Source organism: Cognatiyoonia sp. IB215182, assembly GCF_033963905.1.
Taxonomy (GTDB): domain Bacteria; phylum Pseudomonadota; class Alphaproteobacteria; order Rhodobacterales; family Rhodobacteraceae; genus Yoonia.
The window spans coordinates 57,356-114,358 of sequence record NZ_JAXBMB010000004.1 but is presented as its reverse complement, the minus strand read 5'-3'; the positions used below and the strand labels follow the sequence as shown (position 1 = coordinate 114,358).

Annotated in this window: 54 protein-coding genes (2 of these 54 only partly in view); 25 read left to right on the top strand and 29 right to left on the bottom strand. The window is 59.7% G+C overall.

What is annotated here, in order from left to right:
• From SLH47_RS09250 to phnF, 13 genes are all read right to left on the bottom strand, one after another.
• Positions 1-405, bottom strand: partial view of a DapH/DapD/GlmU-related protein gene (locus SLH47_RS09250; RefSeq protein WP_320239200.1) — the 5' portion only. Its footprint begins 222 nt before the window's first position; only the first 405 of its 627 coding nucleotides appear in the window; its start codon is at positions 403-405; its stop codon lies off the left edge, out of view.
• Positions 402-1,253 (bottom strand): phosphonate ABC transporter, permease protein PhnE, encoded by an 852-nt coding sequence (gene phnE / locus SLH47_RS09245; RefSeq protein ID WP_320239199.1) that lies wholly within the window; start codon positions 1,251-1,253, stop codon positions 402-404. Before phnE (SLH47_RS09245) ends, SLH47_RS09250 begins: the two co-directional genes overlap by 4 nt.
• Complete coding sequence (gene phnE / locus SLH47_RS09240) at positions 1,250-2,191, bottom strand: phosphonate ABC transporter, permease protein PhnE (RefSeq protein WP_320239198.1); 942 nt, start codon at positions 2,189-2,191, stop codon at positions 1,250-1,252. Before phnE (SLH47_RS09240) ends, phnE (SLH47_RS09245) begins: the two co-directional genes overlap by 4 nt.
• A gap of 58 nt (positions 2,192-2,249) precedes the next feature.
• Positions 2,250-3,161, bottom strand: a complete 912-nt coding sequence (gene phnD, locus SLH47_RS09235) for a phosphate/phosphite/phosphonate ABC transporter substrate-binding protein (RefSeq protein ID WP_320239196.1) — start codon at positions 3,159-3,161, stop codon at positions 2,250-2,252.
• Positions 3,162-3,188: 27 nt separating this feature from the next.
• A complete protein-coding gene (phnC, locus tag SLH47_RS09230; RefSeq protein WP_320239195.1) occupies positions 3,189-3,986 on the bottom strand; it encodes a phosphonate ABC transporter ATP-binding protein in 798 nt (265 codons plus the stop codon).
• Between the two features lie 88 nt (positions 3,987-4,074).
• A complete protein-coding gene (locus tag SLH47_RS09225) occupies positions 4,075-5,247 on the bottom strand; it encodes an alpha-D-ribose 1-methylphosphonate 5-triphosphate diphosphatase (RefSeq protein WP_320239194.1) in 1,173 nt (390 codons plus the stop codon).
• Positions 5,234-5,950, bottom strand: a complete 717-nt coding sequence (locus SLH47_RS09220) for a phosphonate C-P lyase system protein PhnL (RefSeq protein WP_320239193.1) — start codon at positions 5,948-5,950, stop codon at positions 5,234-5,236. The genes SLH47_RS09225 and SLH47_RS09220 overlap by 14 nt, the downstream gene beginning before the upstream one ends.
• Entirely contained in the window at positions 5,947-6,735 is a 789-nt protein-coding gene (locus tag SLH47_RS09215; protein ID WP_320239192.1) for an ATP-binding cassette domain-containing protein, read from the bottom strand. Before SLH47_RS09215 ends, SLH47_RS09220 begins: the two co-directional genes overlap by 4 nt.
• Positions 6,732-7,646, bottom strand: coding sequence for an alpha-D-ribose 1-methylphosphonate 5-phosphate C-P-lyase PhnJ (locus SLH47_RS09210; protein ID WP_320239191.1), 915 nt, complete (start codon positions 7,644-7,646; stop codon positions 6,732-6,734). Before SLH47_RS09210 ends, SLH47_RS09215 begins: the two co-directional genes overlap by 4 nt.
• Positions 7,643-8,707 (bottom strand): carbon-phosphorus lyase complex subunit PhnI, encoded by a 1,065-nt coding sequence (locus SLH47_RS09205; protein WP_320239190.1) that lies wholly within the window; start codon positions 8,705-8,707, stop codon positions 7,643-7,645. Before SLH47_RS09205 ends, SLH47_RS09210 begins: the two co-directional genes overlap by 4 nt.
• Complete coding sequence (gene phnH / locus SLH47_RS09200) at positions 8,707-9,243, bottom strand: phosphonate C-P lyase system protein PhnH (protein WP_320239189.1); 537 nt, start codon at positions 9,241-9,243, stop codon at positions 8,707-8,709. Before phnH ends, SLH47_RS09205 begins: the two co-directional genes overlap by 1 nt.
• A complete protein-coding gene (locus tag SLH47_RS09195; RefSeq protein WP_320239188.1) occupies positions 9,243-9,683 on the bottom strand; it encodes a phosphonate C-P lyase system protein PhnG in 441 nt (146 codons plus the stop codon). Before SLH47_RS09195 ends, phnH begins: the two co-directional genes overlap by 1 nt.
• A 3-nt stretch (positions 9,684-9,686) precedes the next feature.
• Positions 9,687-10,403, bottom strand: a complete 717-nt coding sequence (phnF, locus tag SLH47_RS09190) for a phosphonate metabolism transcriptional regulator PhnF (protein WP_320239187.1) — start codon at positions 10,401-10,403, stop codon at positions 9,687-9,689.
• A gap of 156 nt (positions 10,404-10,559) precedes the next feature.
• Between phnF and SLH47_RS09185 the strand changes: the two genes are divergently transcribed.
• The 8 genes from SLH47_RS09185 (at position 10,560) to SLH47_RS09150 (ending at position 17,585) form a co-directional block, all read left to right on the top strand.
• A complete protein-coding gene (locus tag SLH47_RS09185) occupies positions 10,560-11,429 on the top strand; it encodes a PhnD/SsuA/transferrin family substrate-binding protein (protein WP_320239186.1) in 870 nt (289 codons plus the stop codon).
• Positions 11,422-12,234, top strand: coding sequence for a phosphonate ABC transporter ATP-binding protein (locus tag SLH47_RS09180; protein ID WP_320239185.1), 813 nt, complete (start codon positions 11,422-11,424; stop codon positions 12,232-12,234). The genes SLH47_RS09185 and SLH47_RS09180 overlap by 8 nt, the downstream gene beginning before the upstream one ends.
• Positions 12,227-13,033, top strand: a complete 807-nt coding sequence (gene phnE, locus SLH47_RS09175; protein WP_320239184.1) for a phosphonate ABC transporter, permease protein PhnE — start codon at positions 12,227-12,229, stop codon at positions 13,031-13,033. The genes SLH47_RS09180 and phnE (SLH47_RS09175) overlap by 8 nt, the downstream gene beginning before the upstream one ends.
• Positions 13,030-13,674: a class I SAM-dependent methyltransferase gene (locus SLH47_RS09170; protein WP_320239183.1), complete on the top strand. Its 645-nt coding sequence runs from the start codon at positions 13,030-13,032 to the stop codon at positions 13,672-13,674. The genes phnE (SLH47_RS09175) and SLH47_RS09170 overlap by 4 nt, the downstream gene beginning before the upstream one ends.
• On the top strand, positions 13,674-14,885 hold the full coding sequence (locus SLH47_RS09165; protein ID WP_320239182.1) for an alpha-D-ribose 1-methylphosphonate 5-triphosphate diphosphatase: 1,212 nt from the start codon (positions 13,674-13,676) through the stop codon (positions 14,883-14,885). The genes SLH47_RS09170 and SLH47_RS09165 overlap by 1 nt, the downstream gene beginning before the upstream one ends.
• Entirely contained in the window at positions 14,882-16,117 is a 1,236-nt protein-coding gene (locus tag SLH47_RS09160; protein WP_320239181.1) for an MFS transporter, read from the top strand. The genes SLH47_RS09165 and SLH47_RS09160 overlap by 4 nt, the downstream gene beginning before the upstream one ends.
• Complete coding sequence (locus SLH47_RS09155; RefSeq protein WP_320239180.1) at positions 16,080-16,895, top strand: sugar phosphate isomerase/epimerase family protein; 816 nt, start codon at positions 16,080-16,082, stop codon at positions 16,893-16,895. The genes SLH47_RS09160 and SLH47_RS09155 overlap by 38 nt, the downstream gene beginning before the upstream one ends.
• A gap of 123 nt (positions 16,896-17,018) precedes the next feature.
• Complete coding sequence (locus tag SLH47_RS09150; RefSeq protein ID WP_320239179.1) at positions 17,019-17,585, top strand: cytochrome b; 567 nt, start codon at positions 17,019-17,021, stop codon at positions 17,583-17,585.
• On the opposite strand, the gene SLH47_RS09145 is transcribed toward SLH47_RS09150, so the two are convergent.
• The 5 genes from SLH47_RS09145 to SLH47_RS09125 all read right to left on the bottom strand — a co-directional run bounded on the left by SLH47_RS09145 (position 17,582) and on the right by SLH47_RS09125 (position 21,688).
• On the bottom strand, positions 17,582-18,538 hold the full coding sequence (locus SLH47_RS09145) for a zinc-binding alcohol dehydrogenase (RefSeq protein WP_320239178.1): 957 nt from the start codon (positions 18,536-18,538) through the stop codon (positions 17,582-17,584). The two genes, SLH47_RS09150 and SLH47_RS09145, sit on opposite strands and share 4 nt — an antisense overlap.
• A complete protein-coding gene (gene ribA / locus SLH47_RS09140; protein ID WP_320239513.1) occupies positions 18,535-19,575 on the bottom strand; it encodes a GTP cyclohydrolase II in 1,041 nt (346 codons plus the stop codon). The genes SLH47_RS09145 and ribA overlap by 4 nt, the downstream gene beginning before the upstream one ends.
• 102 nt (positions 19,576-19,677) lie before the next feature.
• Entirely contained in the window at positions 19,678-20,439 is a 762-nt protein-coding gene (locus tag SLH47_RS09135) for a RibD family protein (protein WP_320239177.1), read from the bottom strand.
• 90 nt (positions 20,440-20,529) lie between these two features.
• Positions 20,530-21,291, bottom strand: coding sequence for a class I SAM-dependent methyltransferase (locus SLH47_RS09130; RefSeq protein WP_320239176.1), 762 nt, complete (start codon positions 21,289-21,291; stop codon positions 20,530-20,532).
• A 1-nt stretch (position 21,292) separates the two neighbouring features.
• Positions 21,293-21,688, bottom strand: a complete 396-nt coding sequence (locus SLH47_RS09125; protein WP_320239175.1) for a 6-carboxytetrahydropterin synthase — start codon at positions 21,686-21,688, stop codon at positions 21,293-21,295.
• 126 nt (positions 21,689-21,814) lie between these two features.
• Between SLH47_RS09125 and SLH47_RS09120 the strand changes: the two genes are divergently transcribed.
• The gene (locus SLH47_RS09120; protein WP_320239174.1) at positions 21,815-22,555 is read left to right on the top strand and encodes an endonuclease/exonuclease/phosphatase family protein; all 741 of its coding nucleotides are present in this window, start codon (positions 21,815-21,817) and stop codon (positions 22,553-22,555) included.
• Between the two features lie 11 nt (positions 22,556-22,566).
• Here the strand turns inward: SLH47_RS09120 and SLH47_RS09115 are convergent, their stop codons facing one another.
• The 3 genes from SLH47_RS09115 to SLH47_RS09105 form a co-directional block, all read right to left on the bottom strand.
• Positions 22,567-24,072, bottom strand: a complete 1,506-nt coding sequence (locus SLH47_RS09115) for a glucan biosynthesis protein G (RefSeq protein ID WP_320239173.1) — start codon at positions 24,070-24,072, stop codon at positions 22,567-22,569.
• Positions 24,069-25,640 carry a glucans biosynthesis glucosyltransferase MdoH gene (mdoH, locus tag SLH47_RS09110; RefSeq protein WP_320239172.1) on the bottom strand — a complete coding sequence of 524 codons (1,572 nt, stop codon included), beginning with the start codon at positions 25,638-25,640 and terminating at the stop codon, positions 24,069-24,071. The genes SLH47_RS09115 and mdoH (SLH47_RS09110) overlap by 4 nt, the downstream gene beginning before the upstream one ends.
• An 84-nt stretch (positions 25,641-25,724) precedes the next feature.
• Positions 25,725-26,279, bottom strand: a complete 555-nt coding sequence (locus SLH47_RS09105; RefSeq protein WP_320239171.1) for a cytochrome b — start codon at positions 26,277-26,279, stop codon at positions 25,725-25,727.
• 88 nt (positions 26,280-26,367) lie between these two features.
• Between SLH47_RS09105 and SLH47_RS09100 the strand changes: the two genes are divergently transcribed.
• The 9 genes from SLH47_RS09100 (at position 26,368) to SLH47_RS09060 (ending at position 38,306) form a co-directional block, all read left to right on the top strand.
• Positions 26,368-27,120 carry a CDP-alcohol phosphatidyltransferase family protein gene (locus SLH47_RS09100; protein WP_320239170.1) on the top strand — a complete coding sequence of 251 codons (753 nt, stop codon included), beginning with the start codon at positions 26,368-26,370 and terminating at the stop codon, positions 27,118-27,120.
• Positions 27,117-28,769, top strand: coding sequence for a sulfatase-like hydrolase/transferase (locus tag SLH47_RS09095; RefSeq protein ID WP_320239169.1), 1,653 nt, complete (start codon positions 27,117-27,119; stop codon positions 28,767-28,769). The genes SLH47_RS09100 and SLH47_RS09095 overlap by 4 nt, the downstream gene beginning before the upstream one ends.
• Positions 28,766-29,695, top strand: coding sequence for a lysylphosphatidylglycerol synthase transmembrane domain-containing protein (locus SLH47_RS09090; protein ID WP_320239168.1), 930 nt, complete (start codon positions 28,766-28,768; stop codon positions 29,693-29,695). The genes SLH47_RS09095 and SLH47_RS09090 overlap by 4 nt, the downstream gene beginning before the upstream one ends.
• Positions 29,695-30,759, top strand: a complete 1,065-nt coding sequence (locus SLH47_RS09085; RefSeq protein ID WP_320239167.1) for a glycosyltransferase family 4 protein — start codon at positions 29,695-29,697, stop codon at positions 30,757-30,759. Before SLH47_RS09090 ends, SLH47_RS09085 begins: the two co-directional genes overlap by 1 nt.
• Entirely contained in the window at positions 30,756-31,520 is a 765-nt protein-coding gene (locus SLH47_RS09080; RefSeq protein WP_320239166.1) for an FkbM family methyltransferase, read from the top strand. The genes SLH47_RS09085 and SLH47_RS09080 overlap by 4 nt, the downstream gene beginning before the upstream one ends.
• A gap of 61 nt (positions 31,521-31,581) precedes the next feature.
• Positions 31,582-33,432 (top strand): sensor histidine kinase, encoded by a 1,851-nt coding sequence (locus tag SLH47_RS09075; protein ID WP_320239165.1) that lies wholly within the window; start codon positions 31,582-31,584, stop codon positions 33,430-33,432.
• Positions 33,432-34,766, top strand: coding sequence for a sigma-54 dependent transcriptional regulator (locus SLH47_RS09070; RefSeq protein WP_320239164.1), 1,335 nt, complete (start codon positions 33,432-33,434; stop codon positions 34,764-34,766). The genes SLH47_RS09075 and SLH47_RS09070 overlap by 1 nt, the downstream gene beginning before the upstream one ends.
• 177 nt (positions 34,767-34,943) lie before the next feature.
• Positions 34,944-35,930 (top strand): TAXI family TRAP transporter solute-binding subunit, encoded by a 987-nt coding sequence (locus tag SLH47_RS09065; protein WP_320239163.1) that lies wholly within the window; start codon positions 34,944-34,946, stop codon positions 35,928-35,930.
• Positions 35,931-36,029: 99 nt separating this feature from the next.
• Positions 36,030-38,306: a TRAP transporter fused permease subunit gene (locus SLH47_RS09060; protein ID WP_320239162.1), complete on the top strand. Its 2,277-nt coding sequence runs from the start codon at positions 36,030-36,032 to the stop codon at positions 38,304-38,306.
• Positions 38,307-38,363: 57 nt separating this feature from the next.
• Here SLH47_RS09060 and SLH47_RS09055 read toward each other — a convergent pair whose 3' ends face one another.
• The 3 genes from SLH47_RS09055 to SLH47_RS09045 all read right to left on the bottom strand — a co-directional run bounded on the left by SLH47_RS09055 (position 38,364) and on the right by SLH47_RS09045 (position 43,610).
• The gene (locus tag SLH47_RS09055; protein WP_320239161.1) at positions 38,364-41,411 is read right to left on the bottom strand and encodes an efflux RND transporter permease subunit; all 3,048 of its coding nucleotides are present in this window, start codon (positions 41,409-41,411) and stop codon (positions 38,364-38,366) included.
• A gap of 11 nt (positions 41,412-41,422) precedes the next feature.
• Positions 41,423-42,463, bottom strand: coding sequence for an efflux RND transporter periplasmic adaptor subunit (locus SLH47_RS09050; RefSeq protein ID WP_320239160.1), 1,041 nt, complete (start codon positions 42,461-42,463; stop codon positions 41,423-41,425).
• Between the two features lie 166 nt (positions 42,464-42,629).
• A complete protein-coding gene (locus SLH47_RS09045) occupies positions 42,630-43,610 on the bottom strand; it encodes a sterol desaturase family protein (RefSeq protein ID WP_320239159.1) in 981 nt (326 codons plus the stop codon).
• A gap of 119 nt (positions 43,611-43,729) precedes the next feature.
• Between SLH47_RS09045 and SLH47_RS09040 the strand changes: the two genes are divergently transcribed.
• The 7 genes from SLH47_RS09040 to mdoH (SLH47_RS09010) all read left to right on the top strand — a co-directional run bounded on the left by SLH47_RS09040 (position 43,730) and on the right by mdoH (SLH47_RS09010) (position 53,642).
• Positions 43,730-44,638, top strand: a complete 909-nt coding sequence (locus tag SLH47_RS09040) for a LysR substrate-binding domain-containing protein (protein ID WP_320239158.1) — start codon at positions 43,730-43,732, stop codon at positions 44,636-44,638.
• A gap of 99 nt (positions 44,639-44,737) precedes the next feature.
• A complete protein-coding gene (locus SLH47_RS09035; protein WP_320239512.1) occupies positions 44,738-46,336 on the top strand; it encodes a thiamine pyrophosphate-binding protein in 1,599 nt (532 codons plus the stop codon).
• Complete coding sequence (locus tag SLH47_RS09030; protein WP_320239157.1) at positions 46,323-47,537, top strand: CoA transferase; 1,215 nt, start codon at positions 46,323-46,325, stop codon at positions 47,535-47,537. The genes SLH47_RS09035 and SLH47_RS09030 overlap by 14 nt, the downstream gene beginning before the upstream one ends.
• A gap of 120 nt (positions 47,538-47,657) precedes the next feature.
• Positions 47,658-49,022, top strand: a complete 1,365-nt coding sequence (locus SLH47_RS09025; RefSeq protein WP_320239156.1) for a tetratricopeptide repeat protein — start codon at positions 47,658-47,660, stop codon at positions 49,020-49,022.
• 84 nt (positions 49,023-49,106) lie between these two features.
• The gene (locus SLH47_RS09020) at positions 49,107-50,246 is read left to right on the top strand and encodes an OpgC domain-containing protein (RefSeq protein ID WP_320239155.1); all 1,140 of its coding nucleotides are present in this window, start codon (positions 49,107-49,109) and stop codon (positions 50,244-50,246) included.
• Entirely contained in the window at positions 50,233-51,765 is a 1,533-nt protein-coding gene (locus SLH47_RS09015; protein ID WP_320239154.1) for a glucan biosynthesis protein G, read from the top strand. Before SLH47_RS09020 ends, SLH47_RS09015 begins: the two co-directional genes overlap by 14 nt.
• Complete coding sequence (mdoH, locus tag SLH47_RS09010; RefSeq protein ID WP_320239153.1) at positions 51,762-53,642, top strand: glucans biosynthesis glucosyltransferase MdoH; 1,881 nt, start codon at positions 51,762-51,764, stop codon at positions 53,640-53,642. The genes SLH47_RS09015 and mdoH (SLH47_RS09010) overlap by 4 nt, the downstream gene beginning before the upstream one ends.
• On the opposite strand, the gene SLH47_RS09005 is transcribed toward mdoH (SLH47_RS09010), so the two are convergent.
• From SLH47_RS09005 to iolG, 5 genes are all read right to left on the bottom strand, one after another.
• A complete protein-coding gene (locus SLH47_RS09005) occupies positions 53,604-53,918 on the bottom strand; it encodes a hypothetical protein (RefSeq protein WP_320239152.1) in 315 nt (104 codons plus the stop codon). The genes mdoH (SLH47_RS09010) and SLH47_RS09005 overlap by 39 nt on opposite strands.
• A gap of 15 nt (positions 53,919-53,933) precedes the next feature.
• A complete protein-coding gene (locus SLH47_RS09000) occupies positions 53,934-54,779 on the bottom strand; it encodes an alpha/beta hydrolase family esterase (RefSeq protein ID WP_320239151.1) in 846 nt (281 codons plus the stop codon).
• Between the two features lie 19 nt (positions 54,780-54,798).
• Positions 54,799-55,251 carry a rhodanese-like domain-containing protein gene (locus tag SLH47_RS08995; protein WP_320239150.1) on the bottom strand — a complete coding sequence of 151 codons (453 nt, stop codon included), beginning with the start codon at positions 55,249-55,251 and terminating at the stop codon, positions 54,799-54,801.
• A gap of 23 nt (positions 55,252-55,274) precedes the next feature.
• Positions 55,275-55,787, bottom strand: a complete 513-nt coding sequence (locus SLH47_RS08990; RefSeq protein WP_320239149.1) for a YHS domain-containing (seleno)protein — start codon at positions 55,785-55,787, stop codon at positions 55,275-55,277.
• 253 nt (positions 55,788-56,040) lie between these two features.
• Positions 56,041-57,003, bottom strand: the 3' portion of a protein-coding gene (gene iolG, locus SLH47_RS08985; protein WP_320239148.1) for an inositol 2-dehydrogenase. 24 nt of this gene lie beyond the right edge of the window; only the last 963 of its 987 coding nucleotides appear in the window; its start codon lies beyond the right edge, outside the window; the stop codon is at positions 56,041-56,043.

Below are 57,003 nucleotides of genomic sequence, written 5' to 3'. Positions count from 1 at the left end.
ATCACCCACCGTCACACCGGCAGTGATCGTGACGCCGTGGCCGATCCACACATCGTGTCCAATCGTGACCCAATCATCCTTACGCCATTGAAAGAAGTCGTGGTCATCCTCGCCCAGCCCATAGGCCTCGGCCCGGTAGACCGAATGATGCTGGGTGGCGCGCCATGTGGGGTGGTTGCCTGGGTTGATGCGCGCAGAATTGGCGATGGAACAGAACTTGCCGATGGTGGTCCAGACTACGTGGCAATGCTGCGTGATGTAGGAATAGTCTCCCATCTGGACTTCCTTCATCATCGTGCCCTTGCCGACTTCGGTCCAGACGCCGAGTTCACAGTCAGTGACGGTGGCTTCGGGGTGGATGGTCGGTGCTTCGCTCAGATGCTTCTTGGAGCCTGCGCCGCTCATTTCGCTAGGTCCGCCTTGCCGATCAGGCGTTGGCGGATCAGGCCGGACAGCCAGTCGATCAGATAGACCATCGCGATGATCAGGAAGATGATCGACCACGCCTCGCCCCAGCGGTAAGCGGCGATACGGTCGGACAGAAGGAAGCCGATGCCACCCGCGCCCACAATGCCCAGGATCGTGCCGGAACGAACATTGGATTCAAAGTTGTACAGCAGGATCGACAGGATCACCGGGTTGACCTGCGGCATAATCCCAAAGCGGATTTGCTGCAGCCGCGAGCCACCCGAAGCTTTTACACCGTCCACGGGACGTTCTGACGTGTTTTCAATGGCTTCGGAAAAGAGTTTGGCGAAGGTGCCAACCTCGCTCACCGCGATGGCGAGGATGCCTGCAAGGGGGCCAAGACCGAAGGCGCGAATGAAAATCAGCGCAAGGATCAGCGTCTCAAACGCGCGGATGACGTCATAACCGCGCCGCGCCGTCAGCCGCCAGAAGGTGAAGCGGTTGATGTTCTTGGCACCGAGGAATGACACCGGGAATGCAACGACAGCCCCCAGGACAGTACCAAGAAAGGCAATGGCAAGCGTTTCACCGAGCCCGTTCATGATCTCTGAAAACTCTTCCCAAGACGTCCAGATATAGGGCGGGAACATGAAGCTTGCGACTGTGCCCAACCGCTCCAACCCGGTCCAGATACGCTCTGGCGTGAATTCAAACGCCCAAAGGCAATAGCAGAAAAGCCCTACCATAAAGACACGCAGCCCGATCTTGCGCGCCTGCACCGCCGGTGGATCGCGGAATGCTAGCGGCACGCGGGTCTTTGCCGCCTCAATCTGCTCTGGCGTCATGTGCGCATCCCTTCCATGCCGATGATCCGGTGGCGCAGCTTTTCGGAGCCGTAATCGATGATCATCACGGTGACGAAGATGATTACGAAAAGCGCGGACAGATCGGTGTATTCCTGAAAGCTCATCGCGACGCGAAATTCCTGACCCAGACCACCGGCGCCGACATAGCCAATGATGGATGAGGCGCGCACGTTGATCTCGAACCGCAAGAGCGTGTAGCTGATGATGTTGGGCATCACCTGCGGGACCGCGCCATAGCGGATCTGATCAAACCAGGTGCCGCCCGCCGCCTTGACCCCTTCAAGCGGGCCCATATCGATGTTTTCGTTCACTTCGGAGTAAAGCTTGCCCAAAGCGCCGGTCGCGTGCAGCCCGATAGCCAGCACACCAGCCATGGGCCCGACCGAGAAGCAGAAGACAAAGATGATCGCCCAGACAAGCTCTGGCACAGTGCGCGCGATTTCCAGGTAGCGGCGCGTGATCCAGAGCACCCATTTGTTGGGTGCAAGGTTGCGGGACGCGGGGAAAGATAGCAGGAACCCGCCGATAACCCCCAGAACGGTCGCCATGTAGGCGATCAGGATCGTTTCAAAAAGGAGTTCCAGCCAGGTCCGCCAGCGCCAGAACCACTCGGCCAAATCGGTGCCAAGGGTCTCCCAGCGCAGGACCGGGATCATTTGCGAGATGAACTCGCCAAGTCGCGGAATGCCTGCCGCGATAACCCAACGCCATTCGCGCGAGCCATCGGGCATGGTCACTTGGGTGACCCGAAAGAAGTCGCCAAGCCACGAGGTGACCATGAAGACGATGAAAAAGATCACCGATCCGATTAGCCATGCGCGGCGCGACGATTTGCGGGCTTCCGCAAATTCTGCCTCAAACGCGTCAATCTGCGGGTTGCTTTGGCCCGCAAAGGCGGGATCAGTGATGGCTGTCATCGGGAACCTCTGGAAACGTCAGGGCAGACCGGCTGGCCTGCCCCTCAAACCGTATTGATCAGCCGCTGCGGCGCTGGTCCCGAATCCATTCGCGCATATCAACGATCCACTGATAGCGTTCGTGGTTCACGCGCTGAAACCCGACTTCGGGGTTCTCGTTATCTGCGGTCCACGAGGAATAGATCTTGTAGCCTTCGGGGTCCGCCGTCGGGAAGGCCTGAATGGCCGTCGTGACGTCTTCGATCAGCTCTTCCGGCAGGTTGGAGCGGAACGTCCATGGTCCAGACGTAATCTCTGGGCTTTCCCAGATCGTGCAGATCTCACCGGCGGTGATCATGCCCTTGTCTTCCATGCGCGTGTAGACAGAGCTTTGCGGGTTATCCATCCAGGTGGCAGCCGTATCGAATGTGCCGTTATAGACACCCTGCACGCCGGCCTCGTGGCTACCCGAGAAGGTGACGGTGCCGAAAAACTCTTCGGGGATGATTTCTTCAACGTTGATCATGTTGAAGTAAGGCACGGCGTAGCCAGAGGTGGAGTCCGGGTCGGCAAAGGCATGCACTTTGCCTTCAGCGTCGGCGAGGCTTTCGATACCGCTGTCGCAACGCGCCACAACGATTGAATAATATCCGGTCGACCCATCCTGGTTCAGCGTGGTCAGTGTGGGGATCACGCCGCCATTCGTCGCAGTGTAGGCAGCCGCATAGGAGGACGACCCGAAACGACCGATTTCGATCTGGTCAGCGGCCATGGCCTGGATCACGCCGTCATAGTTGCCAGCGGTAAAGATCTCGACCTCGACGCCAAGCTCCGCTTCAAGGAACGCGCGCAGCGGTTCGTTCCGCATCAGGCGGTCCTTTTCATTCTCGCCCGACAGGATGCCAAATTTCAGAACGGCATAATCCTCTTTCCACGCCAGTGCCGGCGTGGCAACAAGTGCGCAAAGCGCGGTTGTGGTTAGAAAACGCATCATTGATCTCCCTAATTTGCGTTTGCGTCAGGCCATTTCCCGCACGGCGGTGGAGGTGACGGCCTCATTAAATTGCTGCAGGCCCTGCAGCCCGTAGATGTCGCGGACCACGCCATCGGTCAGTTGTGCGGCGGTGCCATCAAAGAAGATGCGACCCTGGCGCATCGCGATGATCCGGTCGCAATAGGCGCGCGCGGTGTCGAGCGTGTGGAGGTTGACCAGAACGGTGATCCCGTCCTCTTCGTTGATCTGTTTCAGACCATCCATCACGAGGGTGGCGTTGGCAGGATCGAGCGAGGCTATTGGTTCATCCGCCAACATGATTTTCGGCTGTTGCACCAAGGCCTTGGCAATCGCGACCCGCTGTTGCTGTCCGCCTGATAAAGTGCCTGCGCGTTGCAGCGCCTGCGGCACCAGATCGAGCCGGTCGAGGGCGGCGATCGCCATCGCCCGCTCTTCATCGGTAAACCGCATCGCCATTGACGACAGAAACCCATGCTCGGCCAAACGCCCGATCAGCACGTTGGTCAGCACATCCAGCCGCTCAACCAGATTGAACTGCTGAAAGATCATCGCGCAATCGCGCCGCCAGGCCCGCAGGGCCTTGCCTTTCAGCGCCGTGATCTCGGACCCCTGAAACGAAATCGACCCCGAAGAGGGGTCGATGAGGCGATTGATCAGGCGGAGCATTGTTGACTTGCCAGCCCCCGAACGTCCGATGACGCCCACAAACTGTCCTGGTGCAATGTCGAGCGAAACGTTGTCGACGGCAGTGGTCTCGCCAAAGATACGGCTGACGTTGGAAAGGGTGAGAGGTGCGACCATGCCGATTCATCCGAATGAATTTTATGAGCCGATTTAGCGGCCCTTCGGTAACAGTGCCGAGTCCTTTCGATGACAGTTTTGTTAACGCTTAGGCGACGGTCCGCAGGCAGGCGGCGATACCTGTCATGCTTCCGTTGGAATGAACGATCTCTCCGGTCTTCAGCGTTTCGACAACGCGGTCATTAGCGTCGACAACCGCAAGATCAGCGCGTTTGCCGACCGCAATCTCACCCCGGTCAGCGAGGCCCAGCGCCTTGGCCGGGTTGGCGGTGGCGAGGCGTGCTGCACCGGCCAATCCCTGAGGATCGGTCTTTGCCAAAACGCGGATCGCGGGCAGGATCGCAGCCGGGTGGTAGTCGGCAGCGAGGATATGAAGCATACCCGCGCGGTGCAGGTCGCGGGCGGACAGATTGCCGGAATAGCTCTGCCCGCGCATCGCGTTCGGTGCGCCCATGGCTGTCATGAGCCCGCGTGCAACAACGGCTTCGGCAGCCTCCATCGTCACCGGGAATTCGCTGATGACTGCGCCGATATCGGCCATCAGTCCTGCCTTTTTGACAGTATCGTCGTCGTGGCTGGCCAAAGCAACGCGATGCGCACGACACAGGGCCGACACAGTTTGCAGATTTGCAAGCACCTCATCTTCTGGCGTCCTATGGGACAACCGCTCCTCCACATCGGCGCGCGCCTGTTCCACGGTGCTGCCTTCGCGTGCTGCCTTCAATTCGATCATGCGTTCCAGGTTGCGGTACTGTCCTTGTCCCGGCGTGTGATCCATGACCGAGACCAGATCGACCTGATCGTCATCCAGTAGATCGCCCAACGCGTCGATGGCGGCAGTGAAGGTGATGTCGAACCGCGCGTGGATCTTGTGATCGACGCGCATGTGATCCTTTGCCGCTTTCAACGCGCGGATGATCCCGCAGGTGTGCTCAAACGAGCGCCGCTCACCGTCTCTGGCCCCGCGCGAAAAGGACACGGACGCGTAGGCGGTGGTCACGCCACTTGCCGCGAGCCGCGCATCAAGGTGGCCAAGCGCGACATCCATCGGGAAGTCCACTTGCACCCGCGGCTCAAGCTCTTGCTCGATCATGTCGCCATGCATGTCGATGAAACCGGGAAACAGGTGTTTCCCATCCCCCTGCAGGCCGCCCGCGACCGCATGCTCCTTGACATCAGCGATCACACCATCCTCGATCAGGACAGAACCACCGGGCACCACGCGATCTGGCAAGACAAGGGTGAAATCAGATAGCCACATCTTTGCGGTCCTCTTCTGGGGCGGCGCCTGGTGTCAGGTCAATCTCGCGATCAATCAGCGTGGCAACATCGCCTGGATGATGGAACACACCGATCATTGCGGTGCCCTGCGCCTTGAGTTCCGCAAGGCGGTTCACCAGCGCTGCCCTGGCCTGCACGTCAAGTGAGGCGGTCGGCTCATCCAAGAGAAGCAGTCGTTGCGGCAGGATCAGCGCGCGGGCCAGGTTCACCTTTTGCTGTTCGCCGCCCGAAAACGTGGTCGGGTAGGCCGCCCAAAGCTCTTGTTTCACGCCGAAGGCATCAAGCCAATGCCGCGCCTCGCGCCTGGCCTGTTCTGCCGTCCGCCCAGCAAGGCGCAAAGGTTCCGCAACCAGCGCTTCGGCGCTAACGCGAGGCCGCGCTGTGAGGAACTGTGTGACAAACCCGATCTCCGTCCGGCGCAGATGGGTGATATCCACATCCGCGGCCCGCGCCAGATCGATAACGCCGTGATTGGAGTGAAACAGGATCTCGCCAGCCCCGGCGAGATAACTGCGATAAAGCGTCCGCAGCAGGGTGGATTTACCCGCACCGTTCCGTCCTTTGAGCAGCAGGAACTCACCCGCCTTCAGGCTAAAAGAGATATCCGAGAACGCGCCCATCTGCGTGCCCAGATGGTGCATCGTGAAACCTTTGGAGAGGTCGCGGACGTCAAGAACAGTCATAGCTTTGCATGCACCAATTGTTGCGTATAGGCGTGTTGCGGGTCCTGAAACACCTGATCGGCCAGACCTTCTTCAACCACTTCGCCGCGCCGCATGACCATCACCCGGTCAGATAACGTGCGGATGACACCCAGATCATGGCTGACAATCACCATTGTGATCTTGCGTTCTTGCTGGAGCTTCTTGAGCGTGTCGAGCACCAGCGCCTGCACACTGACATCCAGCCCAGTTGTGGGTTCGTCGAGCAGCAAAAGCGCCGGTTCCAACGCAATCGCCTTGGCCAGTTGCACCCGTTGCTGCATGCCGCCCGAAAGCTCAATCGGCGGCGCGTCCATCCGGTCGAGCGGGAATTCGGACGCATCCAGCGCATCACGGGCCTTATCGCGCAGCACGGCAAAGCGGCGCTCACCGGCCACCAGCAGACGCTCGGCCACATTCCCGGAAGAGGAATGCTTCATCAGCAGCCCCAGATGCGGGTTCTGATAGACGATCCCGATCCGCGTCGCGCAGAGCATCCGCCGCGCGTAACGGTCCAGATCAAAGAGGTTGCCCTGCACATCCGGCAGATCAAGCGTGTAGCTGCCCGTATCGGGATGCTCTTCTAGGTTCAGACAACGCAGGAAGGTGGATTTGCCCGACCCGCTTTCGCCGACGATGCCCAAGACCTCGCCCGGATAGACGGTGGCTGAGACGTTGCGCAAGGCGGTCACGTCACCGTAGTTTTTGCTGACATCTCGCGCGATCAGGAGTGGCCGGGTTTTGACGATCCGGGGTGCGTCCATCATTGTGGCATCTCCCCGTTTTGATACCAGGTCTCGCCGATTTGGACGTGCTCGCCATCCCGCTGCTGAATGGTTTTGACGCCCAACTCGCTGTCGGACACCTCATAGGTCGAGGTGCCGTCATCCTGCGGGATTTCGTTCATGAAGAAGCCCCGCGCGCCGGAGCGGGTACAGGTCAGTGCCCCGTGATCCTCGACCTTGTAGGGCACATCGTCAAAGACCAGCGGCTCAACCCGGGTGAAGGGCGGCACCGCATGCAGACGCTTTTCGCGGCCCGCCGACAGGATTGTCAGGTGCTTGACCATGTCCATCTTGGGCACGTCCCAGCGTGGGATGGGCGACGGCGTCATAACAAACCTCCCGTGGACAAGGCTGGGATAGGCGGCACCCTGCATGACGCGGCCAGAGCGCACGATCTGTTCGTAAAGCTGCAGCCACATACGCCCGTAGTCGGCATCAGCGTGCATCTGCCGGGCGATGGACATATTCGGCTGCACGGGGCGCAAGGGTTCGGGGTTTGGGACCTGCAGCACCAGCACCTGATCCTCGCGCAGCTTCTCTTCGGGAATGCGGTGGCGCGACTGGATCAGATCCGCCTTGAGCGTGTCCATCGTCGTCGGCGCGCCTGACACCCGCGCCAGAAACCGCCGGATCGAGGCGGCGTTGACGCTGTCATCGGCACCCTGATCGATCACCTTTACTGTGGTTTTGGGATTGATCAGTGTGCAAGAGACCTGCAAGCCACCGGTGCCCCAGCCGCGCGCCATCGGCACCTCGCGGCTCGCATAAGGAATCTGGCAGCCGGGCACCGCGATGGCCTTGAGCGTCTTGCGCCGGATTTCGCGTTTGGCCGAGGCATCAAGGAAGCCGTAGGCCATCGGCTCCCAGTCTTTGGTGAGGGATTGCAGGCTCATTCCGCTGGCTCCGGGCTTTTCTGTTTGGCGGCTTTCTTCGCTTTAGCGTCGCGCATCGCATCAAGGCTCGATTGGAACGTAACGTAATGTGGCAGCTTGAAGTGGATGCAAAAGCCGGAGCTTTCGACGCCTTCGGTGTGGTAGAGGAAAAATTCCTCTTCAGTGGCGGAGCCTTTGGGCGCGCCCGTGCTGTTCAGATCAAGCGTGGCTGCCGCGATCACTTTGACCTCGTTCCAGCCCATCGTCGCTGAAAAGCCCAGCTCAAGCTGCGTGCCCTTCTTGTTGATCACTTCCGCCTGAGAGATTTTCACCCGTCCCGCGCTGAACTTGGTGCCGCGTGGATGGGTGACCATCACTTCCGCCTCAGCTAGCCGCAATTCGTTCACGGTCGGATGCGCCTGCCCATAGCCGCGCTGCGCGGCATAGCCGAGTGCGAGGACACCACCGGTCTCTGCCCGCGCAAGGCTTTGCAGCGTATGGGCGCGCTTTGTGGGGAACAAGAGCGGTTCGCGGGTCACATCGGGGATGTCATTGCCAAGCGTGTCGTCTGGTTTGGCCGCCGTCAGAAGGTCATTCTCAGCCTGCCATGCGGCGACAGACGGTTGGCGCGCCGGGGCTGGCCGGGCCGCAGGTGTGACCGGATCGGGCACGTGGGTCTCACCCGACAGAACCTCGGTCGCCAGAATGCGGTGTGCGTAATCCAGCGTGGGGCCAAGAACCTGCCCGCCGGGAATATCTTTGAACGCGGCAGAGATGCGACGATGGGTAAAAAGCCCTTCCTGCGTGACCGGATTGGCGACCGCAAGGCGGGGCTGCGTCGTTCGCCAAGCGCGCAGAAGCAGGATCGCCTCATAAAGCTCCCCGCCCGTCTGGGTCAGAGCGAGGGCAGCGAGGTCTTCATCATAAAGAGAGGCCTCGCCCATCACGCGATCGATCAGATAAGGCATCGCGCGCCGGATTTCGGCGACCCGTTCCGGGGCGATGGCCCCTATCTCCTCGCGATAAAGCCGCTGGGACTGTTCGATGGCGCGCTCGCCACCCCGTGTCGCGACATAGGCCATCAGAGCACCTCGATTTCGGTCGAACGCGGCAGGCCGATGACCTGATCGCCGTCCAGAAGGAATATTTCGAACCCCATCGGATAGCGCATCACAAGCTGACGCTCGGCCCAGAATGCCGAAGGGATATCACCAACGCGGACGTCCAACGCGCCGTCCACACCGGGCCCTGTCAGCCGCAACGCGGTGCCTGTGCCAAATGTCGCTGGCATGACAAGGGTTGCGCCATCTTCGGGGTAAAGATCGCTGCCCTGCCGGACATCGCGCAGGAACGCAGGAGTGGGCACGGCGGACAAAAACAGATGATCCGCCTTGTCGGGCATCACCAAATGCGCGCCGGTGCGGCTGGCTAACTGGCGGAGCCTGTCATCTTCTGCAAACACCGCGCATTCGCGGTCGATCAGCGTCTCGATTAATGCGGCCTGTCCGGTCTGCGGCAGTTGCCGTATCTTGCCGGGGCGCGACAGGGCCCACATCAGCGCGTCGTAGGTGGCATTCGTGCGCGCCTCGAAATCAGAGGGTGACGGGTGGTGGCTCATCAGAATGTCTCCATATCCACACGCGTTGCCTCAACGCGGCGCAGAACGTCGTGATCGGCCTGCACTTGCGCGGCCTGTTCTGCGGTGACGAAATCGGCGCACGGGCCATGGGCGATGCCTGCCGCGACTGAGAGGTCGATCACCGCCATCGCCATCGCCGCCTCAAGATCTCGCCCCCGCCGCATGCCGTAGCCTTCTTGCCCAAGGGCCGCGATGCGCGCCTCGCTGACCAGAACCTCGCCCAAATGAAAGTTGGTGCCTTGCGCGGTGTCCTGCATTGGCAGCATCACAAGCCCGGTCCGGTTTTCGAGGACATCAATTGTGTCGAGCTTCGCGATCAAGGTTTCGGCGAATGCCTTTAGCCGGTCCGCATCCGCCCTGGCCAACACGCTCAGCAGCGTTTCGTGGGGATAAGCGTCAAGCGATTGCGGATCGGGCATGGTCTAATCCTCTGATCTGGGAATGGTGAACTTGACGCGCGCGGCGGACCAGATGACCTGGCTGAAGGAAATGGGCGTGTCATCGGGCAGAGTATCGACTGCCCGTACGACAATGACTGGCATATCGGGATGCTGGCGTAGTTGTTGCGCTTCGGCCGCACGGGCGGGTCGCGCATGCATCTGGGTGCTGCCCCGCAGATAATCCGGGATGCCGTAGGATTTGTAGACCGCGCTGACCGATCCCATCGCCTGCCGGCGCTCGGGGAAATCGGGAAAGCGCGCGGCGTCGTGATAAAGCGTACCGAATGAGACAGGCACGCCATCGGCGTGGGTCAAGCGGCTGGTGGCAACAACAGGCGCACCTTCCTCAATCTGGAGATTGGCGGCGATGCGTTTTGAGGCACTCATCCGCTCCACCCCGAGGCTTTCACCCGACACATCCACGCCTTGCGCGCCAAGATTCTGACGCAGCCGTGTACGTGCACCGATCGTGTATTCCAACAGCGTATGCGGCTGCACAAAGGTGCCGCGCCCCTGCTCCACGCTCAGAAAACCGTCCTTGGCCAACTCGGCCACCGCACGCCGCACGGTGTGACGCCCCGCGCCATACGCGACGGTGAGCTCTGGCTCTGTGGGGAGCTTTGTTCCCGGTTGCAGCACACCATCCATGATGTCACGCTCAATTTCTGCGCGAATGTCGCGCCACTTATCTCGTTGCATCTTGATTCATCCGAATGAATTTCAAGTAACCCGGCTCTGTGACAGTCCTGTGTCACATTCCCCGCGAACACGGTCTTCACAAATGTTTCACAAAAGCTTCGCTCGACTGCCACACCTAAGATGATTCATTCGAATGAATTTTCAATGGAGGCTGTCATGAAATTCAAATCTATTGTTCTGGGCCTGGGTTTTGCAACCGCATCCACTGTCGCTGCTCTGGCCGACACGTGGTCAATTGCGGTGACCGATGTGGAAGGGATGGAGCGGTTGCAACTTGAATGGGGTCCGTTCAAGGACGCGTTGGAAGCCGCGACAGGCGAGACGTTTGAATTCTATGCCGTCAACTCACGCACCGCTGCAGCCGAGGCATTGCGCGGCGAAACGGTTGATTTCGTCGTCTCCGGCCCGGCCGAATATGTTGTGATCAACAAGCTGACCGATGCCACACCCCTGATCGGACTGGGCCGTCCCGACTATCATTGCGCCATCATCACCCGCGCCGATAGCGGTATCAACACGATGCAGGACCTTGTTGGCAAGACGGTTGCCTTTGGTGATATCGGATCAACGTCGAACATGCTGTGCCCGATGCAGGTTCTCGCCGATCATGGCGTGGACCCCGTCAACGACATCGAAAAAATCCACACCAGCCGCAACATCGCCCATGAGGCGCTGAAGAACGGCGAAGTTGACGCGATCGGGTCGAACGCGGGCAGCTGGCTGAATGTGCGTAATGCGGAAACCGACCTGCCCTACGGCTTCTTCAAGATGATCGGCCGTTCGGGTGACCTGCCCAACGACATGATCATGGTGGGCGCTCACGTGCCCGAGGAAGCAGCGCAGCTGGTCCAAACCGCGATCCTTGAAAACAAGGAGGCGATCATCGCGGGCATCACCGCGCATGAAGAGAACGACAAGTATGTCGGCATGGACCTCGTGGCCATCGAGGACAGCGCCTATGATTATGTGCGCTCCATGTACAGCAATGCAGGTTACCCGCAGTTCGACAACTTCATCGGTGACTGATCTGCTAGAAAAGACGGTCGCGCCTGCGCGGCCCGTGGTGGCCGGGGAGGTCAGCTTCCCGGTGCCTGCCGTTGATATCGCAGCGGAGAGGATTGCCAAATCCTTTGGTGAGACTCGCATATTCTCGGATGTCAGTTTTCGTCTGGCGCGGGGTGAGGCCGTCGCCCTTGTGGGCGCCAACGGCACGGGAAAATCTACGCTGCTGCGTTGCCTGATGGGGCTGATCCCCGTGAGTGACGGCAAAGTCGTGCTGCTGGGTCAGGACACGAGCGGCCTGCACGGCAAGGCGATGCGCAGCCTGCGCGCCCGGATTGGGCTGGTTTCGCAAAAGCACAACTTGGTGCCCCGGCTGAACGTTCTGTCCAATGTCTGCCATGGCCTGTTGGGACGCAATCCGGGTGTGCGGCATTGGAGCCATGTTTTCGCCCCCGCTGCCTCGCGCGATGCGGCGATGCGCGCGCTGGAGAAAGTGGGCTTGAGTGATTTCGCCATGAGGCGGGCCGACCGGCTGTCTGGCGGTCAGTCGCAGCGGGTGGCTATCGCCCGTGCCATCGTGGGCAACCCGGAAGTGCTGGTCGCCGATGAACCCTGCGCCTCGCTCGACCCTGCGGCGGGCGAAGATGTGATGGAGTTGTTCTTTAAGCTGGCGCGCGACGAAGGCGTCACCGTTGTCTTCACCTCGCACAATATCGAACATGCCTTGCATTATGGGGACCGCGTGCTGGGCCTTGCGGAGGGGTCGATCATGTTGGACGCCACTGCCGCGTCGCTCAGCGCGTCAGATCTGCGAGGGCTTTATGACTAGCCTTGCCGCACCTACCCGGATCGAACGCCCCTCTGCTTTTGCCTTTATTGGCTATGTGCTTGGGCTGACGCTGATCGTTTGGTGCCTTGCCGGTGCCGGGTTCTCGCTTGAGAAGATGGCCACCGCCCCGCCGCGCTTTGGCGATTTTCTGGATCGCGCCTTTCCGCCCAATACCGATCCGCAGACGCTGGTCCGGCTGGGATGGAAGATGGTGGAAACCTTGCAGATCGCCGTTGCTGGTGCGGTGATCGGGGTGATCCTGTCGATACCTGTCGCCCTATTGGCTGCACGCGGGCTGATCGCGGGTGTTTGGGTCAATCAAATTGTGCGCAACATCCTTGGCTTCATCCGTGCGGTGCCGGATATCGCCTGGGCCTTAGTCTTTGTCGTCGCCGTCGGACTTGGGCCTTTCGCGGGCATGCTGGCCATTGCCGTTGACACAATCGGCTTTTGCGGCCGCTTCTTTGCGGACGATATGGAAGGGACCGACAAAGGCCCAGCCGAAAGCCTGACCGCCACCGGCGCGCGCAAAATCGACGTTGTGGCCTGTGCAACGATCCCCGCAGCCATGCCTGCCTTCATCTCCACCTCGCTTTTCGCTCTGGAAAAAGCGGTGCGCTCGTCCACTATACTTGGCCTTGTGGGCGCGGGCGGTATCGGCATTGAACTCAAAGTAGGCTTCGATCTTTTCGACTATCCCACCGCGATGACCGTGATCTTGATGATCGCTGTCGTGGTCATCGCCATCGAACAACTCAGCGGCTGGGCCCGCACAAAAATCATCGGAGAGCAGCGTTGAAAACGGATACCGCCGACGCCCATTGGAACGATCAATGGGCCAATATCGAAGCTGGCAGCAAGTGGCTGAAGCCTGAACCGGATGTGACGACATGGGCCGAAGCGCTTGCGCCCGGATCGCGCGTTCTGGACCTTGGCGCCGGTGTCGGGCGGCATGCGCTTTGGCTGGCTGAGCGCGGGCATCAGGTCATGGCGCTGGATGCTGCACCCGAAGGCCTCGCCGAAATTGCGCGGTTCGGCAGCGTCGAAACCGTCGAGGCGCGCATGCACCAATTGCCGTTTGAGGATGCCAGCTTTGACCATGTGCTCAGCTGGAATGTGATCTATCACGGGGATGAGGATATCCTGCTGCGCACCATCGCTGAAATCCGCCGCGTGCTGAAACCGGGTGGCACCTATCTGGGTACGATGCTGTCCAAACGCCGGTTGCCGCACGAAAAGGCAAAACATCCCGGACGCGAGATCAGCCGCAATGCCTGGGTCTTTGACGCGCCGGGTACGGACAAGATCCACCCGCATTATTTCTGCAATGCGGCAGAGCTGCTTGCGCTTTTCGCTGGCTTTGAGGTCTTGCGCCTGAAAGATCAGGAACATGAAAAGCCAGGCTCGTGGCACTGGCATCTGGTACTGGAACGGCTTTGATGGAATTCACATTTCGGGGTGCGACGGTCTATCTGCCCGATCAGATCGTCGAAACAAACGTGACTGTTGCGGGCGGGCAGATTGTTGAGGTCGGCGGGCCTGAACAGGGAGAGGTCATTGACGCAACCGGCCGGATCCTGGCGCCCGCGCTGATCGATGTGCATGGCGACGCGTTCGAGCGACAATTGATGCCGCGCCCCAATACGTTTTTTCCTATTGATGTCGCCGTCTTTGACACGGACAGGCAGTTGGCGGCCAACGGGATTGCGACGGCCTATCATGCGGTGACGCTCGGGTGGGAGCCGGGATTACGCGCTGTCGCACGCGGGGCGGCGTTCATCGAAGCGCTGGTTGATCTGGCCCCGCGCCTCACCGTTGAGAACCGTGTGCAATTGCGGTGGGAGACCTTTGCATTTGACGAAGCATTCGCGACAATCGAACGGGCCTTGCAGGCCCCGCTGACTCCGTCGATCGCCTTCAACGATCACACCTCAATGACGATGCGCGCCTTTGATACGGCCATTCAGGATCGCGCGTTTGAGCATAGCCCCGATTTCACAACGGCGTCGCTTGACGATGACCGCCTGCGGCAACGCACGGCAGGGCATGCGAAGCGGGCCGGGCTTGATGAAGACACTTATCTCGATCTTTTGCGCAATGTCTGGGACCGGCGCGGTGACGTGCCGCAGGCCATCGCCAAAGTGGCCGAGGCCGGGAAACAGGCGGGTGCCCCGATGCTCAGCCACGATGATACGCGCGCCGAAACCCGAGCGTATTTCCGTGATCTGGGCGCACAAGTGGCCGAATTTCCCATGGTCCTCGCCGCGGCAGAGGCGGCGCGGGAGAGCGGCGATACAATCATCTTTGGCGCCCCCAATGCCGCGCGGGGCGGCAGCCATATCGGATCCCTCGGCGCGGGCGATATGGTTGAGGCCGGACTGTGCGATGCGCTGGCCTCGGACTATTACTATCCCGCGATGCTGGCGGCAGTCGCCAAACTGGACGCCGAGAGGCGGGCGGAAAGGCACGCAATCTGGTCACTTGTCTCCGAAGGTCCGGCCCGGTCCATGGGGCTGAATGACCGAGGACGCATCGAAGTCGGCAAACGCGCGGATCTGGTACTGGTGGACTGGCCCGCAGGCCAACGCCCCGCCATCCGCGGCACCTGGGTTGCGGGCCGCTGCGCCTATCGCGGGCTGCCGGCGGCGTGAGGCTTTGGCCGCTCAACCCTGATTACCGCCCCGCCATCGCGCTAGGCATCACGCAGATCATGGGTTACGGCGCGCTTTACTACGCCTATGCGATCCTGCTGCCAGAGATGGCCGACGATCTGGGGCTGAGCCTGACCGCCATTTTTGGCATCCTGTCGCTGGGCCTTTTCTTCGGCGGCGCGCTGGCCCCGCTTGCCGGGCGCTGGACCGATCAGTTCGGCGGGCGGTTGGTAATGACGGTCGGCTCGCTTGTGGCTGGAATAGCGCTGATCCTGCTCTCTTTTGTCACTGGCCCCTACGGATTGTTCTTCGCGATCCTGCTGGCCGAGGCCGCCGCCATGTGCGTGCTTTACAACGTCGCATTTGCCGCTATCGCGCGCCTTGACCTGAGGGTTCCTACCCAACGCTCGATCTCGATCATCACGCTTTTTGGCGGCGTCGCATCGACCATCTTCTGGCCGCTCACGTTGTGGCTCTACACCCGCTTTGGATGGGAGGTGTCGTGGGTCATCCTCGGCATCGCGACGCTTCTGATCTCTGTCCCTTTGCACTACTACGGGCTCCGCGGCCCGTTGCGCGACCTTGACGCGCCTAAGCAGGCCGCAAGTGTTGATTGGCCAGAACTGCAGGGCAAAGCGCGTAAGCGCGGTATGTTGTGGATGGTCGTGTCGTTTCTTTTCTCAGGCTACCTGATTGGCGCAGTCATGACCTTGTGGGTCACGAATGTACAGGATCTAGGGCATAGCGCAGCGCTTGCCGCTATCGCGGGCGCTGTCATCGGTCCGTTCAAGACCGTGGGCCGGTTTTTCGAGATGGTGCTGAGCCGCAACATGTATCCGCTCGTCACCTACATCCTGGCCATGGGGCTGATGCTGGCAGGGTTTGTCACGCTGCTGGTCGTGGGCTTCACGGTACCGGGGATCATGCTGGCCGCCGCCCTTTACGGCATGGGCGACGGGATCAAGACCATTGCCCGGGGTACGCTGCCGCTCGCGCTATTCGGACAGCGTGGCTATGGCGCCAGGCTCGGCTGGATTTCGTTTCTGTCGATGGGCGTGAACGCTTCGGCCCCCTTTGTCTTTGCCTGGCTGACGCAAGCCTTTGGCGGCTGGTGGAGCTTTTTTGCCATGACCCTTTGCCTGATTGTTGCAATGGCCACCTATGCCCTGATCCCGGATCCAAGGAGACTGCACGATGACCCCGCTGAAAATCGGTGCCTGCCTGACGGCTAGTGAGATTGCCGATCACCGCGACTGGCTTTTCGATGCTGATCGCGACATCGAGATACAGGAATTCTTCAGCCATGCGGCGCTGACCACCGAATTTGAGGATCGCATCGCGACCACAAAGGCCGCACTTGACGGTCATCAGGGTCGCGTTGGCATGCATGGACCCTTTGATGGTCTGGATATGGACAACAAAGACCCGGAATTGCGCGGCCTGATCACCGCGCGCTTTCTCAAGTCGCTTGAGGCCGCTGACCGCATCGGCGCCCGGCAGATGGTGATGCATTCGCCTTACGATCTTTGGTATGAAAACAACCTGCACAATTATCCGGGTTACGCCGACGGGGTGCTTGAACGGATCCATGCGGTCATGGTGCCGGTGGTGAAAAAGGCCGAAGAGCTTGGGGTGACCTTGGTGATCGAGAACATTCTGGATGTAGACCCCTCGCGGCGACGCGCGATGATCGACAGCTTTGGGTCAGAGGCCATCGCGGTCTCCATCGATACCGGTCACGCCCATCTGGCGCGGCGCATGTCAGGCGCTCCGCCGGTGGATTACTTCGTCCGCGACGCAGGCGATCAGTTGCAGCATGTTCATCTGCAAGACCTTGACGGCCATGCCGACCGGCACTGGGCCCCAGGTGATGGTGAAATCCATTGGCGCGCCGTCTTTGAGGCGCTGGCCGATTGCCAAAGCGCGCCGCATCTGGTGCTCGAACTGCGCAACAAATCAGACATCCCGCGCGGTTTTGCTTATCTGGAGGGCCTTGGTCTGGCCTGCTGATCAACTTGATCGTTTGTGGCCTAGATACCTGAAATATCTGTTCTTTTATTCGCCATGGCCGCTATAAGCAAAGCTGGTAGCTACAGTTGCCGACTGACATCAAGCCAGAGAGGGGTTCAACGCATGGCGCTGATCAATACCAGTGAACGTTACGGGTCGTTTACCAAGATATTTCACTGGCTGATCGTGGTGATGTTTGCTTGGCAGTATTTCAGCGGCAATGTCATGACCGGGATGGAGCGGGGTGACATTGTCGCTGGGCTCAACCAGAACAACTACTACAACTGGCACAAGTCGATTGGCCTTGTCGCGCTTGCCATTGCGATTTTGCGATTGCTAAACCGTCAGGTCGGTCAGCTGCCCGGATGGGCGCCGACGCTCACGACGGGTGAAAAAACCTTCATTCACCGTGCCGAGCAGCTTCTCTATCTCGCTATGTTCGTCATGCCGATCAGCGGGTATTTCTACGTGATGGCGGGTGGTTTTGGGGTGCACCTTTTTGAGGTCTGGCGGATGCCGAACCCGATTGGCAAGATCGAAAGCATCGCGTTCATCGCCAAGTGGATACACATCGTCTCAGGCTACGTGCTGGCGGCGGCGGTACTTGGGCATCTGTTCGTGGTGTTCCGCCATCAGTTCTTTATGAAAGACGGATTGCTGCGACGCATGCTGCCACAGCGCAAATCCTAGTAGCGGATCCGGTGGCAGAGCGTTGCCGGATCGTTGAGGATGTCGCCATAATCCTCTGCTAAACCGTCAAACGCAGTTTCGCCCGAGATCAGAGCGTCAAGGCAGGGATCGGTCAGCAGAGACAATGCTTTGCCAAGTCGGCGGCGATAGGTCCAACGGGCGGCATGATTGGCGGGGATGCGGCCCACCTGCGAGCTAATCAGTTGTAAACGGCGCTGATGAAACCGCCCACCAAGGGGTGTTTCGACGCTTTGGGTCCCGTACCAGCTTGCCTCGACAATTCTGGCCTCGATCCCTGCAACGCCGATGGCCCTAGCAAGTCCGGCGCCGCTGGCTGAGGCATGCACGATCACGTCGGCGCCCTCTTCGATTTCCCCCGGCAAAGCGAATGTACAGCCCAGCGCCTCGGCCAGATTTCGTTTCTTGGTGTCAATGTCGGCCAGTATCACCTCGGTTCCGACAATCCGCGCGGCGAGATAACCCACCAAGGCTCCAACGACCCCGCAGCCAATCACCACAACCCGATCACCGATACTGATCCCCGCATCCCAGGTGATATTCAGGGCCGTTTCCATGTTTGCCGCAAGTATCGCACGCGCGGCTGGCACATCAGCGGGCACGCGGACTGACGCCTCTTCAGGGATCACAAATCGCGTCTGGTGCGGGAACAGGGCGAATACCCTTTCTCCGGCTCTCGGTCCTGTCTCAATTTCACCGACGGCGGCATAGCCGTACTTCACCGGAAAGGTGAACGCGCCCTCCTGAAACGGCGCGCGCATCGTGTCGTGCTCGCTGACCGGAACCTGTCCGCGATAGACGAGCCGTTCGGTGCCGCGACTGATGCCGGAAAACAGTGTCCGGACCGTAACATGATCGGGTTGGAGGTCAGGGACAACATCCCTGACCTCCACCTGCTCTGGCCCCGTGATCCAAAGGGCTTGGGGCTGCCTCACAACAAATGACCCGATTTCAAAGCCTTGACTGACAGATAGTTCTGATTGTGCACATTCCGCCCCACGCGCAGCGGCACTTGCTCGGTAATGGTGATACCGTTCGCCGCGAAGACGCCGACCTTGGCAGGGTTGTTCGTCAGCAAGCGGACATTGTGAAAGCCGAGGGTGCGCAACATGCTGGCACCGACCCGGAAATCGCGCTCATCATCCTCAAACCCCAGCCGATGGTTGGCCTCAACCGTGTCAAAGCCCTGCGATTGCAGGTCATAGACCCGCATCTTGTTGGCCAGACCAATCCCGCGTCCTTCCTGGTTGAGATAGAGCAGCACGCCCGACCCTTCAGCGCCCATCTGCGCCAGGGCCGCCTGCAATTGCGGGCCACAATCGCATTTCAAACTGCCAAGGACGTCGCCCGTGAAGCAGGCCGAATGCAGACGTGAGAGAACAGGCTTCGACCTATCAGGATATCCGATTTCAATCGCGTAATGCTCCGCCCGGCCATTGGGATCGCGGAATACATGAAGCTGGGTCGTATCATGCGCCTCAAGCGGCAGGGAGGCCGCCGCGACAGGTGCCAGCGCTGGTGCATGGGCCAGGTGTTGCAGGGCGACATGCGCCTCCAACGGGATCAGTGACAGACCGTGAAGCGGGTCACCACCTGCATCAAACAGCAGGGCGGCGGGGAGCAGTTCGCCCATCTTGACCAGCTGGACCGCCAGTCGCGGAATTGTATCGTCCCCCTGCCGCACAACATGCAGCGGGCCAAGGAGCGCGCCGGGTTTGTCGAATTGCGTGTCGGCCAATCGCGTGTACCAACCAAGCTCCGCATTTTCTGGCGGACGGATGCGTACCGGTTGTTCGGCGATGTTCGATGCCGCCGCCGCTGTCATCACGGTCGCGGCACGGCGCGGTGTGATGACCAGTTCCGGGGTGCCAAAACGTGCCATCAATGCGTCGAACCGTGCGGGGTCAAGCGTCTCAATTGCGACGGCCACATATTGTTTTTCGGCATGGCGCAGCAGGCATGGCAAGCCCATACGCAGGTCCCCCGTGGCGCGGGCGACCAATTCACGCGGTGTGGGTGCAAGTGCCTTTGCGGCTGTGTGGTTAAGCAATGGTCTTGTCCTTTTCAGTCGGCTTCAGGCACCAATCGCGGCCAGGTGGCCACGGGCATGCACTTGCGCTTGCGGTTTCAGTTCGCAGTCAAACACGATGTCCGACCCGAGGTTGTAGGCTTGCATCTTTGGTCTGCGCGCGGCGGCGAGTGTGCCGACTGGCGATGTGGTGAGCGATTGCGGCCCTGATCCGATCAAGAGTGGCGCAACGGCGATATGCAGGCGGTCCAGCAAATCAGCCTCAAGAAACTGAGCAATCGTGATCCCGCCACCTTCGATTAGGATGCGCTTAAAACCACGCACAGTCAGCGCAGCAAGGATCGACTTGGGGCAAATCCAGTCGGCCCGGTCGAGCGTGATGACCTCCACGCCCTCTGGGCGCTCTTTATCAACAGCCTGAATGATGATCCGGCGCACCGACGCATCCCGCAAGAGCTTCGCATCGTTCGGAAGCCTGCCATCAGGGTCAATAACCACGCGCGCAGGGCTGTCGCCATCGGCGAGCCGCACGGTCAGGCGCGGATCGTCGTGGAGCGCTGTCTTCACGCCAATCACAACCGCATCTGCGATGGCGCGCAACCGGTGCAAGTGCGCCAGCCCATCAGGGCCAGAGACATCCTGCGCATCCCCAGTCTCGGTCGCGACGCGGCCATCAAGCGATTGCCCGATTTGCGCAAAGACGATGGGTGCATCACAAGGCGCGGTCAAAGCGCCGTAAAGGGCGCTTGCCTGCATCTCTGCTTGGGTCCAGTTGCTCGCTGCGAGCGTCAATTTTCCCGATTTCACAGCACGTATCCTTTTCCAGACTCGTTTGGTTACGTCTACCTGCTGCATTTTATTCTCCCTTTTTTCAGGAAAGTTCTGACACTGACCGCATCAATGCGGCTTTTGGGGGATTGCGAGCAAGTCCGTATGACCAATGACGGCGTTCGACCGCACAAGGTCTGCACGGCGTTTGGCGACCCAGTCTGGCGCCTGATGGCTGCCGCATTCCTGTGCTGCCTCGGCGATGCCCGTGATCAATTCGTCATGCAAATCCGCTTCTGCGGCGCCAAGTTGCCACGGACTGTCAGCCAAATTCACATCAAACCCGTGCGCACGCAAAATTTGCGCGGCAAGTTGCCCCGATTGCGGCCCCATCGCCGGGCCAATCCCCTTGTCGGTTTGCTGATGCTGGTTGAAAGCCTGCGTGATCTTGGCATCGACATCAAGCGCGGGCGACCAACGCATCACACCGTCATAGTTCAGTGCCGCATAAAACGGGATCATCGCCTCTTGCAGGCGCGCCGCAAGCCGGGTCATCCACTCTGTCGGCATGAGATCAAGGAGGGCCGAAGCTGTCACGAGGCTCACCCCATCAAGCGGCAGATCATCGATGTCGCGCAGGTTCATCATGACACATTCAGAGGCTGGATGCCGCGCATGCGCGATATCTAGAAGCGCTGCATCGCCATCAACGAACCGCCAGGTGGCACGGACATCGCCAAAGGCGCGCGCGGTTGACCCGGTGCCGCTGCCCAGATCCAGCACAACAGCATCCTGCCCTGCGAACGCCGCCGCGCGTGCGAGCAGCGCATCGTCGCGTGCCGCCAAATCGACAGGTTCGCGCAACGCCAGCCAGTTAGCCGAAAACCCCATCTTAAATATCCGCCTCGTACCAGCCACGGGCAATATAGCTTTCCTCAAGCGAGACCTTGATACGACGCACGCGCCCGCCGCCGCCCAGCCCGGTGTTCAACACAGCCTCGCGCAATTGATGCCAGATATGGTGGCAGAGGAATTCGGTCGTGGTGATCTTGCCATTGAAATCCGGGATTTCGTCCAGATTGGCATACTTCAGCGGGGCGAGCGCCGCTGACAATGCCTCGGTTGCGAGGCCAATATCCACCACAAGCCCGTTTTCATCGAGGTCTTCAGTAAAAAACGCGGCATCCACCACAAATGTGGCCCCATGCATGCCCTGCGCCGGACCAAAGACGGGCGATGGCAGGGAATGGGCGATCATCATGTGATCTCGGACTTCAACGGCAAACATGGGCCACTCCAACATTTTGATTTGAATTGAACATAGTACGATCTCTTTCCTTCTGTAATTTGCGCGCCATCATTGCACCGACGGCGGATGCGCGTTGATCGGAGATGTTTTCCAAGGGGCCTGATCATGGCGCAACACGCCAACTTTTCCTGCATCAGCTGGAACATTCACCGCTGTCGCGGCAATGATGGACGTTTTGATCCGGCCCGGACCCTGCAGGTGCTGGCGGATGAGGTCTGGCAGGACGGCGTTGATGCCCTGATCCTGCAAGAAGCGGACGAGGAATGCCCGCCCCATGCGGGGCTTCTGGATATTGCGGGTGTCGAGGCTGCGACGGGCCTGCGCTACGCCCATGGCGCGGTTGAACAGCGCTGGGCTACCGGTAGCCACGGTTTTTTGGGTGTAATCATGTTCCTGCACCCGGATATCGCGGTGCAAAGGATGTCGCTTGTTGATCTGCCCGGGCATTGTCATCGCGGGGCGGTTGTTGTTGATCTTGTGCGTGGGGCGCAGCAATTCCGGCTGATCGGCACGCATTTGTCCTTGTGGCAGGGTCTGCGGCTGGCCCAGCTGCGTACGATCAGTCAGCATGTCTTCCGGCAAACGCCAATGCCTGCGATACTGGTTGGCGATCTCAACGAATGGCGTCCTTGGGGCGGTTTGGCCCTCTCGCCGCGCCTGCTGGGGAGTGCGTTCAAAGGGCCGGCCAAGGCAACCTTCCCGATCTCGCGCCCATTCCTGCCACTTGACCGCGTGCTTGCCACCGACCCGGCGAGGGTCCAGACGACGCGCGTGTTGGGCGGCCCGGGCATTCGCATGGCCTCGGACCACCGCCCGCTTTTCGCGGAAGTCGCACTGCCGGTTTGAAACGCGCCTCATCACACGCCCCCGTCCCGCGCGGGCGTCCAGCGGTGCAGCCAGACAGGGCTCAGCGGGGTGCCGTCGGAACCACGCAGGCTCACGCGGATTTCGGCAGACTGCAGGTCGCCGGGTGAGAACAGGAATGTCAGGCGCGTGGCGCTCTGACCTGGCAAGGCAAATGTGCTCTCCCCGGTCATCTCGGCTCCGTCGTTGGTGGAGGCTACGAGCATCGTATCATCAGCAGGCGCAGCCACGTCGATGACATAGCGCCGAAAACCGGGGCGATTGTGCTCGCGCCCGCTGCGCGCCTGCAAGATGGCGGGCAGATGTCCTAGATCCGGTTGATCACGGGTCCATGTCAAGCGGTAGTCAAAGCGGTATTCCTGGCCCGCCAGCAAAGCATTCTGCGGACGCCAGAAGGCGACGATATTATCCATGAACTCATCGCCTGTGGGCAGTTCCACAAGCATCACGGCACCGGCACCCCAATCACCTTGCGGTGTCACCTTGGCAGAGGGGCGGTCATGATAACGGGCCTCGGTGTCCTGAAAATCCTCGTAACGCCGCGCCGTCTGATAGAGGCCAAAGGATTTGGGCGATACATCCCCGAAGGCCGAAGTCTCCACATTGCGCGGGTTGGCAATGGGCCGCCAGAGATGCTCGCCAGCACCATTCTGGATCACCAGCGCATCGCTGTCATGCACGCGCGGGCGGAAATCGTCGGACACAGCCGACAGCATCGGCCCCTTCAGGTACATCGATGTCAGCGGCGCAATCCCGATATCGGCGATGTCCACTCGTGGGAAAATCGTTGTGGAAATCTCCATCTCCGTATTTCGGCCCGGATAAAGCGTCATGTCGAGATGCCCCGTCAGTGAGGGGCTGTCGATCACGCCTTCTACCCGCACTGCATCCCCATCAGCAGGATGCAGGCGCAGCTGCACAAAGCGCGGGAATTCCTCGGCCTCTGGCCCGCCAGTGCCAACCGCCACCGTACGGGCGGAGAGGCCATAAACCATCGCCTCGCCAATCGCGCGAAAATAGCTCGCGCCCTGCATGACCAGCACCTCATCCATGCGGTCCGGGGCATTCAACGGATAGCGCAGGCGCATCCCCGTAAACCCGGCACCGGGGCTGGTTTCGGGGATATCGTCGAAATAGCGCGGCTCGTAGCTGAAAACCTGCGGACTGAAGGCAATCTCGTGCAGCCCGTCAGTCGTCACGCGATCCACTTTGACTGGATCGGGAAAGTAAAGACCGGGCGGGAGCAAGTCGACCGCAAACCGGTCTCCATGCGGCAAACCGGCGGTGACACCCTCAATCGGGCGGATGCCGCGGAAGGCATCATAGTCGAGATCGGCGAAAGGTGCCGCAAGCGGGGTGGTGTTGGGCACATAAGGCTGGTCGCGCAGCACGCGCGCCGCTTCCAGCAAGGACAGATCGGTGGCGTCCTGCGCCATCGCCTGCTGCGTCCCCAACGCAATGATTGCGGCAGTGCCTTTGAGAAATGTACGACGTTTCATGACACTATCCGATCCATTGAAGGTACAAGAACTGGCGCGCTCATCAGCGGCAGATAGATCAATGCCAGCCATGGCGCGCCGGCGATACCGCTTGTCAGCGCAAAGGTGAAAATGAGCAACCCGACGCCGCATTCGACCCAGCCAGACGGGATATGCAGGCGGGCTTGTCGCCCCGACTTCCAACCACAATCCCGGCCCATCAGGATCGAAAAGACGGCCATGGCGTGACGCAACAGGATCAAGGGGGCGATCAGCGCAGAGACAACAAGTTCCGCCAGAGATGCCCGCAAGATCACTGCGCGGCGCGCCCAAGTCCGGGCCCTTGGCAACAGGTCGATCAGCGCGCAGATCTTTGGCGCCAGCAAGGCCGATGCCACCAAGAGAACCGGCGCAAAACCCGATACCGAGACGGCGCCAGTGCTGAGAAGCGCCACCAGAAGTAGCCAGATCGGCGCCGCGATATAGCTGAAAATCCCGGTGACAAAGTGAAACCGGCTGAGCCAATGCAGGCCCGGTTGGCCTACAAGACGCAAATGCTGCAGATTGCCCTGGCACCACCGCCGGTCCCGGCGGAAATATTCGCCAAGTGTCTGCGGTGCGTCTTCGGCGCTACCCTCGATGTCTGGGGCGACTTCAATGTCCCATCCGGCTCGGCGCATCCAGGCCGCCTCGACAAAATCATGGCTGAGTATCGCACCGCCGAGCGGCGCAGTACCCGATAGCTGAGGCAGCGGGACTGCCTCGCGGAATGCGGCGACCCGGATGATCGCGTTATGCCCCCAGTAATTCGCCGTGTTACCCGCCCAGGCCGCAAAGCCCCGGCCAAAGTTGCGCGCCAGAAGCCGCGATGCAATGCGCTGGTGTTTGCCGAAACGGGTGCGAGCGGGGATCAGCGCGATGCCAGCCTGCAAAAGGCCAAGGCGGGGCTTTTGCTCCATCCGCCAGATCATCTCTTTGATACTGCCGGCAGTCATGCGGCTGTCGGCATCTTTGACGACCATATAGGTGAAACGCTCCCCGTGGGCATTCATCCAGTTAGCGATGTTGCCGGGCTTTTTGCCTGTGTTCACCTGCCTGCGCCGATAGGTGACAAGCCCCGCATCAATGAGGGGCCGCAGTGCGTCCTCTTCCATCCGGATGCGTTCGTCACCGCGCGTATCAGATAGGACAAAAACCTCCGTTTGGCGGGTCAGATCAGCCTTGGAGAGAGAACTGGCAAAACCCTGCAGATAAGTGGCAACCGGCGCGGGTGCTTCGCCGCAAAGCGTGATCAGGACCGCCGTCTTGCCTTGCGGCTGCCACGTCGCAGGTGCTGCAATCTTGCGTTTGGTAGGGACAAAGAGGCCCAAAATCGCAGTCGCGGCTCCGCCCGAAATCCAGATCGCATTGATCAACGTCAGAAGCGAAATCAGAACAGCCGCCGCATTCCAGTGATCAACCGAGAGGACGAAGGCCGCGAAGACTGCCAACGCGATTGCGAAGTTCAGCCCGATAAACGCAAACCGTGGCGAAATACGCAGACTGCGTGCATCAAGTGGCGCTTTGGTGATGTGTTCGACAACCGACACGTTCAAATCCTCTGATCACTCTGTCCTTTGTCAGTGCGCCAGAAAGCCTCGCACCGACCATTAATCACTCAGCTTCGGAAGACCTCACGCACCCTTGCCGACCGGTGGCCACATCCGCGAGAACACGCCGTCCTTGCGCACCAGCCCGTGGAAACAGGCAGCCCCGATATGCATCACGACGAGGGCCGTGATCGCGTAAGCCCCGTAGAAATGGACCATCTTCGCCGCTTCTGCCAAAGCTTCCGAGCGTGGCACTAATGTTGGTATCCCCAGCGCATCCAAAGCCTCGATCGGAAAACCACCCGCCCTGACGCGGATGTAGCCTGCCAGCGGCATGATCAAGAGCAACGCATAAAGCCCGAAATGCGCCATGCGGGCCGCGAATTCCTGCATCGGGTCAAGTTCTACCGGCGCGAGGTTCGGCGGGTTCCGCCACCTGTTAAATAGGCGCACAAAGATCAGGATCAGCAGAAGGACACCGATATTCTTGTGGCTGATGAACATGGTGTTCTGGACCGGACGGCTCCAGCCTTCCTGCACCATCAGAAAGCCCACGACGATCATGCCAAGGATCAGAACGGCCATGATCCAATGGATCAAACGGGACGTTCCGCTGTACTTTTTTGTTGTCGTGGTCATGATTTGCGCTCCTTTTCTTTCCAGCGTCGAGAATAATACGCGGGGGCCGGGCGTATTATTCTCGAACACGGACAAAAAAGAGCACGCTATGAAAACGATACGCGCATATTCTTCGAAGGACGCTGGGCTTGCCGGGCAGGGCCATGGCGTCTCGTCACCGCTTGGCGCATTCTTTGTGGCCGCCCTTTCGGGCGGTGTGGTTGTGCTGCTGGGCAGCGTTCTGATGATCGGGAGTGCGACAGCTGCGGTGGTCATTGGCCTCGCCGCCTATCTCATGGCGACCATCCTCGTCGCGCGCAGCCTTGTGACTGACTTCCCCCATGCAGCACTGGGCCTTTGCAACATCGCAACACTGGGCCGGTTGGTGATCGTCGGCATCCTCTTGACGGCGTTGTTGCAGGGGCTGGCACCCACATGGGTCACCTTTGCACTGGCCGTGATCGCCTTGTGCCTTGATGGCGTAGATGGCTGGCTTGCGCGAAAGCAGGGCCTCGTTTCAGATTTCGGTGCCCGCTTTGATGTAGAGGTTGATGCGGCCTTTGCACTTGTCCTGGCGATCTTTGCGGCGATCAACGGTGCGGCGGGGGTATATGTCGTGCTCTTGGGCCTGCCCTATTATCTTTTTGGCGCCGCGCGGTTGGCCTGGCCATGGCTGGGTCATGCACTGCCCGACAGCTTCGCGCGCAAAGCGGTCTGCGTCTTTCAGATCGCCGCCCTGATCGCGCTGCAGGTGCCGTTTCTGGCGGACGGACGGCTTGATCTGGTGATCTTGGCTGTCACAGCGGCGCTGCTTTGGTCCTTTGGACGCGACATCCTTTGGCTGTGGCGTCACGCGCGATGAAGCAGTTTTGGCAACATATGCCGTTGCGCGCCGTCTTTCTGGCCGCGCTCTCGGCCGGGTTGTTGCATCTGGTGTTGATCCAGCCCAACCACCCCGGTGCCATGGCATGGGATGCGTTGCTGCTTGTTCCGCTGGAGCTGCCGGCCATTGTCCTGGCGTTGATCGCGATTGGTAACCGGCGGCTTGGTGCCCTATTTCGGCTCATCATCGTCGCCTCACTAACCCTGATCGCGACGCTAAAGGTTGCGGATTTCGTGATGTTCACGAGCCTCAGCAGAGGGTTTAACCCCGTTGCTGATCTGCCTCTGGTCGGATCACTGCATGATCTGATTGTCGGATCGTTTGGCAGGGTCGCTGCAAACGCAGCTCTTGCGGGTTTTGTGCTGGCAATCATCGCGCTTGCTGCTGCCCTGTGGTGGGCATGCAGGTTCTGGTCGTCACTGAGACGGCCAACAATTGTCGCGTCGCTCGCTGGCCTTGGCGCGGTTGTGGCCTCTGGCCTTGTAATCGCCGATGTCGGCCAAAAAATGGGACGCTGGGCGCTACCCTACAACCTGCCCGCAACGGCATTCACCGCGCGTGTGGGTGTTGAGCGGATCGAGATGGCCAATAAAACCTTGGCCGATCTGCGTGCCTTCCGCCGCGCCGCGCAGGAGGACCCCTTTGCCAATCAGCCCAACCTTTTCGATCTGGTCGACCGGGATGTCATTGTTGTCTTTGTCGAAAGCTATGGCCGGACGAGCATTGATACGCCCTTCTATGCCGACCTGCACCGCGCAACCCTGGAAACGGCAGAGGAAGAATTGGAAAGCCTCGGCCTTTCCATGGCATCGACATTGCTGACATCACCCACACAAGGCGGGCAAAGCTGGCTTGCGCATGCGACATTCGCCAACGGTCTTTGGGTCGATAACCAGACCGCTTATGGCGCGGTGCTGAGTAGCGGGCGGCAAACGCTGTTCCATCTGGCAGCACAGGCAGGGTTTCACACCGCAGCCGTGATGCCGCAGATTACCCTGGATTGGCCCGAAGCGCAGTTCATGGGATTTGACACTATTCTGGCTGCTGAGGATCTGGGCTATGAGGGTTTGGCGCTGAATTGGGTGACGATGCCTGATCAGTTCACCTTTGCTGCGATGGACCGGTTGCTGCCGCGCCGAGTGATCGACGAAAGGCATCTTTTCACACAAGTTGCCCTTGGATCGTCGCATGCGCCCTGGGTACCCATCCCCGAACTCATGGATTGGGACGCACTGGGCGACGGCACCATTTTTGACGAACTGCTTGAGGTTAGTGACCCCCCCAGTGTTGTCTGGAAGGATCATGATCGGGTGCGCGCCCAATACCGTTTGGCCGTCGATTATGCACTGCAGGTCGTGTTCGACTACGCGGCCGTGCATGCGCATGACCCCCCTTTGTTGATCGTCATCGGCGATCATCAGGCGGCAGGGTTTGTCGCGATGGACGAGCGTCCCCATGTACCAATGCATGTCATCGGTCCACAACACTTGGTAAATGCTTTGTCTGATAAGGACTTCACTTCTGGCTTAATCCCGCGGGATCAGGCACATATCCGCTCCATGGCTGATATGCGGGCGCATTTGTTGCAATCGCTTTCGTCAGCTCAAGTGGCAGAGGCCGGATTATGAATATGATCGCAGTCCCCATTCCTCCCATCTTTTGGCGGATCGGGCAGTTTGCATTGACTGGCGCGCTCATCGTTCTGCTTTGGACGGCGGCAGACGGCGCCGCTATTGCGCGCACGCTTGGCAGTGCACATCCCGGCTGGGTCGCTGCAGCTGTTATCACGCTGGTTTTTCAGACAATTCTGTCGGCATGGAGGTGGAAAGTCACTGCCGGAGCGCTGGGTCAAACGCTGCCTCTCAGCAAAGCGGTGCACGAGTACTTCTTGTCGCAGGCAGTCAACCAATCCCTGCCCGGCGGCTGTGTCGGCGATGCGGCGCGGGCAGTGCGTGCTCGCGCAGACGTTGGCCTTGCCGTGTCGGGTCTTGCGGTCGGGCTGGAGCGACTCGCCGGGCAGATCATCATGTTTACCGGCCTCGCTTGCGCATTCGTCATCACATACTTTACAGCGGGCGGGCTGGATTGGCCGCCCAGCTATGCCGGGCCCATTGGCCTCACCATCGGATTAATCGCCCTCGGATTTATTGGGCTTGCTGCCCTACGCGGCCCCATCCGCGCATTGAAACCGTCCGTCGCACATTGGATCGATATGGGGCTGCGCGCACTGGCATCGCGTGATGTACTGCCCGCGCAAGTCACCCTTGGCATCATGATCGCGACCTGCAACCTGGCAGCCTTCGGGTTTTGTGCGTGGGCGGTGGGCCAGCATCTGCAACTGGGCGTGCTGTTGGCCGTTGTCCCTCTCATCCTGTTCACGATGCTGATCCCGCTGACGGTCAGCGGTTGGGGTGCGCGCGAAACGGGTGCCGCGGCCCTTTTGCCCATTGCCGGTGTGCCGGTGGCCGAGTCTGTGGCCGCAAGCATCCTCTTCGGTCTGGCACTTCTCGTCGCCGTGACGCCAGGGTTTCTGGCGATGATTGCAAAACGATGATGGGTCGCATTGCGTTTGCCGTACCCGGTGATCTGACGACGCTCACTGGCGGCTATATCTATGACCGTCGCGTGATGCAGGAACTGCGCGATCTCGGCTGGCAGGTCGATCACATTGCGCTGCCCGCAGGCTTCCCGAACCCCACCGCCCAAGAGATGGCCGACGCGTTGGAGCAATTGCGAAACCTGCCCTTCGACTGCCCGGTGATCATCGACGGGCTCGCCTTCGGTGCGCTGGACCCCGCAGGGGTGACGGGCATCAAAGCTCCGATCATCGCCTTGGTGCATCACCCACTGTCAAAGGAAAGCGGCCTAGACCCGGAGATGCGCGATGCCCTGTTCGCAAGCGAACGCGCGAACCTTTCCCAGGTTGCGGGTGTCCTCGTTCCCAGCCCGCATACGGCTGAGATCCTCACGACGGAATACGGCGTTCCAGCGGACCGCACCGCCATTGCCAGACCGGGTATTGATCAGCCCAAAGGGCAAAGGCAGCCCACGACGCCACCGCTGATCCTGTCAGTTGGCATCCAATTGCCGCGCAAGGGGCATGACGTGCTGTTGCGCGCACTCGGCCAGATCAGAGATCTTGATTGGCGCGCGACTATCGTCGGCGCCGCGCTGGATCAGGCGTATTCGGAACAACTGCAGGCGCTGATGCTCGCACAGGGCCTACAAGATCGGGTCACTCTTGCGGGTCAGGTAGCACAAGAGCCGCTTGGTCAGCTTTACCAGCAGGCCAGTATCTTTGCTCTCGCTACCCGGTATGAAGGCTACGGTATCGTTTTTGATGAGGCGCTTGTGCACGGGTTGCCGATCGTATCCTGTGATGCCGGGGCTGTGGCCGACACGGTGCCAAATGGTGCCGGGCGCCTTGTGCCGCCCGACCAACCAGCCGCCTTTGCCGCGGCATTGAGAGCGCTTTTGACCGACGAACAGGCGCGGCAGGATTGCGCGTCAACCTCCGCCATGTTCGGCAAGACCCGCCCCGGTTGGCACGATACAGCGATGATTTTCTCAGATTTATTGAAGCAGCATTTTTCAGAACCAAAGCAGGTGCAGGCATGACCCAAACCATTTCCCGTTCCCCGCAAAGCGCGAAAACAACACTCTCGCGATCCTTCGATGTCTATTACCGCGATGCCGAACGAACGCGACGCATGGACCGGTTGAATGCGCAGTTTGTGCATCCCGGCAGCCTGACATTCGACATTGGTGCCCATATCGGCGACCGTACCGGCAGCTTTCTGCGGCTGGGCGCGTCCGTTGTAGTGGTTGAACCGCAACCGCGCGTCTTCCGGGCCTTACGCCTGCTTTACGGCAAGACAGATGACGTGACATTGGAATGTGCTGCCGTTGGGGCGACGCCCGGTACGCTCGACCTCTTCGTCAATTCAGACAACCCAACCATCACCACCGCGTCGCCTGATCTCATCGAAGCCGCGCGCGGTTCGGCCCAATGGCAGGGACAGGTTTGGGACAGCAAGATCAACGTGCCTGTCACGACGCTCGACCAACTCATCATAAAGCATGGCGTCCCAGATTTCGTAAAAATCGATGTTGAAGGGTTCGAAGCCGATGTGTTGGACGGTTTGACAATGCCATTGCCTGCACTGTCATTTGAGTTCACGACAATCCAGCGAGATGTTGCACTGCGATGTCTGAAACGGCTGCAAGACCTGGGCGACTATGTGTTCAACTTCAGCCTGGGCGAGGAACATGCCCTGATCTACAGCGATTGGGTTGGATCTGGGACGGTCACACGCGATTTGATGGGCCTGCCCGCGAAAGCCAATTCCGGCGATATCTTCGCGCGACGCAGCTTCTAGATCACTGGCAAATGCTTGCCGGGATTTGCAAGTTGCGCGGCGTCGCATATTCTCGGTCAGCATGAAACGACACGCTTATCGATCAACGCGCTTCGGCCAGATCGCGGCCTTTCTGGGTTGCGCGTTGTTGATCGCGTCCATCGCGTTTGTACTGTTTCCCCGGATCTTTGCCGCGCAAGTGCAGCGCAGTCAGGACGATGGTGCCGCGACACTACGCCTAGTCTCAGAGGCGATGGATCAAAGCCTCGCGCGCTTCTCGCCCCTTCCCACTTTGATTGCGAGCGATCCCGGATTTATTGCGCTGTTACGCGACAGTGCCTCGTCCGGTGTCGTGCCATTCATGAACGAAAAGCTGCGCAATCTGCAAAACCAGCTGGGCACAGCTGAAATCTACATTCTGGATACAGATGGATTGACAATTGCGGCCAGCAATTACCGCGAAGACACGTCATTCGTCGGCAGGAATTTTGCATTTCGACCATATTTCTCGGACGCGTTGTCGGGTCAGGCCGCGATGTTCCATGCGCTTGGCACCACCACCCTTGAACGCGGGTTCTACTTTTCTGCGCCCGTGCTGGACGGGATTGAGATTATTGGCGTGCTTGTGGTCAAGGTGCGGGTCAATGCCATTGAGACCACGTGGGCCGAAGCACCATTCGAAATCATTGTGGCCGACCCGCTGGGCATCGCGTTTTTATCGAGTCAACCCGCATATCGAATGCGGGCGTTGACCCCGCTTGCCGCCCCCAATCTAAGAGAAATCGCGCAAACACGGCAATTCCCCTTGGAGGCCGTCAAACCCATCCCGTTTTCTGCAAATGTGCTGGGCGAAGGGGCGGTGCAGGTCACGCTTGGCGATGACGAGGATGCGCTGGAATTCCTATCGCAAAGCCAGCCGCTGAACCTGCCCGGCTGGCATGCAATCGTGCTAAGCCCGCTGGAACCCGTCCGTGCACAGACGCTCCAAACCATCGTGTTGCTTTGTCTCTCTATCGCCGTGGTCGCGTTGATTGCGTTTATCCTGATCCAAAGGCGACTGCGCGCATCAGAACGTAGACGTGCGGAACAAGGCCAACGCGATACGTTGGAGGCGCTGGTGCGCGATCGCACGGCCGCCCTTGGTGCCGCGAACCAAAGCCTGGAGCGTGAGATCGAAGAGCGCCGCACGACCGAAGACATCCTGCGCCGGACCCAAAAGGACCTGGTGCAAGCCGGCAAGCTTGCCGCACTGGGGCAAATGTCCGCAGCACTTTCTCATGAGATCAACCAGCCTCTGGCCGCCGTTAAATCCTATGCCGATAACGCTGCCACCTATCTGCAACGCGGGCGTCTGGAAGAGGTTGGTACGAACGTGGCGCGGATTTCGGATATGACTGACCGGGTCGCCGCGATATCAAAGCACCTGCGCAACTTCGCCCGACAACCGGGTGAGACGCTGAGTGCCGTGCCCATCGCCGACGTTATCGAAGACGCGATTGCCGTGATCGAACCGCGTGCCCGGCAGGCGGGTGCCACCATTCATTTTGCCCCCCCCGACAGATCGCCTGCCGTCATGGCCGGGCGATTGCGGCTGCAACAGGTGGTGGTCAATATCCTTAGCAACGCCATCGACGCGGCAGAGGGAGCTGTGAAAAGGGATGTTATCGTAACCATAGAAGAGAATGCCACGACCGTTGCGCTTCACGTCCGGGATTACGGCGCCGGTCTGGATACAGCGCAGATGGAGCAGGCTTTCGACGCCTTCTACACAACCAAACCTCCCGGTGCCGGGCTGGGGCTAGGCCTTTCGATCTCGTACAATATCGTTGAGGATTTTGGTGGAAAGCTGAGTGCCACGAACAACCCGGACGGCGGTGCGCAGTTTACGATCAGCCTCAATCGGGCCGAACCTGCGGCGATGATTGCAGAGTGATGCCGATGGATGTCGTCTTTGTCGATGATGAGGAACATCTGCGCCTTGCCGCAGCACAGAGCTTTGATCTCGATGGCTTGAGCTGCGCCTGCTACTCCACGGCAAGCGCGGCACTTGATGCGCTTTCCCCTGAATATGCGGGGGTTGTTGTCACGGATATCCGCATGCCCGGTATGGATGGTTTGGCGTTGTTACATGCGATAAAGCAGATGGACGCAGAACTGCCCGTCATTTTGGTCACCGGGCATGGCGATGTCGAACTTGCGGTCGCGGCCATGAAGGACGGCGCATACGACTTTATCGAAAAACCATGGGCAGCTGAACGACTGTTGACCTCCGTACGGCGCGGCCTTGATCACCGGCGGCTCACCTTGGAGAACCGCGCATTGAAAGGACAGATCACGTCCGGCGATGCCATCCACGCGCGCCTGCCGGGCCGCAGCGCAGTCATGCGTGATCTGCGAACGCGGCTGGCTGAAGTTGCACATACGCAAACGGATATACTGATCACCGGCGATACAGGCACGGGTAAAGAGGTGGCCGCACGCGCGCTCCACGCTGCCGGTGACAGGGCGGCCCATCCATTTGTCCACGTCAATTGTGCTGGCCTACCGGAAACCCTGATTGAAAGTGAGCTTTTTGGATACGAGGCGGGCGCCTATCCTGGTGCCATGCGCGCGCGTATTGGCCGGGTTGAGCATGCGCATCGCGGTACGCTTTGCCTTGATGAAATCGACGATCTGCCGCTCAGTTTGCAGGCAAAGCTGCTCAACGTACTCGACAACCGCCACGTCACACGGCTTGGTGCGAATGAGCCCATTCCGCTTGACCTGCGGGTGATCACGATTTCCAAAACCCCGCTTGAGACGGCTGTTGCACAGGGTCGTTTCAGGCCCGATCTGCTTTATCGGCTCAATCCCGTCACACTGCACATGCCAAGCCTGGCCGAAAGGCGCGAGGATATTCCCGCACTTCTTGCGCACTTCCTGAACCAGGCTGCGACGCGCCATGACAAGCCCGTCCCGCATATCTCGCCTGAACAGCAAATCGACATTGCTGGGCGGGCATGGCCGGGCAATGTGCGGGAGTTGCGCAACTTCGCGGAACGTCTGGTGCTGGGCATTGGCGAAAGCGCCGTGAGCAACGACGTTGGCAACCTTGCGGTGAAGCTGGCCGATTACGAACGCGGGCTGATCGCCTCGGCCATTGCTGCGCATGGCGGGCGTCTGAAAGAGACCTACGAAGCACTCGGCGTGTCCCGAAAAACGCTTTATGACAAGATGAAGCGTCATGGATTGACGCGTCCTTTCGGCTCTGACGGCGGTGATGTGTAGAATTCTACACATCCTGTGCATCCAGAATCACCGTCTTCACCCATTCTTCGGCAAAAACCGTTCTCAGCCGATCAGAAAACCGTGCGGCCCCTTGCCCCCGCCGATTGCAGACCCATTATGACGCGCGTCCGACCCATTGGTACGGGCACAACAGTAAAGTCCATTTGGGAGGACACCATGAAATCAATCGTTAGTGCAGCCGTCGCTGTGACGGTCTGCGGCTCTATCGCGTTTGCAGACGGTCATGTAGACCGGACAGGTTGGCCGGAAAGCTTTACCGTTGGTACGGCATCACAGGGCGGCACCTACTTTGCCTATGGCTCTGGCTGGGCCAATCTTGTGGCAGAAGAGCTTGGTCTGACCGGCGGTGGTGAGGTCACCGGCGGCCCGATGCAGAATATGGCGCTGGTTCATACTGGCGAGGCGCAGTTTGGCATGACAACAATGGGACCGGCGGCTGAATCGCTGCAAGGGACCAACCCGATCGCGCCCGGTCTGCAGATGACCAATGCCTGCGCGATGTTCCCGATGTATCAGACGCCTTTCTCGGTGACCGCACTTTCCTCGTCGGGCATCACATCCATCGCGGATATCCCCGATGGTGCGCGTATCGGTTTTGGCCCTGCCGGGTCCACATCCGACACCTATTTCCCGCGCATGATGGAAGAGCTTGGCGTGAACTTTGAACGTCGTAACGGCGGTTGGTCTGACCTTGGCGGTCAGTTGCAGGACGGCCTGCTTGACGTGATCGCCTTTGCTGCCGGTGTTCCGGTACCTGCCGTGAGCCAGCTTGAGGTGCAAACGGATGTGAACATCATCGAGTTCACGGAAGACGAACAGGCACAAATCCTCGCGGCCTTCCCGGTTGCGGATTTCTCAATCGCTGCAGACACTTACACAACGCTTGAGGCTGATGCACGCTCTGTTTCCATGTGGAACTTCGCAATTGCGAACTGCGACCTGCCCGCGAGCTTTGTGAAAGCCGCGGTTGAAGTGGTGATGTCGGACAATGAGCGGATGGTGAACATTCACCGTGCGGCACGTTCCACACTGCCCGAGAACTGGGACAAGAACGGCGTTCTGATGTGGCATCCTGGTGCGGCTGAATGGTTCACCGAAAACGCCGGCGCGGATATCCCCGCCGACATGATCTTCGGCGGCTGATCTGCTTTATGCCCCGGCGCCAGGACTTGGCGGCGGGGCAAATCTTATGCGGCGCCCGGCGCTTGAATGATCGGGCGGCGCTTTCAGGGAGGGAAGACCATGACGGACGCCAATCGCGCGGACGGGCAGACCGATACGGTGCTTGCCGAGGGTATTGACGACGAACCGGTCGAAAGCAATCGCCGCATCTTTTCGGGAGGCACGCAGATCGCGATTGCGACTGTCGCCACGCTCTATGCGCTGTTTCACATGGCCGCGCTGAACGGTGTGTCGATCTCCGCCCTGACCGGGATTGAGGTTCCTTTCCTGCCGCAATTCCCGCTGGAGACATGGAACTTCCGCATCGTTCACATCGCGGGCGCGCTGATCCTGGGCTTCTTGCTGTTTTCGTCTCGCACTTTTCTAAGCGAGGGCGAAGGCCGTTCAGGTTACATCTTTTCTGGCGTGGCAGCACTGTTGGCGGCTTGCGCCGCTGTCAGCATCGTCACCGCCATCGGGTTTGCGAATGAAATCGCATCGGGCGATCTGCCGCAAATGGGGGGCCTCACGACATGGCCCGCCTTCGCTGGTACCGAGATTTACACGACCGAGGTCCGCTGGTTCGGTATTCCGCTATTGATCGCCACGCTCGGCGCCATTGTGCTGGGCTGGGTAGAGCGACGGGAACGCGGGCGCATCGCCGCGTCCGACATCGTTTTGTCATTGGCTGCCGTCGCGGTGGCCATCTATCTGGTGACAATTTATGGGACGGCCGCCCGCAACTCTGTCGGCACGCCTTTTGTGCCGGTCGGTGTGGCCTTCGCCGCCACAGCGGGCAGTGCGATGATCCTCGAACTGACCCGGCGCGTTGCCGGCCTGGCGCTGGTGATCATCACCGGTGTCTTTCTGGCCTATACATTCACCGCCCATCTGTTGCCGGGGATTCTGGCCGTGCAGAACCCCTATAGCTGGCAGCGTTTCTTCGGCCATGTCTATTCGGATGCAGGTATTCTGGGGCCAACAACGGCGGTTTCATCCACCTACATTATCCTCTTCATCATCTTCGCGGCCTTCCTGCAGGCGTCCAAAGTGGGTGACTACTTTGTCAACTTCGCCTTTGCTGCCGCGGGCCGCGCACGCGGTGGGCCGGCAAAGGTCGCGATCTTTGCGTCCGGGCTGATGGGCATGATCAACGGGACATCGGCGGGCAACGTGGTCGCCACAGGCTCCCTGACGATCCCGCTGATGAAGAAGGTCGGTTACGACAAACGGACCTCTGGCGCAATTGAAGCTGCGGCCTCGACAGGCGGGCAGATCATGCCGCCGATCATGGGCGCTGGCGCCTTCATCATGGCGGAGATTACCGGCATCCCCTATCAGGAGATCGCTATCGCGGCGATCATCCCGGCGATCCTCTACTTCGCCTCCATCTACTTCATGGTCGATTTTGAGGCCGCCAAGCTGGGTATGCGCGGCATGCGCGAAGATGAGCTGCCGAACTTCAAGCGGCTCCTCGCACAGGTCTACCTGTTCATTCCGATCATCATTCTGATCGTCGCCTTGTTTGTGGGTTATTCGGTGATCCGCGCTGGCACGCTTGCGACCGTGGCCGCGGCTGTGGTCAGTTGGCTGACGCCGCACCGGATGGGGATCAGATCGATCTTGAAAGCGTTCGAGCTGGCTGGTGTCATGTCGATCCAGATCATCGCGGTCTGCGCCTGTGCGGGCATCATCGTGGGCGTGATTAGCCTGACAGGCGTGGGCGCGCGGTTCTCTTCCGTTTTGCTTGATCTGGCAGCTGCATCGCAGCTTCTGGCACTTGTCTTTGCGATGTGCATCGCGATCCTGCTGGGTATGGGCATGCCGACGACAGCAGCCTATGCAGTTGCCGCTTCGGTCGTCGCTCCGGGCCTTGTCCAGCTGGGTATTCCGCAACTGACGGCGCATTTCTTTGTCTTCTACTTCGCAGTTGTTTCGGCCATTACGCCGCCCGTGGCCCTCGCGAGCTACGCGGCGGCGGGCATCAGTGGGGCGAACCCGATGGGCACGTCCGTCGCCTCATTCAAGATCGGCATCGCCGCGTTCATCGTGCCGTTCATGTTCTTCTACAATTCCGCGATCCTCATGGATGGAACCACGTTCGAAATCCTGCGCGCTGGCGTCACCGCGACGTTTGGGGTCTTCCTCTTGAGTGCGGGTGTGCAAGGCTGGTTCCTTGGCGCGCGATCGGTCTGGTATCTGCGGGTCGCGCTGTTTGCGGCGGCGCTTTTCATGATCGAAGGTGGGCTTGTCAGTGATCTTATCGGCCTCGGAACGGCAGCTGCGGTCTTTGCGATCCAGAAGGTGTTCCGCCCGAGCGCTGAAGGCGTTGCGGTGCCAGTGCGCGGTGCAGACTAGGGCTGCGTGGGCGGAGCGAGGGTTTTACCCTCACCCCGCCCTTTCCATGTCTCCCGGTCAAGCGGGTGCTGCCGCCATCTTTGCCTGTCTGGCGCCGCCAAAGAACACGTCATACAGGACGGGTGCCGCGACCAGAGTAAGGATTGAGGCGAAGGCGAGGCCGCCCATGATCGTTACCGCCATCGAGACAAAGAAGGCATCGCCCAGCAGAGGTATCATTCCCATGATCGTGGTTGCCGCCGCGAGCAGGACAGGTCGCAAACGCGAGGTGGATGCGGTCACAATCGCCTCGCGCAAGGCGGTGCCTTCGCGGCGGACGATGTCGATCTCTTCGACCAGCACGATGCCGTTTTTGATCAGCATGCCTGACAGGCTGAGAAGGCCAAGGAGTGCTGTGAATGTGAAGGGTAAGCCCGCGCCCAACAGCCCGATGGCGGCTCCGTTGACCGACATCGGAACCAACAGCCAAATGATCAGCGGTTGGCGGACGGCGTTGAAAAGAAGCACCGTGATCAGCACCATGATCAGAATGGTGATCGGCAATTGTGCACCCAAACTGGCATTGGCGTCGGCGGAAGATTCAAATTCTCCACCCCATTCCATCTTGTAACCAATCGGCAGCGACATCGCCTCGATCACACTGCGGATTTCGGCATGGACTTGTGCCGCCGTCATATCTGGCGGGATGCTGGCGCCCACGGTGATCGTTGGCACGCGGTCGAGGCGCCGGATGACAGTGTTCTGAGGCTCCAACGCGAAGCCATCGACAATCTGTTCAATCGGCAACAGCGATGATCCGTCCTGCGTGCCAAGGACCTGATCCATGATGCCCGCGTCAGAATCTGGTGCGACGCGCACGACAATGGGAATAGCGCGGTCGCCTTCGCGATAGGTGCCGACGGTCACACCATCGGTGGCAAATAGGATCATATCGGCCACGTCATCGCGTGAGATCCCAGCCGCTTGCCCCCGTTCGGTGACGTAGCGCGGACGCAGGACAAGCTCTTGCTCCCGCCAATCGATCCGTGGTGCCAGAATGTTGGCTGAGGCGTCTGTCATCAAAGCGATGGCCTGATCAGAGAGGTCGCGCAGCACCTCCGGGTCCCGACCAGAGAATCGCACCTCAATGGGGCTCCCACCGCCGGGACCAAAGACCAGCCGTTCCGTGCGGAACTCGCCCTCAGGCAGGTTCTGGGCGGCAAAGGCTTCAAGTTCGGCCTGCAGCGGTGGGATCTGATCAAGGTTCTCCGTGCGGATGATCAGATGGCCGTAGGCGGGGTTGGGCGGCTCTGCCCCATAGGTCAACAGAAACCGGGTGGCGCCCTGTCCAACAAATGTCGAGACGGCGACGACATCCTCATGTTCCGCCAGATAAGCCTCAACAATCTCCATCTGCTCTGCTGTGGCGGAAATGGGCGTGCCTTGCTGCATGGTGTAATGCACGAAGAAAAGCGGCGTGTTGGAATTGGGGAAGAACTGCTGTTTCACCATCCCGAAGCCGACGTAACAGGCGGCAGTCACACCAATCAGCGCGGCGAGGACCAGCCACCTTATATGCAGTGCGCCCCGCAACATCGCGGCGTAGCCCCGAAAGACAAGACCGCCATAAGGATCGCCAGCGCTCTCGCCGCCCTGCTTGAAGACGTAATGCCCAAGGAGCGGCGTTGCCGTGACCGCGAGCACCCAGGAGAGCAGGAGCGAAATGCCGATAACCGCGAAAAGCGAGAACATGAACTCACCGGTCGAATCCGGGCTAAGACCGATGCCCGCGAAGGCCATGATGCCAACGATGGTCGCACCCAAAAGCGGGATCTGCGTTTTTCCCGCGGCCTCATCCGCTGCATCGCGCGAGGACTTTCCGCGCGCCATGGCGATCTGCATGCCTTCCGCCACCACAATTGCATTATCAACCAGCATGCCCATTGCGATGATCAGTGCGCCAAGCGAGATACGCTCCATCTCAATCGAGAAGATCGCCATGAAAAGCAGGGTGCCGACGACCGTCAGCAAAAGCGTCGCGCCAACAACCAACGCGGCGCGCGGTCCCATGAAAAGTGCCAAAACCAGCACTACGATGCCGACCGACATGGCGAGGTTGATCAGAAATCCGGTCGAGGATTCATCCACGACCACGTGTTGCTGATAGATCGGGTGCAGTTCGACACCGTAGGGGATTTCGGTGGCAAGCGCGACCAGATGCGCGTCAACGCGGTTGCCCACATCGACGATATTTTCGTTGCTGGCGCCTGAAACGCCAAGGGTAAAGGCGGGCTGCCCGTTGAAACGAATAATCTGTGCGGGATTATCCTGTCGCCCCCGGCTCACCTCTGATATGTCGATCAGGTTCAGTAGCTCGCCGCCAATCCCGATGGTGAGTGCCGCAATCTCGCTGACGGAGTCAGAGCCTTCGGCAGGCTGGATCTGGGTCCGGGTTTCACCGGCATTGACCGATCCGGCGGGTGTGATGGAATTGGACGTGGCGAGCGCCTGACCGATGATTTGCGGGTCGATCCCAAGCTGTGCGCTCAGCGCCAGATCGGGCTCCACAAAGATCGCCTCTTCCGGAAGTCCGGCGATATCCACATCCGCCACGCCGTCAACGGTCAGGATTTCGCGCCGCAGGAACGTGGCGAGCTGGTGCCGCTCGGCATCCGTAAAGCCTTCGGATGTCACCGCAAAGAAGATGCCATAGACATCGCCAAACCCGTCATCAACAACGGGCGTCGTTGCCTCACTTGGCAACTCCCCCCGGACATTTTGCAGGCGTTCGCGCAGTTCCGTCCAAATCTCAGGAAGATCGTCACCGTTGATCGTATCCTCAACCAGCACATCAATGCGTGAAACGCCGGGCCGGTTGACGGACCTGATCTCGCTCACCTCGGCCATACGCTGAATGGCGGCCTCAAGCGGTTCGGTCACCTCAGTGGCCACCTGCTGGGCCGAGGCCCCGGGATATTGGGTGATGACGACCGCCTGCTTGATGGTGAACGCCGGGTCTTCAAGGCGGCCAAGGGCGCTGAAGCCCCAGATGCCGCCAAAAAGGCAAATCAGCATGATGATCCAGGTAAAGATCGGCCGGTCGATGGATGCGCGTGCAATGTTCATGATCGGCCCGCCTAGTTCGCGTAGCCGGCAAAGCGGCGCACGGTATCGCCGTCCGCCAGAACCTGCGCCCCGGTGCGCACAATCTCGGTGCCCGGCTCAAGCCCTGATGTGACCATGAATTCGCCGTCGCGGGTGGCTGTCACCTCTACCGCCACCTCGTTTACTGTGCCTCTTTCGTCGTCTGTGGGGACAAACTGCAGCACGCTGGTTATGCCATCATTGCCAATCCGGATCGCGGTGGCTGGCACCAAAAGACGGGGCACCCCTTCGTTCAAAGTTGCAAGCACCACAACCGAACTGCCCGGCAGCACATTGATGCCGTCAGGCCGTTCCATGCCCAGCGTGAGGCGGAATGTCTGCCCGATGGATGATGCCTCTGCATTGAATTCCCGGATTTCCAACGGATAGGTTTCATCGCTGGTTGGAAAGCGCGCTAAAAGCGAGACGGCAGCGTCCTGACCGGCCCGTTGGAACAAAACCTCAGGCACGTCGATATCGATGCGCAGCTCTGACATGTCATGCAACCGGACGACGGGTGTGCCTGCATTTGTGGTCGTGAAATTCGCGACATTGCGGCTCGCCACGAGGGCGTCAAACGGTGCAGTCAGCGTTGCGTTTTCCAGTGAATATTCAGCATTTCGCAAATCAACGCGGGCCAGCGCCAGCTGCGTCTCAGCGTCCTGTTTTGAGACTTCGGAAGCTGAATCCCCAAGGTTGTTGAGGCGGGTGAGTAACCGCTCCGCCTGTTCGACCTGCAACACGGCTTGTTGCTGTTGCAGCTCAAAGGGTTCGGTGTCGAGCTTGGCGATCAGGCCGCCCTGGGTTGTCACCTCACCCTCGGTCGCGGGAAATTCGACAATCTGACCGGAGACCTGAAAGGCCAGATCAACTGTCTGGCGTGCCACAATCTGCCCAAAGAATTGCCGGGTGATCCCGTTGGTGTTGCTCCCCACGACCATTAGCTTGGCGGGGCGCACGACGTCCTCTTGTGCCATGAGTGGGGTGCTAAGTGGCAGGGCGGCGACGGCAAGCATTGTGAGAAAGCGGAACATGACCGATCCTTGATGTCTTTTGCATTTCACAAGCACGCTGGTGCCAATGCTTGGATCAACGGCGCAAGACAATGGCCACGGTGCTTTCATGGTCAGTCTTGCAGCATCCGTTGGCGTCCGTCACGCACAAAAGTTAAGCAGGGACGAGGGGCTATCCCAGCTGGTGTTAACGCCCCATGATCCTCTTGCGCCGCTCTTGCATCCGTTCGTTGGCCTTGACCGTGCCGTCGTGGAAAGACCCGAACCACTTGTCCCACGGGATCTCAAGGCTGCCATAGTTACACTCAAAATACCGGTGATGCATCTGATGGTGGAACGTGCCCAGCGCCAGGCGGCTCTTGTCATTGACCAGAAGCCCCTGAAAGCCGGTATGCGTCGTGATCGCGGTTAGAAAATAGTATTGCAGGTGGAAGAGGATGTGCAGCGGATGCGCACCGACGAGGAGGTGCACAAACACTGAGCCGAGGAAAATGAACTGCTCAACCGGGTGCATCGACATACCCGACCACGGGCCCACATTGACGTTGCGGTGGTGCAGCGAATGAACGTGTTTGTAGAGAAACGGAAAGTGCAGCGCGCGGTGGATCACGTAGAAATAGAAGCTCTCCCAGATCGGGATCAGCAGGAAGATGGCGACGAACCAGACCGGATTGGCCTCAAAGGTGATAAGCCGCATATGGCCATTGGCAAGCGCCCAGAGCATGATCACTTCGAAAACGGTCCAGATCAGAACGCCGGTCCCCAACGTCCAGAACATGTTGTCACGCACCTGCCCGCCAAGCGTGAATTGCTTGCCGTTCACCATGAGCGGGCGCGGGTCGAACTTCAGCTTCTGGCCTTGCGCGGAATAGGTGTAAAACCACAGATGCAATGATCCGGCGACCAAAAGGGTCAGGACAATGTTGCGTGCATAAATCTGTACGATCCAACCAAGCTCGAAGCTTTGCATCGCCTCAAGCGGCGGCAGGAGCCAGATGTAGCAAAGAACAGCGATCCCAAGGATGATCAGCTTTTCGGTGATCAGAAACCAGGAGTTCCAAACCCATTTGGCCATCTCGACCGGGTTCAGCGGCCAGATGAAGAAGGGAGACGTCTTTAGCGGCACCTCTGGCAGGTGGTTCCATCCTTTGAGTTGCTCTTCAGACATCGCGCCATGCTCCCCTGTGATGGGCAGAGATTGACACATCGCCTTTCATGCAACAAACAGAATGATATGATGAATTACAACGGAAAAACAGCTTTAGAATGTCAGTGTCCCTGAAAGCCATGCGTTATTTCAACCTCGCCGTCGCGCGCGGCAGCATTGCGGAGGCTGCGGATGAGTTGAACATTGCGGCTTCAGCAGTGTCGGCAGCGATTGCGCAGGTTGAGGACGCATTCGGGCTCACGCTGATCACGCGGCAGCGGTCGCGTGGGATCACGGCCAATGCGAACGGTCGACTGATCGCCCAGAAATTCGCACGCCTGTTGGAGGAGTATCAGTCAATCCTCGCTGATGGGGCAGAACTGAAGGAGTCGCTCAGTGGCACTTTACGGGTTGGCTATTATGCGCCGGTCGCACCGGCCTTTCTGCCGCGCATCTTCTCCCAATTCCTTCCGGGCGACAGCGACGCCGTGCTGCATTTGCAGGAATGTAACAACGATACCGCGCAGGATGGGCTGCTAAAGGGTGATTTCGACGTCATCCTGTTTGTCGCAGAAGGTGCGCAGGCCGCGATTGACTTCGACGTGTTGATCAAGGCGCCGCCCTATTGCCTGCTCCCTACGGATCACGCATTGGCAGGCAGAACCTCAGTCAGTCTCGCCGAAATCGCAAAGGAACGGCTGGTGGTGCTGGACCGCCCCGTTGTCGCCGCCTACTACCAGCGCCTGTTTGAAAGCTTTGCGCCCGACATCACCATTGCCGCATTTGCAAATTCCACCGAGATGGTGCGCAGCCTTGTGGGTGCAGGACATGGCTGTGCGGTGCTGAACATGCGGCCGCTGACCGCGACCTCTTATGGCGGCGAAGGCGTGGTGGCTGTGCCGATCTCCGATCCACTTCCACCACTCACGCTTGCCATTGCCTACGACCGCACGCGGCCACGCCGCATTGTGCAGCATTTCGTCGATGCGTGCCGTGCGCATTTCTTTGAAGCCGGTACACATCAGTGCATTGTGCCGGGCCAAGCCTGATGACCTGAGTAGTGTGTCAGTCGATGACTTTTTCGTTGGTCGGCTTGCGCCCCTCGGAATTTCGTAGGACCACTCCGCCAAGTGAAAAGCGGGGGCACGATGCGCGCGGCAGATGTGATTGCAAAACGGCTTTATGACGAGGGCTGCCGCTGGGCGTTTGGCCTGCCGGGTGGTGAGGTTCTGACGCTTCTGGATGCTTTGCAAAAGGTCGGCATTCAGTTTGTGCTTTGCCGTCACGAGAACGCTGCAGGGTTTATGGCCGAAGGCACCTATCACCGGACCGGAGCGCCAGGGATCCTGTTGGCGACGGTTGGGCCGGGCGCGCTCAATGGGATCAACGTGGTCGAAAATGCCCGGCAGGACCGGGTGCCGATGATCGTGCTGACGGGCTGCATCGACCCCGAGACGGCACAGGTCTACACCCATCAAGTACTTGATCAGACGCGTGTTTTTGAGGGTATCACGAAGGCGAGTTTCACCCTGAACACAGGTGCGGCGCATGTGATCATCGACAAGGCCATCGGGATCGCGACAGAAGGACGGCCGGGTCCGGTCCATATTGATGTCCCCATTGCGGTGGCTGAAGCCGAGGCCACGGGTGAAGGCGTCTTGCGACCCAAGGCATTGCCCATGGCGCCCGCAGGTGACGGACTGACCGCAGCGCGGGACGCGCTGGCGCAGGCAAAACGCCCCCTGATCATTGCAGGCGTTGACGCCTTGTCGGATCGTGGGGCGGAGGCGGTGAAAGTCGCCGCAGAACGCCTCGGCGCACCGGTCATCACAACCTACAAGGCCAAGGGGCTGCTGCCAGAGGATCACCCACTTGCGCTTGGCGGAGCAGGCCTCTCGCCCAAGGCCGATGACGTCCTACTACCATTTGTGAAGCAAGCCGATGTGATCCTCGCCATCGGATATGATCCGATTGAAATGCGGATCGGCTGGCTGACCCCTTGGGATCCGACCGCGCAGACTGTCATCGATATCACGGCCGAAGCCAATCACCATTACATGCATCAGGCGACCTACAATTTCGTGGGCGATTGTGCCGCATCGGTTGCGGCTATTTTGCCCGAAACAGCTGGTGACGGCTGGCCGGAGGCCGAGGTCAAAGCCGTCAAAGCGACGCTGGCCAAGGCCTTTCCGCCTGGCGATGCATGGGGACCTGCGCAGGCAATCTCGGTCTGTCAGGAGGTCCTGCCGCCTGGCACTTTGGCCACCGCCGATAGCGGCGCGCACCGCATCTTGCTGAGCCAGATGTGGACCTGCGGATTTCCCCGCGCGCTGACGCAATCATCGGGTTTTTGCACGATGGGATGCGCTGTGCCCCTCGCCATGGGCGCGCAATTGGTCGAACGCGACCGGACAATTGTGTCCTTCAGTGGCGATGCCGGATTTCTGATGGTCGTCGGCGAACTCGCCACGGCGGCAGAGCAGAAATTGCGCACGATCTTTGTTGTCTTCGTCGATGCCTCGCTCGCGCTGATCGAACTCAAGCAACGTGGCCGTCAGATGACGAATGTGGGCGTTGACTTTGCACCAACGGATATGGCCGCGCTTGGTCGCGCTTTCGGCGGTGCCGGATTTACGGCCCGGTCAGCGGATGAACTGCGCACCGCACTCGCCCAGGCGCAAGTCGCTGAGACATTCAGCGTCATCGCGGTGGAGATTGATCGGAAGGCCTATGATGGCACATTCTGATGCCCCTGACGCCGCAACGACAGCCGGCGCCCTGAGCGGCGTCATCGTATTGGATCTGTCGCGCATTCTGGCAGGTCCCACGGCCACGCAACTGATGGGTGACCTCGGTGCAACCGTCATCAAGATCGAAAACCCCAAAACCGGTGGCGATGACACGCGCACATGGGGGCCGCCTTATGTCGAAACGATAGACGGTGAAAGCGACCTCAGCGCGTATTTCATAGCGGCGAACCGCAACAAATACTCAGTTTCTGCCGATCTTTCAACAGCCGAGGGCCAGGCGCTCGTCAAAAGCATTGCCGCTGAGGCGCATATCGTTGTCGAGAACTACAAGCCCGGCGGACTTGCCAAATACGGCCTCGACTATCCTGCCCTGCGCGAGATTAATCCGGGCCTTGTCTATTGCTCGATCTCCGGTTTCGGTCAGACCGGCCCAAACAAAGAGCGGCCAGGCTATGACCTGATGGCGCAGGGTTTTGGTGGCCTGATGTCCCTGACCGGTGACCCCGATGGCCCGCCGATGAAGGTGGGTGTGGGCATCGCGGATGTCATGTGCGGCATGTATGCCGCCGTCGGCATTCTGGCCGCTTTGCGCCACAGCGAGGCGACGGGCGAAGGACAGCACATCGATTTGGCCCTTGTGGATAGTCAAATGGCCTGGCTGATCAACGAAGGCACGAATTATCTCGTCTCTGGCCAATCCCCGGTCAGGCGCGGCAATGGCCACCCCAATATCGTGCCTTACAGCGTCTTTGCATGCGCGGATGGGCATGTCATCCTCGCCGTGGGTAATGACACGCAGTTTCAGGATTTTTGCGCCGCGATTGGCCGCGATGACCTTGGACAAGACTCGCGTTTTGCCACAAATCCGCTGCGTATCACGCATCGGGAGGCCATTGAGGCCGCGATTTCTGAAACATTTGCGAACATGACGCGGGACGAAATCCTCGTTTTGTTACAAAAGGCTGGTGTGCCCTGCGGCCCTATCAATGGCGTCGCAGAGGCGCTGACCAGCGATCAGGCTGTCGCGCGCAATGCTGTTGTGGAGATTCCTGAGCAAAGTACCGCCGCCGGTGTCGTCAAGCTGCTCGGAAATCCGCTGAAACTGTCAAAAACGCCCGTTGTTTACGCAAAATCACCACCGCGCTTTGGTCAGGACACAGAAAAGCTGGCAGAGCTTCTGGGCCGCAAGCCGCGTTGACCTCATCACGATAGGTTCAGAATTGATCACAACTTTGACGCCCCCCACCCTGCGGCTCGGCACATCGTATAGGTGTTTTCATGTCCGCGCGAGGCGGGCGTAGCAGAAAGATACCAGTTCATGCTTACAGATACCTGCACTTGTGAGACAAGCCTAAATGACCAAGACTCCATCGCCGCGTGGAATGGCGTTATTCATGGTGTCCTGTCGCATGGACAAGCCACTGGCGACCATCTGACCCGTTTGATCGCGTTTGCGCCCGACTTTGCCATGGGCCACGCGATGAAAGGATTGGCCTGCCTGATGCTGGGCCGGCGAGAGCTTGTGGCCGCTGCCGCAGATGCCAACAAGGAAGCAAAACGCGCCCTCGCCCTTGGCGGCGCAACCCAGCGCGAGAAGCTGTGGTGCATGGCGCTTGATGACTGGCTGCACGGTTCGCCGACACGATCGGTCAGCCGCATGGAAGCTGCCCTTGATCTCAATCCCGCCGATACGATCAGCATGAAACTGTCGCATGGCATCCGCTTCATGCTGGGTGACAATCAGGGCATGCTGCAATCTATTGAACGGGTGATCCCCGCACACGGGCCCGATCATCCGCTTTATGGCTACGCGCTGGGCTGTCATGCCTTCGCGCTTGAGGAGCGGGGCTATTACGCCCGCGCCGAACATGTCGGTCTGCACGGTTTGGAATTTGCCGCCGATGATGCCTGGGGCCTGCATGCCGTGGCGCATGTTTACGATATGACGCACCTGACGGCGCGGGGCATCGCGATCATCGATGACAATGCGGATGCCTGGAACCACTGCAACAACTTTCGTTTCCATGTCTGGTGGCACAAGGCCCTGCTGCATCTTGACCAGGGTGACATTGAGACGGTTCTGCATCTTTATGACACCAAGGTGCGCGACGAAAAGACGGATGACTACCGTGATTTTTCGAATGCAAGCTCACTACTGATGCGGCTTGAGTTGGAAGGGATCGATATCGGTGATCGATGGGTTGAACTGGCGGAATTGGCCGAGACCCGCGCCGATGATGGGTGCCTGACCTTTGCTGACATGCACTATATGCTGGCGCTGATTGGGGATGACCGCCCCGATGCCACGGCACGGATGAACGCGAATGTGGCCAAACATGCCGCAGGCGACGATGATATGGCGGCGGTGATGACCTCTCCGGGTATCGCCACATCGGAAGGGCTCGCCGCGTTTGGCGCGGCTGATTACCAGCGCGCCTTTGCCCACCTGAAAGCCGCGCAACCGCATTTTCAGAAGATGGGCGGCAGCCATGCCCAGCGCGATGTCTTTGAGCGCCTGACGATCGAGGCTGGTCTGCGTGCTGGACGTTTGACCGAAACGGGCGCGTTGCTGCAAGCGCGGACAAAACAGCGGGACGGCAATGAAGACGCATTTGCGGCCCGCCGGATGGCAGAGATTTCAAAGCTGCAATCGCTTTCCGTATCCTCTACAGCAGCCGAGTAAACGATGGCCCTTGCAGAGTCGCCTATGGCTTTAGCACAACCCAAAAGCTTGCCACCGCTCAGGGCGGGTGTAGGTGCACGTGATGTGCGGCTGGATTTTTTTCGCGGCATCGCGATGTTCATCATCCTGATCGCCCATATCCCCAGCAACTGGTTGACCCTTTGGATTCCGGCGCGGTTCGGATTTTCTGACGCGACCGAGATGTTTGTGTTCTGCTCAGGCATGGCCAGCGCGATTGCCTTTGGCAAAGTCTTTCGCGAACAAGGCCATATGATGGGCAGCGTACGCGTCGCGTTCCGGGTTTGGCAGGTTTACTGGGCGCATATCGGGCTCTTCTTCGCGGTGGCAGCGGCGATGGTTGTTCTGAACAACCTCGTTCCCGATGGGCGTGATTATGTCGGTCAGCTGAACCTTTATCCGTTTTTCAACAGACCCCAAGAAAACCTCGTCGGGCTGCTCACGCTGACTTACGTGCCGAATTACTTCGATGTCCTGCCAATGTATCTGGTGATCTTGGCGATGATGCCGTTTGTCATCGCCCTCGTCGGTTTCAATCGGTGGGTCGCTGCAGCGGTACTAATCGCCATCTGGCTTTCCGCTTCAGTGTTTGACCTGAACTTCCCAGCCGAACCCTGGTCAGAGCGGCAATGGTTCTTTAACCCGCTCGGCTGGCAGCTTGTGTTCTTCACCGGATTTGCCCTGATGGCGGGCTGGATCCCGGCACCTCCGGTTGATTGGCGCCTCTTTGCGGTCGCTGTCCTGATCGTCCTTGTCTCGGTCCCCTTCGCCTATTTCCGGGTCTATAACGAGGTCGAGTGGTTCCTCGAATGGCGCCGCGAATGGCGGTTCCTGTTCACAAAGACCGATTTCGGCATCCTGAGATATGTCCACTTCCTGTCGCTGGCCTACATCGCCTGGTGTCTTGTCGGACCGAAAGGTGCGCGCATCTTGCCCAGCGAAACGGGCGGTCTCTTTGCCCGGATCTGGCAGGTGATCTTGAACGCCATTTTGAAGGTCGGCCAGCAGTCTCTGGTTGTGTTTGTCTCGTCGATGTTCCTCGCCCGTCTGTTGGGCGCGCTCTTTGATCAGGTGGGGCGGAGCCATTTCTCGATGGCGTGGGTGAACATCCTTGGCGCCTTGATCATCATCGCGCTGGCCTACGGGGTGGGTTGGATCAAGTCGCAGCCGTGGAAGCAAAGGAAGTCTGCACATGCTGCGCCGTGAATTTGTCGCGAGTCTTGCGGCACTGGTTGCGTCGGGCGCCTTCGCACAAACCACGCAAACCCCGGCAGAGCCGGGGCTGCAGGTTGGCGCGGGGACGCCCTTCACCCCGGACTTCGTGACCCAACGCGCCCGTGCCTTGAGCCAAAGCGCATATGAGGAACCGCGCCGTATTCCCGAAGCCTGGACCAGCATCAGCTACGACGATTATCAAGCCATCTGGTTTGACGGACGCAACGCGCTGTGGAACGATGAGGCTGACACGCCCCTTCGGATGGATGTTTTCGCGCCGGGGCTTTACTTTCCAACGCCAATTTCAATAGCGATGGTCGAGAATGGCATGGCAAAGCCCCTGCGCTTTGACATGGGTGTCTTTGACAAGACCGACAAGTTTCCTGATTTACCGATTGATGACAGCCTCGGCTATTCGGGTCTGCGGTTACGTGCAGAGCTGGAGCGGGCAGGCATCTATCAGGAATTCACCGTGTTCCAGGGCGCCAGCTATTTCCGCGCCATCGGTACTGGTGACATTTATGGCGCCTCCGCACGTGGCCTTGCGGTGGATACGGCCTCACCTACGGGCGAGGAATTTCCAGAGTTCCGCGAATTCTGGCTGGAGAAGCCCGTGCCCGGTGCCGACACATTCGTGCTGCATGCGTTGCTGGACAGCCCCAGCTGTACGGGGGCTTACCGTTTCGCGATCACACCCGGCGCGCCGCTTGTCATGGATGTTGACGCCCATGTCTTTGCTAGGCGGGACATTGACAATATCGGGATCGCGCCGCTGACCTCGATGTTTCAATACGATCAGACGAACCGGCACCGGTTCACCGATTTCCGGCCCGCGGTCCACGATTCCGATGGTCTGCAGATCATCAACGGCGCGGGTGAGACGATCTGGCGCCCACTGGCCAACCCCAAAGAGCTGCAGATCAGCGCGTTTGTTGACAACAATCCCAAAGGTTTCGGCCTGATGCAGCGGGCGCGAAACTACAGCGATTTTGCCGATCTTGAGGCGCTTTATCACCGTCGCCCAGGTGTCTGGATCGAACCGAAAGAGGATTGGGGGCGCGGCTCGGTCGCACTGATCGAGATACCAACGCCGTCAGAAATCTTCGACAATATCGTCTGTTATTGGCGGCCCTCGGGCGGTGTCGAACGCGGGAGTGAAAACCGGTTCTCCTACCGGCTGACCTGGGGAGATGCGCCCGGCTACGGGCAGGGGTTGACCGTGCTGAACACGATGATCGGCAGCGCCTTTGACAATAACGGCATGATCGTTCTGATCGACTTTGAGGCCGGAGCAACAGTGCCCGACGATCTGAACGAGATCGACATCATCACACAGTCAAGCGCGGGCGAAGTGTCGGGCGGCGTACTGCAACGTAACCCTGAAACGGGTGGGCCGCGCCTCGCATTCAAGTTCTACCCAGGCGAGGCAACACTGATTGAGTTTCGCGCGCAATTGCAGTTGGCTGATGCACCACTCAGCGAAGTCTGGCTCTACCGGTGGACCGCATGACCCGCTACGCCGCTTCCTTTATGCCGGACCGCGCGCCGCTTCACATGCCCGCGCAGACCTTCGCGCAGGTGCCGGGACGGCGTGCGTTGCATAAATCCACCGGTGTTGTCGGGCTGATCTGGCGGCTTGCAGCCTTTATCCCGACGATCATGCTGACCGCGTTGGTGTGCGTCTCGATCAACAACTATTTGGGGCGCGATGGGGTGATGATGCTGGAAGGGGTCGTACTCGCCCTCGTGGCGCTGACATTCGTCTGGCTGACATTTTCGGTGAACACGGCCTGCCTTGGCATAATTCGCGTCGCACTCAGCCGTAGCGGTGACGAGACCGCTTCCACCGACCCACCGCCCGCAAATATCGCCCTTTTGGTGCCGATCTATCATGAAGAGCCGTGGGCTGTTTTCGGCAACGCCTCTGCGATGCTCAAGGAACTCACCGAGAGCGCCGATGGCAATCGCTATACGCTTTACATCCTCAGCGACACCCGCGATCCCACCATCGCGGCGCTGGAAGAGCGTGCATTCGCTGCGCTGCAGCTTGAAAGGCACCCCCGCGTCGCCGTGCACTACCGGCGCCGTCTTGAGAACACCGATAAGAAAATCGGCAACCTCTACGACTGGATCGAGAGCTGGGGTGCCGCGCATGAGGCGATGATCGTGCTGGACGCCGACAGCCTGATGAGCGGTCCGGCCATCCAGCAATTGGCCCGCGCGCTCGCCGCTGATCCCGATGCGGGGCTGATCCAAAGCCGCCCGATGTTGATCGGGGCGCAGACGCTTTTTGGTCGGGTCCAGCAATTCTCAAACTCGGTCTATGGATGGCTTCTGGCCGAGGGGTTGGCCAGCTGGTCCCAGCACGAGGGCAATTATTGGGGCCATAACGCGATTATCCGCACGAAAGCCTTTGCCGAAAGCGCGCGGTTGCCGAACCTCAAGGGGTGGCGCGGGCGCGAACAACTGATCCTTAGCCATGATTTCGTCGAGGCGGGCATGTTGCGGCGGGCGGGCTGGACGGTGCGGCTTTTGCCACAGGTAGATGGTAGTTTTGAGGAGACACCCCAGACTCTGATCGACTACATCCTGCGCGATCAACGCTGGTGTCACGGCAACATGCAGCATCTGCGTCTTCTGGCGACGCGCGGCTTCCACATGATCTCGCGCATTCACCTGTTGCAGGGGGCGATGGCCTTTCTGATGTCTCCGGTCTGGCTGGCGGTGGTGATCCTGTGGTCTTTCCTGAGCGTAGGGCGCGAGGTGCCTGCCAGCTATTTCTCGATGGCCAATCCGCTTTTGCCGGTCTGGCCAGAGCAGGAGCTGAACATCGCCTGGGTCTATCTGTTCTTTGTCTACGGGATGCTTTTGTTTCCAAAGCTTTTTGGCGCGCTACTTTTCGGGTTCAAACGTGCAACGCGCGTGGCCTATGGCTCAACGGCGATGTATGTCGGATCGATCCTTGTGGAACTGGTCCTGTCGGTCCTCTACGCCCCGATCATGATGGTGCAGCACACGATTGCGACATTATCGGCGCTTCTGGGACGCAACATGTCCTGGCTGCCGCAAAACCGGGGGCAAGGCAGCTATGGCTGGTTGGCAACGCTGAAGTTTCATTGGGTTGAAACGGTGCTGGGGCTGACTTTGATGGGCGGGATTATCTTTGCAGATGTCTCGGTCCTGATCCTGCCGATTGCGGTCAGCCTCGCATTTGCGGTGCCTTTATCACGGTTGAGCGCATGGCCTGTGGCGAATGTCGGGCCTCGCGTCCTGCGGCTCGACACGCCGCACAGCCTTGATGAGCCCTTGATCGTGCGTTCCGCCCGTAACGAACGCGCATGGATGAAATCAGTCCTGAGCGCCGGTGACGCGATCGCGGCGGAATAGCCGGATGATCACCACAAGCGCCAAGGCAAAGACCGGCACTGCAAAGGCGCGGTAGGTGATCTGCATGTTGAAACCAACGTAAGCTATGTAGGATCCGTTAAAAAGCAGCAGGCTTTCCTCAATACTCGCCCTGGCAAACCCGCCTGCTGTATTGACGGCAAGCTGAGCCAAGAACAGAAATGCTGTCGCAGCGACAAAGCCAACAGCGCCAAAGCGCAATGGCAGCAGAGCACCTAGGATCAGCGCGGCGATTGTCATGGTGATCACCAGGGTCATGTCAGCACTCCGCCGCTACTCAGATTGCAGACCGTCAAACCAGTCGACGACCAGTTCCGGCCAAGCGCCCGGGATCGAATGGCCACCGGGATAGAGCGCGAATTCCAGTGCTGAGCCATCGCTGCAGCGATCCCAGATGCGTCGCCAGAACGGGCCATCGGTGACAAAGCGATCCGCCTTGAGATATTGGCAGCCATTGGCCGCGCGCCAGATGCTGAGCGCATAAAAGATATCGCCTTGCACGAAGGCTTCCGGATCATCGGCGGGCAGGCCATTCACCGCCCGCCCTTCAAGCGGGACGGTGCCATCATTCCAGCCATGGGTGTGCAACATGCGCACGGGGCCTGCGCATTCGGTGGGGTGCGGGCGCCAGAAATTGCCGCCAAGCGGGGCGTAGGCGGCAAAACTGTCAGGCGAAAGGCAAGCGGTATAGGCCGTCATTGACCCGCCAATGGAAAACCCGGCGAGCATGACACGGTCCGGGTCAAGGTCAAACCGGCCCAATGCATCATCGCGGACAGCCTCAAGAAATGCGACCTCTGACATCTGGCGGCCCGACAAGGGATGAAACCCCCATGTCCGACCATTCGCGCCCTGACGCGGCACGCCGTCTGGTGCGATCACCGCATAGCCCCGTTCGAGAAACGCTGAAACCATGCCGGTATTGCGCAACGCGCCGCTGCCACTGCCGCCCCAGCCATGGATATAGACGACGCTGGGCATTGCCTCGGAACCGGTTTCAGGCAGAGCGATGTAATAGTCACGCTCTCCAACGGTACATGGGGTGCTTTGCGAACAGGCATGGGCCGCGCCCGATGCAAGCATGCCGCAAAGTGAGGCGAGCGAAAGCCATAACCGCATGATCTACCTACCTTATGCCTTATGAATACTCTCTAACCGGTAGGTCGCGTTTCAGCCAGCCCGGACCGGCAAATGACCCCAGCATGCCTTCGGGCACGTCGAGAATGGGTCCAAGTTGCGCCTCTTCCAGACGGCGGGAAAGCCGGGCGGACCGGACCCCGCGCGCACAGATGACAGCCACCGGTTGGCTACGCGATTGCCGCAGTTGCTGTAACTGGGCGGTAAAATCCAGCGCGCGCATATCGATGGTGACTGCCGGTTCGGCCACACCGGTCAGCCGCCACTCATCAGGGCGCCTGATATCCACCAAAAGGATCTCGCCGGATTGAGCCCCAACAAGCGCCTCGGGCGGCGTCAGGGTCATCGCGGTCTGTGCACGCAAGGCAGGTCGCGTGACCGCGAAAGCGCCCACGCCGATTACGATGGCTCCTGTTCCCAGTGCCAGAAAGGATCGGCGTGAACGCAGTTTCATGTTTCAGTACTCGCCGGGCCGGATCAGTTGACCGGTGCAGGGGATGAGAAATTGGGGATCGTATTGGTGGAGGCAGGCGCTGCTTCAATGCCGCCCCAGTTTCCCTCAGCCAGCGTGATGTTACCGGGAATATCCTCTTCCCAGAAACCAACGACGTTTTCGGTGATGTTCAGGTAAAGCCGGTCATCGACGATGCGCCACAGGTTGGGGTTGCCGGGCACCTTGCCGCCGCGGGACACGCCATAGGCGCAATGACCGTCATATTGGGGCACATAACGCTCCGGATCGCTCAGAAACGTCTCAAGGTTGGCTTCGGTCGCAAAGGCAAAGGTCGCGCCGTTATACTCGGTCGTGATGCTCCGGTCGCCAGGGACGGCAGCGGGTTGCGCACTGCCGACCGGCGCTTGTTCCAGGTCGAAATAGGCGACGACGTCATAGCCCGAAACGGCAAAGCCCGTTTCGTCGATATACTGGTCGCCCGCAAAAGCTGTCGTTGCGGCAGCTGACAAAAGTGCGGAGGTGATGAGCCATTTCATGAGGGGAATCCTTTGTTGTGGTGCGCGCACCCTAAACCCATCGTCAGAGCCACGTCTCGCACCGAAACCTCGCCTCGCGCGGGAGTGAAGCGAGTTGATATTTGTTTCTGGTTGGTCGCTTTTGCACCACAGGCATAGACTTATGCAGTTCAACTTGGATGGTTAAGGCCAAACTTGCCTTGAATGCGCGATAAGGCAAACATTCCTTTCATCAAGGCTTCGGAACGCGGCATTGCTTGCGATCTTTTGACATTCAAAGCCGGACAGGCAACCCAGTTTGATGAGACTCCGATGCCGCATCGGCCAGAAGTTGGGCGCGTAGGCCATCCTCAATCCCCGGCGACGGCGGCGTTTGCTCAAGAAGTGCGGTCACGAAATGCGAGATCTCTTGCAGATACGCCGCCTCATAGCGTTCCAGAAAGAAATGCTTGGCCGGTGCACGGTTGAAACCGGCCGCATTGGCCATTTCAACACTGTTGTCCAAGATGTTCTCGGCCCGCAAGAGGCCCTTTGATCCGTGGACCTCAATGCGCTGATCATACCCATATGTGGCCCGGCGGGAGTTTGAGATCTGGCAGATTTTCCCGCTTTGGGTTGTCAGTGTGACAGCGGCGGTGTCCACATCGCCTGCCGCTGCGATTGCCGGATCAACGAGTGCTGCGCCAACTGCGTAAACCTGTACAGGTTCTTCGCCCAAGAGATACCGTGCCATATCGAAATCATGGATCATCATGTCGCGAAAAATCCCGCCAGAGCCCTTGATGTAGCTGATCGGCGGCGGCGCGGGATCGCGCGACAGGATCGTCACAATTTCCACATTGCCAATTTCGCCAGCCCGGATATGTGCCTCGAGAGTGGCAAAGTTCGGGTCAAAGCGCCGGTTGAAGGCGGTCAAGAACGGGACGCCCGCCGCCTCGACCACTTTCATGCAATCACGGGTGCGATCCGCTGAAATATCCACGGGCTTTTCGCAGAAAATCGCCGTGCCGGCCTTTGCCGCCGCGTGGATCAGATCAGAGTGGGTCTCGGTCGGGGTGGCGATGATGACTGCATCGATATCGTCGCTTGCGATAATGGCATCACTCTCCCGCATTTCTGCGCCAGTGGCGCTTGCCAGAGCCTCGGCGGCTCCGGCAAAGGCATCCGCCACGGCAACCAGGCTCGCATTGTCCAGGCGCAGGATTGAACGGGCATGGACCTGCCCGATCCGTCCACA

What these genes read in the sequence shown, in the direction of transcription:
- SLH47_RS09075 (WP_320239165.1), top strand. Translation starts at nt 31,582, where the DNA reads ATGAAACGACACGCTTATCGATCAACGCGCTTCGGCCAGATCGCGGCC.
- SLH47_RS09050 (WP_320239160.1), bottom strand. Translation starts at nt 42,463, where the DNA reads ATGTTCCGCTTTCTCACAATGCTTGCCGTCGCCGCCCTGCCACTTAGC.
- SLH47_RS09045 (WP_320239159.1), bottom strand. Translation starts at nt 43,610, where the DNA reads ATGTCTGAAGAGCAACTCAAAGGATGGAACCACCTGCCAGAGGTGCCG.
- phnE (WP_320239199.1), bottom strand. Translation starts at nt 1,253, where the DNA reads ATGACGCCAGAGCAGATTGAGGCGGCAAAGACCCGCGTGCCGCTAGCA.
- SLH47_RS09060 (WP_320239162.1), top strand. Translation starts at nt 36,030, where the DNA reads ATGACGGACGCCAATCGCGCGGACGGGCAGACCGATACGGTGCTTGCC.
- SLH47_RS09225 (WP_320239194.1), bottom strand. Translation starts at nt 5,247, where the DNA reads ATGTGGCTATCTGATTTCACCCTTGTCTTGCCAGATCGCGTGGTGCCC.
- SLH47_RS09000 (WP_320239151.1), bottom strand. Translation starts at nt 54,779, where the DNA reads ATGCGGTTATGGCTTTCGCTCGCCTCACTTTGCGGCATGCTTGCATCG.
- SLH47_RS09015 (WP_320239154.1), top strand. Translation starts at nt 50,233, where the DNA reads ATGCTGCGCCGTGAATTTGTCGCGAGTCTTGCGGCACTGGTTGCGTCG.
- phnE (WP_320239198.1), bottom strand. Translation starts at nt 2,191, where the DNA reads ATGACAGCCATCACTGATCCCGCCTTTGCGGGCCAAAGCAACCCGCAG.
- SLH47_RS09195 (WP_320239188.1), bottom strand. Translation starts at nt 9,683, where the DNA reads ATGCCCGATCCGCAATCGCTTGACGCTTATCCCCACGAAACGCTGCTG.
- SLH47_RS08995 (WP_320239150.1), bottom strand. Translation starts at nt 55,251, where the DNA reads ATGAAACTGCGTTCACGCCGATCCTTTCTGGCACTGGGAACAGGAGCC.
- phnC (WP_320239195.1), bottom strand. Translation starts at nt 3,986, where the DNA reads ATGGTCGCACCTCTCACCCTTTCCAACGTCAGCCGTATCTTTGGCGAG.
- SLH47_RS09150 (WP_320239179.1), top strand. Translation starts at nt 17,019, where the DNA reads ATGGCGCTGATCAATACCAGTGAACGTTACGGGTCGTTTACCAAGATA.
- SLH47_RS09185 (WP_320239186.1), top strand. Translation starts at nt 10,560, where the DNA reads ATGAAATTCAAATCTATTGTTCTGGGCCTGGGTTTTGCAACCGCATCC.
- SLH47_RS09035 (WP_320239512.1), top strand. Translation starts at nt 44,738, where the DNA reads ATGCGCGCGGCAGATGTGATTGCAAAACGGCTTTATGACGAGGGCTGC.
- SLH47_RS08990 (WP_320239149.1), bottom strand. Translation starts at nt 55,787, where the DNA reads ATGAAATGGCTCATCACCTCCGCACTTTTGTCAGCTGCCGCAACGACA.
- SLH47_RS09055 (WP_320239161.1), bottom strand. Translation starts at nt 41,411, where the DNA reads ATGAACATTGCACGCGCATCCATCGACCGGCCGATCTTTACCTGGATC.
- phnH (WP_320239189.1), bottom strand. Translation starts at nt 9,243, where the DNA reads ATGAGCCACCACCCGTCACCCTCTGATTTCGAGGCGCGCACGAATGCC.
- SLH47_RS09215 (WP_320239192.1), bottom strand. Translation starts at nt 6,735, where the DNA reads ATGATGGACGCACCCCGGATCGTCAAAACCCGGCCACTCCTGATCGCG.
- SLH47_RS09005 (WP_320239152.1), bottom strand. Translation starts at nt 53,918, where the DNA reads ATGACCCTGGTGATCACCATGACAATCGCCGCGCTGATCCTAGGTGCT.
- mdoH (WP_320239153.1), top strand. Translation starts at nt 51,762, where the DNA reads ATGACCCGCTACGCCGCTTCCTTTATGCCGGACCGCGCGCCGCTTCAC.
- phnF (WP_320239187.1), bottom strand. Translation starts at nt 10,403, where the DNA reads ATGCAACGAGATAAGTGGCGCGACATTCGCGCAGAAATTGAGCGTGAC.
- SLH47_RS09070 (WP_320239164.1), top strand. Translation starts at nt 33,432, where the DNA reads ATGCCGATGGATGTCGTCTTTGTCGATGATGAGGAACATCTGCGCCTT.
- SLH47_RS09030 (WP_320239157.1), top strand. Translation starts at nt 46,323, where the DNA reads ATGGCACATTCTGATGCCCCTGACGCCGCAACGACAGCCGGCGCCCTG.
- SLH47_RS09040 (WP_320239158.1), top strand. Translation starts at nt 43,730, where the DNA reads ATGCGTTATTTCAACCTCGCCGTCGCGCGCGGCAGCATTGCGGAGGCT.
- SLH47_RS09025 (WP_320239156.1), top strand. Translation starts at nt 47,658, where the DNA reads ATGCTTACAGATACCTGCACTTGTGAGACAAGCCTAAATGACCAAGAC.
- SLH47_RS09205 (WP_320239190.1), bottom strand. Translation starts at nt 8,707, where the DNA reads ATGGCCTATGTCGCGACACGGGGTGGCGAGCGCGCCATCGAACAGTCC.
- ribA (WP_320239513.1), bottom strand. Translation starts at nt 19,575, where the DNA reads ATGGGCTTGCCATGCCTGCTGCGCCATGCCGAAAAACAATATGTGGCC.
- SLH47_RS09130 (WP_320239176.1), bottom strand. Translation starts at nt 21,291, where the DNA reads ATGGGGTTTTCGGCTAACTGGCTGGCGTTGCGCGAACCTGTCGATTTG.
- SLH47_RS09155 (WP_320239180.1), top strand. Translation starts at nt 16,080, where the DNA reads ATGACCCCGCTGAAAATCGGTGCCTGCCTGACGGCTAGTGAGATTGCC.
- SLH47_RS09115 (WP_320239173.1), bottom strand. Translation starts at nt 24,072, where the DNA reads ATGAAACGTCGTACATTTCTCAAAGGCACTGCCGCAATCATTGCGTTG.
- SLH47_RS09065 (WP_320239163.1), top strand. Translation starts at nt 34,944, where the DNA reads ATGAAATCAATCGTTAGTGCAGCCGTCGCTGTGACGGTCTGCGGCTCT.
- SLH47_RS09085 (WP_320239167.1), top strand. Translation starts at nt 29,695, where the DNA reads ATGGGTCGCATTGCGTTTGCCGTACCCGGTGATCTGACGACGCTCACT.
- SLH47_RS09095 (WP_320239169.1), top strand. Translation starts at nt 27,117, where the DNA reads ATGAAGCAGTTTTGGCAACATATGCCGTTGCGCGCCGTCTTTCTGGCC.
- SLH47_RS09120 (WP_320239174.1), top strand. Translation starts at nt 21,815, where the DNA reads ATGGCGCAACACGCCAACTTTTCCTGCATCAGCTGGAACATTCACCGC.
- SLH47_RS09090 (WP_320239168.1), top strand. Translation starts at nt 28,766, where the DNA reads ATGAATATGATCGCAGTCCCCATTCCTCCCATCTTTTGGCGGATCGGG.
- phnD (WP_320239196.1), bottom strand. Translation starts at nt 3,161, where the DNA reads ATGCGTTTTCTAACCACAACCGCGCTTTGCGCACTTGTTGCCACGCCG.
- SLH47_RS09100 (WP_320239170.1), top strand. Translation starts at nt 26,368, where the DNA reads ATGAAAACGATACGCGCATATTCTTCGAAGGACGCTGGGCTTGCCGGG.
- SLH47_RS09080 (WP_320239166.1), top strand. Translation starts at nt 30,756, where the DNA reads ATGACCCAAACCATTTCCCGTTCCCCGCAAAGCGCGAAAACAACACTC.
- SLH47_RS09210 (WP_320239191.1), bottom strand. Translation starts at nt 7,646, where the DNA reads ATGAGCCTGCAATCCCTCACCAAAGACTGGGAGCCGATGGCCTACGGC.
- phnE (WP_320239184.1), top strand. Translation starts at nt 12,227, where the DNA reads ATGACTAGCCTTGCCGCACCTACCCGGATCGAACGCCCCTCTGCTTTT.
- SLH47_RS09105 (WP_320239171.1), bottom strand. Translation starts at nt 26,279, where the DNA reads ATGACCACGACAACAAAAAAGTACAGCGGAACGTCCCGTTTGATCCAT.
- SLH47_RS09165 (WP_320239182.1), top strand. Translation starts at nt 13,674, where the DNA reads ATGGAATTCACATTTCGGGGTGCGACGGTCTATCTGCCCGATCAGATC.
- SLH47_RS09125 (WP_320239175.1), bottom strand. Translation starts at nt 21,688, where the DNA reads ATGTTTGCCGTTGAAGTCCGAGATCACATGATGATCGCCCATTCCCTG.
- SLH47_RS09220 (WP_320239193.1), bottom strand. Translation starts at nt 5,950, where the DNA reads ATGACTGTTCTTGACGTCCGCGACCTCTCCAAAGGTTTCACGATGCAC.